Source organism: Actinomadura latina NBRC 106108, assembly GCF_001552195.1.
In the GTDB taxonomy this organism is placed as follows: Bacteria; Actinomycetota; Actinomycetes; order Streptosporangiales; family Streptosporangiaceae; genus Spirillospora; species Spirillospora latina.
In genome coordinates this window covers 229,298-284,767 of sequence record NZ_BCQS01000006.1, presented here as the reverse complement: position 1 = coordinate 284,767, position 55,470 = coordinate 229,298, and the positions used below count along the sequence as shown (strand labels likewise).

Sequence of the window (55,470 nt, the reverse complement as noted above, 5' to 3'; positions counted from 1 at the left end):
CGCCGCAGTTCGACTGGGTCCTGTCGCGGCTGCGCAAGCGGCCGCAGCCCGTCCCGCCCATCTACCAGCCGGAGGTGGCGGCGGACGCGCTGCTGTACGCCGCCGAGCATCCCGCGCGCCGCGAGTACTGGATCGGCGCCAGCTCGGTCGGCACGATCCTCGGCAACAAGTTCGCCGGGGGCCTGCTGGACCGCTACCTGGCGAAGACCGGTTTCCGGTCGCAGCACACGGACGAGGACGCCCGGCCGGACCGCCCGGCGAACCTGTGGGAGCCCGCCGACGACGCCTCCGGCGAGGACCACGGGAGCCACGGCCGGTTCGACGACCGCGCGCACGGGACGAGCCCGCAGATGTGGGCGGGGCAGCACAAGTACCTGGTGGGGGCCGCGACGGCCGGCGCCGCCGCGGGCGCGGCGGTCGGCGCGGCCAGGCTGCTGCGGCGCTGACCCGGCCGCCGCGGCGGACACGACGACATCACGGAAGAGGAGAGAGCAATGGCGCAGCAAGTGGCCGACTACGTCCTCCAGCGGCTGACCGAGTGGGGCATCAAGCGGGTCTACGGGTACCCGGGCGACGGCATCAACGGCATGCTCGGCGCGTTCGACCGCGCCGAGGGGAATCCCGAGTTCATCCAGACGCGGCACGAGGAGATGGCCGCGTTCATGGCGTGCGCGCACGCCAAGTTCACCGGCGAGGTCGGCGTCTGCACGGCCACGTCCGGGCCGGGCGCGATCCACCTGCTGAACGGGCTCTACGACGCCAAGCTGGACCACCAGCCGGTCGTCGCGATCATCGGGCAGCAGAAGCGGCTCTCCCAGGGCACCCACTACCAGCAGGAGGTGAATCTGGAGACCCTGTTCTCCGACGTGTCGGAGTACTGCCAGATCGTCATGCAGCCGGGGCAGATGCGACACGTCATCGACCGTGCGTTCAAGACGGCGCTCACCACCCGCAGCGTCGCGACGATCATCATCCCGGAGGACGTCCAGGAGTCGGAGGCCGTCCCGTCGCCGCCCAAGGAGCACGGCTCGGTGTACTCCAGCGTCGGCTGGAGCCAGCCGCGCGTCCTGCCCAACAAGGAGGAGCTGCACAAGGCCGCGCAGATCCTCAACGAGGGGCAGAAGGTCGCCATGCTGGTCGGCCAGGGCGCCGCGAACGCGCAGTCCGAGCTGATAGAGACCGCCGAGCTGCTCGGCGCGGGCGTCGCCAAGGCGCTGCTCGGCCGCGAGGTCCTGCCGGACGACCTGCCGTTCGTCACCGGGCCGGTCGGCCTGCTCGGCTCCAAGGCCAGCGATGAGATGATCATGAACTGCGACGTCCTGTTCATGATCGGCACGAGTTTCCCGTACGCCGAGTGGCTGCCGGACGAGGGCAGCTGCAAGGGCGTCGAGATCGACATCGACGGCCGCATGATCGGCATCCGCTACCCGATGGACGCGCACGTCGTCGGGGACGCCAAGGAGACGCTCAGGGAGCTCATCCCGCTCCTCGAACGCAAGGAGGACCGCTCCTGGCGCGAGGAGATCGAGGAGAACGTCCGCACCTGGGACACGGTGATGGCCAAGCGCGCCGGGCAGAGCTTCGAGGGCAAGATCAACCCGCAGGCCGTCGCGCACGAGGTGTCCCCGCTGCTGCCGGACGGCGCCATCCTCACCGCCGACTCGGGGTCGGCCACCAACTGGTGGGCCCGGCACATCAAGCTCCGCGACGGGATGCAGGCGTCGCTGTCGGGGACGCTCGCGACGATGGGGCCCGGCGTCCCGTACGCGATCGCGGCGCGGTTCGCCTACCCGGACCGCCCGGTGATCTGCTTCGTCGGCGACGGCGCGTTCCAGATGAACGGCATGAACGAGATGCTCACCGTCAAGCGGTACGCCGACCGGCTGGCCGGCTCCCCGCCGCTGATCTTCGCGGTGTTCAACAACCAGGACCTCAACCAGGTCACCTGGGAGCAGCGCGCGATGGGCGGCGACCCGAAGTTCAAGGGCTCGCAGAGCATCCCCGACTTCGAGTACGCCAAGTACGCGGCGCTGTGCGGCCTCAAGGGCATCTACTGCGACGAGCCCAAGAACGTCACCGCCGCCTGGAAGGAGGCGCTCGCGAGCGACCGGCCCGTCGTGATCGAGTTCGTGGTCGACAACGAGATCGCCCCGATCCCGCCGCACATCATGAAGGATCAGGCGAAGAAGGCCGTCAAGGCCGGCCTCAAGGACCCGCAGAAGGTCGGCATCGCGGCCCGCGGCTTCCGGCAGAAGCTCACCGACATGTACGAGAACATGCCGGGCCGCAAGCACGACGCCTGACCGGGGTTGTCGGAGGTCGCCCCCCGCGCCGGCTAGAGCTGCGTCTCGGCGTAGTCCCCGGGGGAGAACTCGATGCGCGGCTGCGCCCGCTCCAGGAGGTCGAACGCCTCGGGGACGGTGGTCGTCCAGCCGATGGCGTCCCAGATCCTGGGGCGGGCGAAGCCCTGCTCGGTGAGCCCCACCATCAGGTCGCGGAGCGGGTCGTAGACGCCGGTCGGGTCGAGGATGACGACGGGCTTCTCGTGCATGGCGAGGACGCGGGCCGTCCACACCTCGAACAGCTCCTCCAGGGTGCCGATGCCGCCGGGGAGGATGAGGAACGCGTCGCTGCGCCGGTCCATCTCGCCCTTGCGGGTCCGCATGTCCGGCGTGATGACCAGCTCGTCGTTGTCCTCGTCGGAGATCTCGACGCTGACCAGGCCCTCCGGGATCACCCCGACGGTACGGGCGCCGCCGGCGCGCGCGGCGCGGGCGACGGCGCCCATGCACGACACCTGGGCGCCGCCGCTGACCAGGCTGTGACCGCGCCGCGCCAGCTCGGCGCCGGCCTCCGCCGCGAGGTCGCGGTACACGCGGTCGATCTTGCCGCTGGACGAGCAGAACACGCAGATGGCGAGAGGCTTCGGTGATGTCACCGGGCCAATCTAACCGCTCAGTGGCCGGCGAGGTCCCGGCGGCGGAAGCCCGCCATGCCGAGCGCGGACAGGGCGGCGGCGAGCCCCGCCAGCCACGCCAGCGACATGACGGTGAAGTCCTGCCCCACCTTCGGGACGTGGGTGAACGGCGAGACGTCCATGGCCCACGGGTCCAGGCCGAGGGCCGCGCCGAAGAGCGTGACCAGCGCGCAGACCGCCACCGCGACCCAGGCTCCGGCCGCGGTCAGCCCGGGGACCAGGCCGAACAGCGCGACCGCGACCGCGGCGACCAGCCAGACCGCGGGCAGCTGCGCCAGCGCCGCGCCGAGGACGCGCGGCACCTCCCGGCCGGGGTCGCCGGTGTCCAGGCCGTGCGCGATCCCGGCGGCCAGCCCCGCGACGGCGAGCGCGGCGACCGGGCCGAGCAGCGAGAACAGCAGGTGGCTCGACGCCCAGCGCAGCCGTCCCGTCGCGGTGGCGAGCAGCGGTTCGGCGCGCTGCCCGGCCTCCTCGGTGCGCAGCCGCAGCGTGGTCGCCACCGCGTAGGCGGCCGCGATCAGGCCGAGCATGCTCATCACCGCGGCGAAGTAGGCGTCGGTGATCCCCCGCGCCCCGCCGATCTGGGTGAAGATCCGCGCCAGGTCGGGGTTGTCCTTCACCATGTCCTGGACTCCGCCCGCGACCGCGCCGTACACGACGCCGAGCGCGGCGAACCCGGCGAGCCACCCGTAGAGCGGGCGGCTCTGCAGCCGCCAGGCCAGCCCGAGCGGGCCGGACAGCCGCGCCGGGGCGTCGGCCGGCCCGGGCCGCTGCGGCAGGATGCCCGCGCCGGCGTCCCGGCGCGCGGACAGCGCACCGGCGGCGGCCACCAGGACCGCGATCAGCACGGCGGCCGGCGCGAGCGTCCACCAGCGCTCCTCGCCGTAGGCGCGGAGCCGGTTGATCCAGCCGAGCGGGGACAGCCAGCCAAGCCACGACAGGGAGTTGCCCGCGCCGCCGACGTCGGCGGCCATCCGGATCGCGAACGCGGCGCCGAGCGCGGCGATCGCCGTCCCGCGAGCGGCGCCGGCGCTCTCGCTGAGCTGCGCGGTGACGCCCGCGACGGCCGCGAAGACGCAGCCGGCCGCGGCCATCTGCAGGCCGAACGCCAGCGAACCGGCGACCGGGAGGCCCTGGGCGGTCAGCCCGGCGGTGAGCACGGCGGCGAGGACGAGGTTCGCCGCCATCGTCACGGCGAGCGCGGCGGCCAGCCCCGCGCCGCGTCCGGTGACGGTGGCGCCGAGCAGCTCGCGGCGCCCCGCCTCCTCCTCGGTGCGGGTGTGCCTGATGACGGTGAGCGCGCTGATCAGCCCGATCACCACCGGGATGAACCCGGAGCGCTGCGCGATGATGCCGCCGAGGCCGGTGTCGTACAGCGGCCCGTAGAGAGCCAGGAACGTCGGGTTGTTCCCGGTCGTCCGCGCGTACTGGAGCCGGTCGGCGGCCTCCGGGTAGAGGCTCCCGGTGGCCCCGACGAACCCGGCCGGGATCACGGCGATCCAGAGCACCCAGGCGGGCAGCAGGATCCGGTCGCGCCGCAGGATCAGCCGGGCCAGCCCGCCCGTCCCGGTCAGCGCGGTCACCCGCGCCCTTCGCGGGGGGACGGCCCCCAGCGCCCCCCGGTCCGCTCCGCTCATCGCGCGGCCTCCTGGAGTTCGTCCTTGTAGTGCCGCAGGAACAGCTCCTCCAGCGTCGGCGGGCGGCTGACCAGGCTGCGGACGCCGATGTCGGTGAGCATGCGGAGCGCGGCGTCGAGCTGCGGCGTGTCCACCTCGAACTTGACGGTGGTGCCGTCGATCTCGACGTCGTGGGCGCCGGGCAGCGGCAGGCCGTCCGGCGGGGACGCCAGTTCCGCGTGGATCGAGGTGCGCGTCAGGTGCCGCAGCTCGTCGAGCGTGCCGGACTCGACCGCGACGCCGTTCCGGATGATCGTCACCCGGTCGCAGAGCGCCTCGACCTCGGACAGGATGTGGCTGGACAGCAGGACGGTCCGGCCCGCGCGCCGCTCCTCCCGGACGCACTCCTGGAAGACCTCCTCCATGAGCGGGTCGAGGCCGGAGGTGGGCTCGTCCAGCAGCAGCAGCTCCGCGTCGGACGCGAGCGCCGCGACCAGCCCGACCTTCTGCCGGTTGCCCTTGGAGTAGGCGCGGCCCTTCTTGCGCGGGTCCAGCTCGAACCGGTCGAGCAGCTCGGCCTTGCGGCGCCGGTCCAGGCCGCCGCGCATCCGGCCGAGCAGGTCGATGACCTCGCCGCCGGACAGGTTCGGCCACAGCGTCACGTCGCCCGGCACGTAGGCGAGCCTCCGGTGCAGCTCGGTCGCGTCCCGCCAGGGGTCGCCGCCGAGCAGCCGGACGTCGCCCGCGTCGGCGCGCAGCAGGCCGAGCAGCACCCTGATGGTGGTCGACTTCCCGCTGCCGTTCGGGCCGAGGAAGCCGTGCACCTCACCGGGCCGGACGGTCAGGTCGAGGCCGTCCAGCGCACGCGTCCGGCCGAAGCTCTTGACCAGGCCGGATACGGATATCGGAGGCGTGTTCGCGGTCACCGGTTCTCCTTGGAGGGAGGTTGCCCGCCGGCGGCGAGCATGTTCGTGAGGGCGGCGCGCGCCTGGTCGACCAGCTCCGGCGACATGAGATCGTCGCTGAGGATCTCCAGGGCCGCGAGCGCCATGCGGGGATAGCCCTCGGCCGTGAACGTGTCGGCGCCGAGGGCCCGGGACAGGTGTTCGTGCAGGACGACCATGCCGACGCTCATCGCCGTCATCACGGTGGCGTAGGCGTGCAGGTCCACGGTGTTGGGCCTGGCGATGCCGGAAGAGCCGCGTTCGAGGATCTCCTCGCTGAACGCCACCGCGTCGTCGAAGAGCGTGTTCGCGGCCTCCGAGCCGTCGGTCAGGGCGCGGGCCAGGTAGCGCTGGACGGGCAGGGCCGTCCGCATGGCGATCGCCAGGAAGCCGGGGTCGGCCATCCCGCCGCCGAGGGCCTCCTGCTTGGTCTCGCGGATGACTTCGATGACGTGCCGGTCGCACGCCTGGCGCAGCGCCTCCTTCGTCCCGAAGTGGTGCTGCACGAGGGCGGGCGAGACGCCGGCGGCCTTCGCGATGCCGCGGATCGTCGCGCCCTTCACGCCGTGCTCGGCGAACTGCAGCAGCGCCGCGTCCCGGATCCGGGCCCGCCCGGTCAGATCCTCGGCTCGCTCGACCGGCATCCGCACCCCCTGTACCGATGTTCAGTAGCCTGTACAGGCGTACACTGTACCTCTGTACAGGCCACCGTCAAGCGGTGCGGGTCAGGCGCCTCCGGGCAGCTCCCCGAGCGTCACCTGGACGGTCTTCTTCGAGCCGTCCGGCTTCTGGATCTCGACCTTCGCGGTGTCGCCCGGCTTGAGGTTCGCGAGCACCGACGACAGCGCCGTCTGGTCGGGCGTGGCGGTGCCGTTCACCGACAGGATCAGGTCGCCCGGCGCGATGCCCGCCTTGGCCGCGCCGCTGCCGTTCTGGACGTCCACGACGGCGACCGCCGTCCGCTGCCCGCTCTGCGGGTCGACGATCGTGCGGACCGTCACGCCGAGCGCCGCCCGTCCGGAGTTCGACACCTTCCCGCTCTGGACGAGCTGCGGGACGATCGACTTGACGGTGTTGCTCGGCGTCGCGAACCCGATGCCGGCCGCCTGCCCGCCCACCGACGGGTCGGACGCGGCGGCCGTGGGAATGCCGATCACCTGCCCGTTCAGGGTGACGAGGGCGCCGCCGCTGTTGCCCGGGTTGATCGCCGCGCTCGTCTGGATGGCGTCGGCGATCGTCGACCCCTGGAAGTCGCCCTCGCCCTTGGTCGAGACCGTCCGGTGCAGGGCGGAGACGATTCCGTTCGTCACGCTCCCGGCGAGCCCCAGCGGGTTCCCCATCGCGAGGACGATCTGCCCGACCTGCGCCTTGCTCGAATCGCCCCACGACGCCGGTTTGAGGTTCCCGCCGTTCACCTTGACGACGGCGAGGTCGTCGGCCGCGAACGCGCCGACGAGGTCGGCGCTCAGCGTGGCGCCGCCACCGGAGGACGTCACCTGGATCTTCTTGGCACCGGCCACCACGTGCGCGTTCGTGACGACGTGGCCCTGCCCGTCGTACACGACCCCGGAGCCCTCCGCCCGGTCGGTCTGGATCTTCACCACCGACGGCAGCACCGCGTCCACGACCTTCTCGTACTGCTGCTGCAGGTCCGTCGCCGACCCGGAGACCGGCGCCGACGTCCGCGCCGATGTCGACGCGGCGTTCTCGGCGTCGCCTCCGCTGCACCCGGCGAGCGCCAGCATCCCCGCTACCGCGGCCGCGCAGGCCCTGACCTTCGCGTTCCTGTCCACGCTCCACCTCCAGGATGGACAGTTCCCGCCCTCCGGGGATCAGGCGTGAAGGAGGTCACGATTTTGCGTCACCGTGGCGCGAATCGGCCTCAGCCGGAAGGTCGCGGCCATGCGCGATTCCCGGGCTCGTCCTGCGCGCCTAAAGATCGTGTATGGCCGCGTTACTTCGCTCACGTCGTGGCTAGTCGTATATCGCCCCGGCGATATGCCGCCGGGGAACCGGTGAGCGATGCGCGAGAGGGAGACCCGTGTGCGGCAGCGAGATCCGCAGCATGCTCCAGCCGTTCCTCCTGCTCCTCATCCACCAGCGGCCGGGCCACGGCTACGACCTCATCGAGAGGCTCGCGGCGATGGGCGTGACGGGCGTCGAGCCGGGACACGCCTACCGGGTGCTGCGCAACCTGGAACGGGAGCGGCTGCTGTCGTCCAGCTGGGTGCCCTCGGACGCCGGCCCGGCCCGGCGCCGGTACGAGCTGACGCCCGAGGGCCTCGCCGACCTGCGCGTCCGCATGGCGAGCCTGGCTCACTTCGGCGGCGTCCTCGATTCCTTCCTGGCCCTGTGGAGCACGGGGCCTCCCGACCGTGAGGAGCGGACATGGCAGCAGAAGCGGCCGCGATCGTCCAAGCCGCGTTCGACCGCCGGAACGGCCCGGGACGCGCGCTGGGCGGGGACGCCGAGCTGATCGCGCTCGCCTGCCGGGACATGGCGGTGCGCTTCCACCGCGGCGGCAGGCTCCTCGTCTTCGGCAACGGCGGCGCGGCGACCGACGCCCAGCACGTCGCCGTCGAGTTCATGCATCCCGTCGTCGTCGGGAAACGCGCGCTGCCCGCGATGGCACTGGCCGCCGGCGACTTCGCCGAGCGGGTCCGGCTGTTCGGCCGCCCGGACGACATCGCGCTCGGCATCTCCGCCGGCGGGCGGTGCGCGAACGTGCTGGAGGCGCTGCGCGAGGCGAGCGGGATCGGCATGGAGACCGTCGCGCTGCTGGGCGGGGACGGCGGCGACATCGCCGGGAGCGGAGCGGCCCGCCACGTCCTGATCGCGCGGTCCGACGATCCCTGCGTGGTGAAGGAAGTGCACGTCACCGCCTATCACATCCTCTGGGAGCTGGTTCATGTCTTCTTCGACCAGCCGGGGACTCTCGAAGGGGAGGCCGTCTGATGACGGAGCCGTGTCATGACGAGGTCTGCATCACCTGCTCGGATGCGGGTGTCCAGGTCAGGGTGCGCGAGGTCAAGGACGGAGGTCTCGCCATCGTCGATACCGAGAACGGGCCGGAGGAGATCAGCGTGGCGCTGGTCGACGCCGGGCCCGGAGACGTGGTGCTGGTCCATGCCAAAGAGGCGATAGCGGTGGTGGAGGGACGGTCATGACCAGCGGCGTGGAGTCCCTGTATCCATTCCTCTATGCGGACAAGAGCGACATCGGGTCCGTGCTCGCGGACGTCCGGGCGTCGACCGAGGAGAAGACCGCCGGGATCGTCGCGCTGCGCGCGTCGCTCGCCGGGCCGCTCGGCGAGCGGCTGGTGCGGTGCGCGCGGGAGATGGCCGCCCGGTTCGGCGGCGGCGGGCGCCTGTTCGCCTTCGGCAACGGAGGCAGCAGCACGGACGCGCAGCAGATCGCCGAACTGTACGCGTGCCCTCCCCCGCCGGCCCGGCCGCTGCCCGCGCTGTCCCTGCCGCACGACGTCGCGTCGGTCACCGCGCTGTCCAACGACGTCGGGTTCGAGGTCGTGTTCGCCCGGCAGCTCGCCGCGCTCGGGACGCCGGACGACATCGCGGTGGCGCTGTCCACCAGCGGCGGCTCGGAGAACCTGCTGCGCGGCCTGGACGAGGCGAACCGGCGCGGCCTGCTGACCGTGGGGTTCGCGGGCTACGACGGCGGCCGGATGGCCGAGCCCGGCCGGGTCGGCCACCTGTTCGTCGTGCCGTCCGCGTCCGTCCACCGGATCCAGGAGGCGCAGACGACCGTGTACCACGTCCTCTGGGAGCTCACCCAGGCCGCGCTGCGCGGGGAGCTCTAGCAGATCCGGGGCAGCGGGTCGCCGACGAGCATGTCGACGATGCGCGTGCCGCCGAACGTCGTCTTCAGCAGGACGAGGCCGGGCGGCTCCGCGCGGACGTGCCCGACCAGCGCGGCGCCCTCGCCGAGAGGGTGGGCGCGCAGAGCGTCCAGGGCCGCGCCGGCCCGGTCTCCGTCGACCACCGCGACGAAACGTCCCTCGCACGCCACGTAGAGCGGGTCGATGCCGAGCAGCTCGCAGGCGCCGGTCACCATGGGACGCACCGGCACGGCCGCCTCGTCCAGCGTGATGCCGGCCCGCGCCGCCTGGGCGATCTCGTTGAGGACGGTCGCGACCCCGCCGCGCGTCGCGTCCCGCATCACCCGCACCCCGCCGGGGACGGCGTCCAGCAGCGCGGCGACCGGCTCGTGCAGCGGCGCGGTGTCGGACGCCAGGTCGGCCTCGATGTCCAGCTCCCCGCGCGCCAGCATGATCGTGACCCCGTGCTCGCCGATCGGCCCGGAGACGAGCACGGCGTCGCCCGGCCGGACGGCGGCGGCGCCGAGCGCCACGTCCCGGTCGAGGACGCCGATGCCGGCCGTGTTCACGTAGCAGCCGTCGGCCTTGCCGCGTTCGACGACCTTCGTGTCCCCGGTGACGATGGCGACCCCGGCCCGGGACGCGGCGGCGGCCATCGACGCCACGACGCGCTGGAGGTCGGCGACCGGGAAGCCCTCCTCCAGGACGAACCCGGCCGACAGGTACATCGGGCGGGCGCCGCAGACCGACAGGTCGTTGACCGTCCCGTTCACCGCCAGGTCGCCGATGTCGCCGCCCGGGAAGAACAGCGGCGACACCACGTAGGAGTCGGTGGTGAAGACCGTGCGGGAAGCGCCGAGGGTCAGCGTGGCGCCGTCCTCCATCGCCTCCAGCTCCGGGTTGCGGAAGGCGTCCACGAACACGGCGTCGATGAGGGTCTGGGACGCCTTGCCGCCCGCGCCGTGCGCGAGCGTGACGCGCTCCTCCTTCACCCTGGCCTTGCGCCGGCGCGCCCGCTCGATGCGCTCGAGCACCTGCTGCTCGGCGCTCACCGTCTCGGTCATGCCCGTCTCGGTCATGCCCGTCTCCGCCGTCATCGGAGCGTCGCCTCCTTCACGCGCTCCCGCGTGAAGCGGCCGTAGTTGTAGTAGGCCGCGCAGGCCCCTTCGGACGAGACCATGCACGTGCCGATCGGCGTCTCCGGGGTGCACGCGGTGCCGAAGACCTTGCATTCCCACGGCTTGATGACGCCCTTGAGGACCTCGCCGCACTGGCACGCCTTCGGGTCGGCCACCCGGACGCCCGGCATGTCGAAGACCCGTTCGGCGTCGTGGACCGCGTACTCCTCGCGGACCCGCAGCGCCGAATGGGAGATGAACCCGAGGCCGCGCCACTCGAAGTGCGGCCGCAGCTCCATCACCTGGTTGATCGCCTCCAGCGCCTTGGGGTTCCCGTCCCAGGGGACGACCCGCGTGTACTGGTTCTCGACCTCGCTGCGCCCCTCGGCGAGCTGCCGCAGCAGCATGTGGACCGACTGCAGGATGTCGAGCGGTTCGAAGCCCGCGCAGACCAGCGGCTTGCCGTAGCCGTCCGAGATGAACGAGTACGGGCGGCAGCCGATGACCGTCGACACGTGGCCGGGGCCGAGGAAGCCGTCGAGGCGCAGGTCCGGCGAGTCGAGGATCGCCTTGATGCCCGGCAGGATCGTCACGTGGTTGCAGAAGACCGAGAAGTTCTCGACGCCCTCGGCCGCCGCGCGCAGCACGGTCATCGCCGTGGACGGGGCGGTCGTCTCGAACCCGATCGCCATGAAGACCACCCGCCTGTCCGGGTTCCTCCTGGCGATCTTCAGGGCGTCCAGCGGCGAGTACACCATCCGGATGTCGGCGCCGGCCGCCTTCGCGTCGAAGAACGAGCCCCTGCCGCCGGGCACCCGCATCATGTCGCCGAACGACGTCATGATGACGTCCGGCTGGGACGCGATGTGGATCGCGTCGTCCACCCGTCCCATCGGGATCACGCAGACCGGGCAGCCGGGGCCGTGGACCAGGGAGATGCTCTCCGGCAGGTAGTCCTCGAGCCCGTGCTTGTAGATGGTGTGGGTGTGGCCGCCGCACACCTCCATGAACTTGTAGTGCCGCCCAGGCTCGCACAGCGCGGTGATCTGCGCGGACAGCGCCTGGGCCTGGTCCGCGTCGCGGTATTCGTCGACGAACCGCATGCCCGCCCTTCCCCCGTCGAATGATGTGGCCATCAGGTGGTGTGGTGCTCAGGTGATGTCGGATGCGGCGAGCGCGTCGAGCTCCTCGGTGTAGGCCTGGCCGAGGCCCCGCAGCAGCTCCAGGGTGGCCGCGGCCTCCGCCTCGTCGATCTTCGACATGGCGAACCCGACGTGCACCAGGACCCAGTCGCCGGGAGCCAGCGCGTCCCGTCCGAGCAGGCCGATGTTGACGGCCCGCCGGACGCCGGCGACCTCGACCTTCGCGAGGTCGCCGCGCTCGGCCGACAGCTCGACGATCTCACCGGGAATGCCGAGGCACATCCGCCGTACCGTCCTTCCCGGTCACATGCGCTCGATCTTGTAGTAGCGGACCATCGCCGGGAACTCCTTCCAGAACAGCGCGAGCGTCCCGATGGCGGCCATCGAGCCGAGCGCCATCCACAGGCCCCGCCGCTGCTTCTCCACCTTCATCTCTCTCTTCACCGTGCTCCTCCCCCTTCTCTCGGTGCACCGCGCCGGCGTCAGCCGGGCGGCAGGTTGGGCATGACCGCCAGGATCGGGTTCCGCCTCTTCGGGCGGATCCCGGTCGACCGCCGCGCGTCGGCGGTGCCGTCCATGTGGTGTCCGGCCTCGTGCCGGTAGGCGCCGGTCTTGTTGCCCTGGTGGACGCCCTTGACGTGCGACGGTGTGTCCGGCTTCACGTCGGGCCTCCCCACCCGGATCTCCGCCATGGTCATCCCTCCTGGTTCTGCTCGGCGAGGCCGAGGCGGCCGAAGAACGCCTCGATCTCGGTCCAGACGCGGTCTCCCCCGGACAGGCCCGTCCACGCTTCGCGGATGATCGCGACGAGCCGGTAGCAGTCGTCGATCGGCACCAGCCACTGCTCGCCACCATCGTCGGGGGCGCCCTTGACGGTGCTGACGAGGAGCGCCTCGGACCCGGGGCGCAGCGACGCCAGCTCCGGGCACCCGGACGTCGCGGCCGTCCAGACGTCCGGGTCCACGGTCCACGCGGTCGCGCCGGCCGGGCTCGGGTAGCGGGCCACCACGGCTCCGTCCGGCCCGGCCACGAAGAACGCGAGCCCGACCGGGATGCCGAGGTCGGCGGTCCGGACGCCGGTGAGCCTGATCCGGCGGTCGGGGACGAGCCGGAAGTGGCCCTGCCCCGCCCCGTCCTTCTCGAACAGCAGGGCGCAGGCGCGGCACGCGCACAGCGGCTCCCCGCTCTGCTCGTCGAGGACGTGCGCGTGGTCGTCGCCGACGGGCGCGGAGCACAGCCCGCACGCGTCGGCCGCCTCCGGCCCCCCGGCGGACACCCGCTTCACCAGGCGTTCGAAGGCCCCCGCGGTCATGGCGTCCCGTCCCCCGCCGGGACCGGCGGCCGCATGAGCGCGTCCACCGGGACGAAGGCGGCGGGCTTCGCCGGCGGCTCGACGAACTCGACCTCCGCGATCTCCGGGGCCGCGGCGAGCACGGCCTCCCGGACGGTCTCCTTCGCCCGCCCGGCGCCGCAGCCGCAGCCTCCCGCCTGCCTGACCCGCACGGTCGCCCCGTCCATCCCCGCGAACTCGGCGCCGGCCCCCTGCCGCCGCAGGGCGTCCAGGGCGCGGACGACCCGCTGCTCGGCGGTCTCCGGGTGGATGCCGTGCAGGATCAGCAGGTGGCCGAGGAGTTCGTCGTCCATGAGGTCCTCGACGAGCCGCCGCTGCCCCGAGACGCGGTCCATGACGCGCGCGAGCGCCTCCCCGTACACCTCGGTCAGCATGGAGACGGCGGCCATCGCGGTCTCGGCGGTCGCGCCGGGCGTCCGCTCCAGCGTGCCGAGCGCCGCGTCGAGCCCGCCCAGCCGGTCGGCGACCGCCGCCGGGCCGAGCCGCCGCGGGCCGTCCCGCCCGCCGTCCGGCAGCGGGTCCGGCGCCGGCTCACCCATGGGTCGCCCCGAACATCGGCGAGTGCAGCTTCTTCAGCTCGCGGCCCTTGCCGAGGTACATGTGCACGCCGCACGGCAGGCACGGGTCGAAGCTGCGCACGGCCCGCATGATGTCGACGCCCCGGAAGTCGTCCGGGCCGTTCTCCTCGAAGATCGGCATGTCCTGGACGGCGTCCTCGTACGGGCCGGGCGTGCCGTAGCTGTCGCGCGGGCTGCCGTTCCACGGCGTCGGCGGGTACGGGTGGTAGTTCGCGATCTTCTTGTCCTTGATGACGAGGTGGTGGGACAGCACGCCGCGCACCGCCTCGTGGAAGCCGCACCCGATGGCCTCGTCCGGTACCTCGAAGTCCTCGAAGACCTTCGTGTCTCCGGACCGGACGAGGCCGAGGCCCTTCTCCAGGAAGTACACCGCCATCGCCGCCGCGTACGCCACGAAGTACACCCGGGCCCGGTCGCGCTCGATGGCGTTCGACCACTGCGGGATCCGCCATTCGAGCGTCGTCTCCGGCAGGCTCTCGCCCTTCGGCAGCGAGATCTTCACGCTGGAGCCGGTCGACTTCACGTACGGCGTGTCGACGATGTTCGCGAGCGCCGTCGTGTACAGCCGCGCGAACGGGCCGCCGCCGGTGTCCAGGGCCAGGTGCTGCTGCGTGGCCGGGTCGAACCAGCGCGGGCTCATCACCCAGCTGTACTTGTCGTCGAAGTCGCGCTTCTGCGGGACGGGCAGCGTCGTCTGGTTCCACGGGTGCCGCATGTCGACGGGGTTGCCGAGCGGGTCGTGGGTGACGAACGGCTCCTCGTTCACCCAGTCGTCGTAGAAGGAGCTGCCCAGCAGGATGCGGATGCCGAGGTTGATGTCGACCAGGTTGTTCGTGAGGAGCTTGCCGTCGACGACGATGCCGGGGGTGACGTACATCGCCTTGCCCCAGCGGTCCATGTTCTCGTACTTGTAGTCGCAGACGTCCGGGTCCTGGAACGCGCCCCAGCAGCCGAGCAGGACGCGCCGGCGGCCGACCTCCTCGTAGCCGGGCAGCGCCTCGTAGAAGAAGTCGAAGACGTCGTCGTTCATCGCGACGGCCTTCTTGACGAAGTCGACGATGCGCATCAGCCGGGACAGGTAGTCGGTGAACACCGTCGGGGTCGGCATCGTCCCCACACCGCCCGGATAGACGGTCGACGGGTGGACGTGCCTGCCCTCCATCAGGCAGAACATCTCCCGCGTGGTGCGGCTGACCTGCAGCGCCTCCTTGTAGACGGCGCCCTCGAACGGGTTGAACGCCGCCATGATGTCGGCGATCGTCCGGTACCCGTGGACGCCCGCGTTCGGCGCCTGCGTGTTCCTCGCCTTCTTCAGGACGCTCGGGTTCGTGTCCTTCACCATCGCCTCGCAGAAGTCCACGAAGACGAGGTTGTCCTGGAAGATCGTGTGGTCGAACATGTACTCGGCGGCCTCGCCGAGGTTGAGGATCCACTCCGCCAGCGGCGGGTTCTTGATGCCGTACGCCATGTTCTGCGCGTACACCGAGCAGGTGGTGTGGTTGTCGCCGCAGATCCCGCAGATGCGGCTCGTGATGAACCCGGCGTCCCGCGGGTCCTTGCCCTTCATGAACACCGAGTAGCCGCGGAAGAGCGACGACGTGCTGTGGCACTCGGCGACCTTCCGGTTCGCGAAGTCGATCTTGGTGTAGATGCCGAGGTTGCCGATGATGCGGGTGATCGGGTCCCACGACATCTCCACGAGCTGCCCCGGTTTCGCCCCGGCGGGCATCTGCTCGGTCGTTGCCATTCGTGCCGTCCTCTCCTGTGGTCGTCTCGCGCGGGCCGGACCCTCCCGCTACGGCCGGTAGCGCGGGTTGTAGCCGCTGGTCAGCAGCTCACGGTTGTGGTGCCACTTCGGCTCCTCGTTGACGGTGGCGTTGGTGATCCCGCGCATCCGCCGGATGAACGCCCCGTACGGCTTGATCATCATCGAGGACATGCTGCCGCCGGGCGGGGCGTCCATGAACGGCATGAACTTGTCCGGGAAGCCCGGCATCGTGCAGCCGATGCAGATGCCGCCCACGTTCGGGCAGCCGCCGATGCCGCCCATCCAGCCGCGCTTCGGCACGTTGCAGTTGACGACCGGGCCCCAGCAGCCGACCTTCACCTGGCACTTCGGCGAGTTGTAGTCCTTCGCGAAGTCGGCCTGCTCGTAGTAGGCGGCGCGGTCGCAGCCCTCGTGCACCGTCTTGCCGAACATCCACTGCGGGCGCAGCTTGTCGTCCAGCGGCGGCGGGGGCGCGGACCCGGCCGCGTGGTAGAGCACCCAGGTCAGCGTCTCCATGAAGTTCTCGGGCTGCACCGGGCAGCCGGGGACGTTCACGATCGGCAGCCCGCCCGCCGACGTGAAGTCCCAGCCGAGGTAGTCCGCGAGGCCCATGCAGCCCGTCGGGTTGCCCGCCATCGCGTGGATGCCGCCGTAGGCGGCGCACGTGCCCGCGGCGACGACCGCCCACGCCTTCGGCGCCAGCCGGTCGATCCACCAGTTCAGCGTGAGCGGCTCGCCGGTGTCCGGGTCGTTGCCGAACGACGACCAGTAGCCGTCCCCGTTGATCTTCTCGTTCGGGACCGAGCCCTCCAGCACGAAGATGAACGGCTCCAGCTCGCCGCGCGCCGCCGCCCGGAACGGGGCCAGGAACTCCTCGCCGCCGACGGTCGGCGACAGCACCTTGTTGTGCAGGTGCACCTTCGGCAGGCCCGGGATGAGGCCGGTGACCACGTCCTCGATCGCCGGCTGGCTCGACGCCGTCACCGACACGGTGTCGCCGTCGCAGCTCATGCCCTCGGAGATCCACAGGATGTGGATCTCGTCGAAACCCTTCCCCTCGGTCATGGCGTGTCCCTCCTCTAGCGGCTTTCCGGCACCGGCGCGTCCACGGTGATCGACTCCAGCACGACGTCCTCGTGGCCGGCGGCCTGCACGTCCACGGCGCCGCAGGCCGGGCAGGCGGCGAGCGCCATCGCCGAGTCCACCGGCGTCTCCGCGCCGCAGCCGGCGCAGCGCACCGACAGCGGCTCCAGCACCAGGTCGATGCCGGCCCCCTCGGCGAGGGTGCCCAGCGCGGCCACCCGGACCCCCTGCTCGATCACCTCGGGGTCGACCGGGTGGCCGCCGACGCGGACCCGCATCCCCCGGACCGGGCGGCCGTCCGCCCGCCGGAGGGCCGCCTCGACGATGCCCTCGCACATTCCCAGCTCATGCATGTGTGCTCTCCACCCCCGTGCTCTTTGAAGGCGTGCTTTCTGAAGGCGTGCTTCTTGAAGGCGTGCTCTTCGGCGGCGTGCCCGCCTCGTCCCGGGCCAGGTCCGCCACCAGCGCGACCGCCTCGTCCAGCACGGCGCGCACGGGCTCGGACAGCTCCATGCCCTCGTCCACGACCGCCGGCCGGCAGCCCACCACGAGGACGCGGCCCACCTCGCCGCCGAACTGCCGCAGCAGGCGGAGCACGGCCATGGGGTGCATGCCGTGCCCGTCCACGGCGGGCGGGGTCAGCGGGTCGGACGGGTCCAGGCCGGCGACGATGTCGTCCACGGCCGCCGCGTCCACCTCGATGACGGCGAGGGTGCCGGGCTCCCCCTCCACCGGCACCGCGTCCACCATGATCAGGACGCCGTACCGGCCGTTCAGCAGCTCGTAGGCCAGATGGACGCCGCGGATGCCGTAGTCGGCGACGTCCACGTTCTCCGGGAGGTCGGCGCCGGCCATCCGGCGGGCCACCTCGACGCCGAACCCGTCGTCGCCGAGGAAGACGTTGCCGATGCCGGCCACCAGCACCCGGGGGCTCATCCGGCGTCCCCGTCCGCGAGGGGCTCGACCTCGTCCGGGGCGAAGTAGCGGAAGCGGCCGTACCACTGGTTGAGCTCGGCGGCCGGATCGTCCTCGACGGTGACGGCCAGGTGCGTGGCGTCGTCCACGTCCGTCAGGACGGCCTCGACGCGGGCGGTCCGGCCGTCCAGGAACCTGTCCTGGGGATCGGTGCCGCGCGTCCGCGGCCGCAGCCGGACCCGGCTTCCCTTGGCCACCGCCACGCCCGCCACCACGACGCTGTCGGGGTCGGGCGGCGCACCGCCGTCCCCCGGCGCCGCGGCGGCCACCGGCGCCAGGGAGCGGACCGCGCCGTGCAGGCGGGAGAACACCTCCCGCGGCATCGACTCGGTCCGGTCCAGGATCGCGGCGGCGCGCGCGTCGGTGCCGCGCGCCTCCCGCTTCTCGGCCTCGGTCAGCGTCAGCGTGCGCAGCGACAGGATCTCGTCGATCTCCGTCGCGTCGTGCAGGTCGCCGGGGCTCTCCGGGGCGACGCGCGGGTGGTCGTACAGCAGGATCGGCGAGGCCAGCACCGTGTCGCGCTCGCCGTCCGCCCCGGCCAGGACGGGGAAGACATGGACGTTCGCGCATTCCTTGACCGCGCGCCGCGCCCACTCGGGCGGGTCGAGCAGCGAGACGAAGGAGCCGCCGTCCGTCCGCAGCAGCACGTGGCAGGCCAGCAGCGAGCCGCGCAGCGCCTCCTCGCGGGACGCGGCGGCGGGCGTGCCGGTGCCGGCGTTGCCGACGCGCACCCGGATCCGGTCGAGCGGGTGCGGGGTGCCGCACCGGGCCGCCGACACGGTGACCGACGCCGTCAGCGGCCACCGCCGCCGCACCACGCGGCCGAGGGCGCCGCCCGCGCCGTCCAGGACCGGTTCGGTCTCCTCGCCGCCGGGGACCTGGACGGGGAACCGCCGCTCGCCCTCCAGCACATCTCCGAGGCGAACCTGGAAGTCGAATTCCCGTGGGACGGCCTCTTCGAAAGAGAATTCCACGCGCTCGCCGGTGTCCAGCGAGTCGACCGGCTTATGGCCGCCGCCGGAGGTCCGCTTCTCCACCGCCTTTTCCTGAAGCTGCAGAAAGCGGACCCGGAAGTGGACGGTGGCGCCTTCCGGCGCCTCGATGAGGCATTCGGCCTGCTGCCACGGAGCCTCGGCCGAGCCCGCGACACCGGTGTCGTCCAGGCCCTGCGCCTCCGCCCACGCGGGCGGCACCAGCACGCCGAACTGCCAGCGCACGCGGTTCTTGCCGGACGAGCGCCGGTACGGATAGAGCAGGTAGCCCTCGTAGAGGACAGCGTCGGCGACCGCCCGCGCGTACTCGAAGCCGGTCACGTGATACAAACCTCCCCCGGCGGCATGCGAAATGCGCATGGCCTTTTCACCGCACAGAACAACCTTGCGCGGAATCGGCTACTCTCTGTATAGCAACCGGCAACAGCCCCGGTAAGTGCGCGACGCCAGTACGTGAAGGCCGCATCTACCGCCGAAGGCCATTCGCATTGACCGCCGGTATGGCCGGGAAGACCGGGACGACACCGAGTGCTGACCGGCCGCGGGGTTTGAACGGGGCGACGTTCGACACCACTCGTGCGTGGTTCAAGAATTCGACGTGGTCACCCGCAGGGCGTTCCGGGCCGCCGCAGGACGAGGCCGATCCCCGCCGCCGTGGCGGCGCCCGCCCCGACGACCGCGCCGACGCGGGCGGCGCGCCGGGACAGCGGCGGAGCCGGCTTCCTCGTGCGCCGCGCCTTCTCCGGCCTGCCGTCCACCGGGCCGCCGCTCTCGCGGGCGAGCTGCATGAGCTGCGCGATGTGCAGGGCGCGCCGCCCGGTCTTGGCGTCCTCGATCTGGGTCTTGCAGGAGAAGCCGTTGGCGACGATGGCCGTGCCGGCGCCGGCGTCCCGGACGGCGGGCAGCAGCGCCTGCTCGCCGCAGTCCATCGAGATGTCGTACTTGCCGTTCTCGAACCCCCAGGACCCGGCGAGGCCGCAGCAGCCGCCCTTGAGGCTCTCGGTCTCCAGCCCCATCTGCTCCAGGACCTTCTTCTCCGGGTCGACGCCGCCGGTGGCGCGGTGGTGGCAGTGCCCCCACAGCAGCGCCTTGCCGCCGCCCGGCAGCCGCGGCGGCGTGATGTCGTAGGTCTGGAAGAACTCGGCGAAGTGGTGCGCGTGCGCCGCGAGCCGGGCGGCGTCGTCGTCGTGCGGGAGGAGCTTGGTCAGCTCGTCCTTGAAGACGGCGAGGCAGCTCGGCTCCATGCCGACGACCGGTGTCCCGGCCCGGACGTACGGGCGCAGCGCGTCCAGCACGTTGTGCAGGTAGCGCTCGGCCATGTCGAGGAAGCCGTAGTCGTAGAGCGGCCGGCCGCAGCACACGTGCGTCTCCGGCATGACCACCTTCCAGCCGGCGGCCTCGATCGCCTCGACGCACGCCACGCCGACGTCGGTGTGGAAGTGGTTGTTGAACGTGTCGGGGAACAGGACGACCGGCCGCCCGTGCGGGTTCGCCGTCCCGCCGCGCTCGCGGAACCACCGCTGCAGCGTCATCGGCGCGAAGCGCGGCAGCGGGCGCCTGCGGTCGATGCCGGCGGCGAGCTTCGCCAGCCGGGCGAGGCCGGGCGTGTGGGTGGCGAGGTTCGCGACCTCCGGCATCCGGGCCGCGAGCCGGGACGCCTGGTCGATGAACCCGAACGCGTACGCGTACCGGGGCCGCCACCGCCGCGCCGACTTGTAGTGGTGGTACAGGAACTCGGCCTTGTACGTCGGGATGTCGACGTTGACCGGGCAGTCGTTCGTACAGCCCTTGCAGGCCAGGCAGAGGTCGAGGGACTCGGCGACCTCCTTGGACTGCCAGCCGTCGGTGATGACCTCGCCCTGCAGCATCTCGAACAGGAGCCGGGCGCGTCCGCGCGTGGTGTGCTTCTCCTCGCGGGTCACCTGGTAGCTCGGGCACATGGTGCTCTCGGCCCGCGGGACGCGGCACTCCCCGACGCCGACGCAGCGCAGCGCGGCGTGCGCGAAGTCGCCGCCGTCCTGCTTGTAGGCGAACTTCACCTCGGGGCGCGGCGGGTTGTAGTCGGCGCCCAGCCGCAGGTCCTCGTCCAGCCGGTAGGCGTCGATGACCTTGCCGGGGTTCATCTTGCCCTCGGGGTCCCAGATGCGCTTGAACTCGCGCATCGCCCGGATCAGCTCCGGGCCGTACTGGCGTTCGAGCAGCTCGCCGCGCTGCTGCCCGTCCCCGTGCTCGCCGGACACCGACCCGCCGTAGGAGGTGACGAGGTCGGCGGCGTCCTCCATGAATCGCCGGTAGGTGGCGATGCCTTCGGAGCTGCGCAGGTCGAAGCTCATCCGGGAGTGGATGCAGCCCTGCCCGAGGTGCCCGTACATGGCGCCGTCGATGCCGTGCTTGGCCATCACGCGGCGCAGCGCGCGGACGTACGGTCCCGTCTTGGACGGCGGGACCGCCGAGTCCTCCCAGCCCGGCCAGTGGTCCTTGCCCGGCGGGAACGCGGTGGAGCCGAGGCCGGCCTCGCGGATCTTCCACAGGTCCGCGCTCGCGCCGCCCTCCTGCTCGCTCTTGGCGGTGACGATCCGCTCGGGGGCGTACCCCTTCTCGCCGACGAGCCAGTCGACCAGGCTCCGGGCCTGGGCGACCGAGTCCTCCTCGGTGTCCGCGCCCATCTGGACGAGCAGCCAGGCGCCGCCGTCCTGGAGGGGCAGCTCCTCGATGTCGGAGATGTTCTTGCCCTGCTGCCGCTGGTCCTGGATGAGCTGGTCGTCGAGGGCCTCCAGCCCGATCGGCCGGAACCTCTCAATGATCTCGCCGGTGTGCTCGGCGGCGTCGGCGATGTCGTCGTACTCGATGACGACGAGGGTCCGCTGCAGCAGCGCCGGAGTGAGCAGGAGCACCGCCTGCAGCGCCGTCGCGCAGGTGCTCTCGGTGCCGCACAGGGCGCGGGCGACGTTGAACCCCTTCTCGGGGAGCAGTTCGTCCAGGTTGAACCCGGACACGCGGCGCGGCATCTCCTCCACCGACGGGAACCCGGCCCGGATGGCGTCGGCGTACCGGTTCCGCAGGTCGCGCAGCGCCGCGTAGATCTCGCCCTTGCGGCCGCCCGCGGCGATGATGTCGTCGAGGTCCTCCTCCTCGTCCACCCCCACCCAGAACCGGTCGCCGCCGTAGGTGACGACCTCAAGGGCGTGGACGTTGTCGGACGTGCGCGGCCCCGGCCCGTAAAGCTGCGACTGGACGGAGTGGATCCCGCACGAGTTGTTGCCGATGTTGCCGCCGATCACGCACCGGGAGTGCGAGGACGGGTCCGGCCCGAACACCAGGTTCTTCTTGCCGGTGTGCCGGTTGAGCTCCTCGTTGATGACGCCGGGCTCGCAGGTGACCCGCCGGTTCTCCTCGTCGAACTCGCCGATCCGCGTCAGGTACTTCGAGTGGTCGACGACGACCGCGTAGTTGACGGTCTCGCCGGACAGGCTCGTCCCGCCGCCCCGGTTCAGCACCGGCGCGCCGTACTCCGCGCAGATCCGGTGGACGGCCACCACGTCGTCCAGCGTCTTCGGGATCACGACGCCGATCGGCACCTGCCGGAAGTTCGACGCGTCGTTGGCGTACATGGCCTTCGATCCGCTGTCGAAGCGGACCTCCCCTTCGACGGCCTTCTCCAGCGCGCGGGCCAGCTTCCGGACCTGGACCACCTGCCGGCCGCGCGGCGGCCCGGGAACCGAGGGAGCCGTCTTCGCCGGCACCTGCCGCGTCTCGGCCACATGCGTCTTCGCCATGTACGTCGTCTCCGATCGTCGGTCGTTCTCCGGACCCGTCCGAGCGGGCCGCTAGGCCGGGCGGGCCCCGTACACCCGGCACGGCTCCGCGTCGTCCCACCTGACGTCCAGGCCGAGGCCGGGACGGTCGGCGGCGGGGCGGAGCGCGCCGTCCACCGGGCTGAGGTTCCCGTCGAAGAGCAGGTGCTCCACGCGGACGTGGTCGTGGAAGTACTCCAGGTGGCGGAGCCGCTTCACCGCGCAGAACGCGTGCGCGGACACCGCGGGCGCGCAGTGCGCCGACAGGTCGACCTGCCGCGCCGCCGACAGCCCGGCGATCTGCAGGAGGCCGGTGATGCCGCCGCAGCGGGTGACGTCGGCCTGCAGGCAGTCGACCGACGGCCCCGCCAGCAGGCCGGCGAAGTCCGTCAGCACGAACCCGTACTCGCCGGCGGCGATCTCGGTCCGTCCCGGCCCCTCCTCGCGGACGAGGCGCAGCCCGGTCGTGTCGTCGGAGGGCACCGGCTCCTCGAACCAGCGCACGTCCCACTCGTCGCCGAGGCGCCGCGCCCAGTACAGCGCCTCCTTGCGGGTCAGCGCCCCGTTGGCGTCGGTGAACAGCTGCGGCCCGGCGCCGATCGCCTCCCGGACGGCGGTGAGCCGCTGCGGGTCCTCGTCCTGGTGCCGCGAGATCTTCAACTTGACGCGGGGGATGCCCTGCTCGACCCAGCCGCCGAGCTGGGCGGTGAGCCGGTCCAGCGGGTAGTTCGTGAAGCCGCCGCTGCCGTAGACGGGCACCCGGTCGTGGAAGGCCGGAAGCACCTTGACCAGCGGGAGGTCGAGCAGCCGCGCCTTCAGGTCCCACAGCGCGATGTCGACGGCGGACACCGCCATCGCACCCACGCCGGGACGTCCCGCGTTGCGGATGGCGGCGAACATCCGGTCCCACGTCGCGGCCGGATCGAGGGCGTCGGAGCCCCGCGCGATCGACGCGAGCTTCGACTGGACGAACGCCGCGACCGAGACGTCCCCGTAGGTGTAGCCGATCCCGGTCTTCCCGCCGGCCCGCACCTCGACGAGGACCATGGTGGTCGAATCCCACTGGAGGGTGCCGTCCTCCTCCATCCCGTCCGGCCCGTCCGTCTGCACCTCGAAGGCGTGGACGGCGACGTCCCGGACCTCCACATCGGTCCCCGCGCGCATCGGCCCCTCCCTTCCACGTGCGTCTACTACCGCGGAAAGAGGGACCGAAACGAACGGGCCGGCCAGGGGATCAGCGGCCTCCGCGCGGGGCCGGCGGGCCGGCCGCACCTGGCGAGGGTCACTCCCAGGTCGCCGCCCACGTCGAGGCGTCGATCTCGCCGTCGCCGGCCAGGCCCGCGCGCTCCTGCACGGACTTGGCGACCTTGCTCGACCGCGGCCCGTACCAGCCGTCGACGCGCAGCGCGTACCCCTTCTTGCACGCCTGCCGCTGCCAGTGCTCGACGTCCATGCCGTGCATGATCGGCATCCCCGGGCCCGCGTACTTCAGCGTCCGGCGCGGGAACGGCGGCATGCCCTTGATCACCTGGACGAGGGTGCGGCGCGGCCGGCGGTGCTTGCCGCCGAACCCCCGCTGCAACCATGGCGCCCACTGGATCGACGCGGCGTACTCCGGCGCCGCGGCGGTCGTCCCCAGCACGTCTTGACTCATTGAATCCACCGTTCGTTTCTCTCTGTGCCGATATCAGCGCGGTGCCAGGCAGGGACCCGGCGACGCGGCCAGCCGGGACATCTCGACACCGATCACGCTCGCGCCGAGCAGGGCCAGCGCTATGACGCACACGATGAGCGCCAGGTCCGTCCACACCCGCGAGCGCCCGGGGACGGGCGCGATCTCGGGTTCGTGCAAGGTCATCTCTCGCTCCATGGGAGGTCGGGGAAGGGGAGGGAAAGGAGGGAAGGGAAGGCCGGCGGCCACGCCCGGGTGGCCGGCGTGGCCGCCGGCGACGGCGGATCTCCTCCCCCATCCGAGACCCGCCCCCGAAGGTCGTCCCCCTCTCCCCCACATCGGGGGACGACGTCGTTCTCAGCGGCGTCTCACCGCGGGTCCCAGCTGTGCAGCCGGACGACGCGGCGGAGCTGCTCGGCGTACGCGCCGGTGTCGTCGCGGGGCAGCGACTCCCAGCGCTTCGCCAGGTCGTAGCAGGCTTCGGTCAGCGAGCGGTGTTCGCGGAGCGCTTCGGTCCCCAGCACCTCGGCCCGGTTCTGCGCCGCGACCGCCTCGTCGCGCTGCGAGGCGATGAGCCGGACGGCCTTCTCCGCGCGGCCGAGCTGCGCCAGCGTCTCCGACGCCTTCCAGTGCAGCTGCCTGCGGCGCTGGACGGCGAGCGCCAGCACGCCCGCCAGGACGGCCGCGGCCAGGACGGCGTCCAGCGCGTGTTCCCCACTCACCGCGCCACCTCACATTCCGGAGGCGCTCTTGGGCCGTCCGCTCCGCCGCACCAGGGACACCACTCCCCCGGTGCGCGGCTGGGCCGGCTCCCGCTGCTCGGGCGGCTCCTCCTCGGGGGCGTCCTGGACGGCCGCGTCCCGCACCAAGGGCTCCTGCGCCTCCATGTCACCGGAGGGCGGCCAGGCCCGGACGGCGAGGACCTCGTCCAGCAGCGGCCACGCGATGGGGACGCCGTCCTCGTCGAGGAGGGTGAGCTGCCCCGCCTCGACGGAGCCGAGCAGGCCGATCTCCCGGGTGCCGTCGGCGTTGTCCACGCAGACCTGGCGGCCCATGAGCGCCGCGAAGGCGCGGGGCACGCCGGCCGGGACGTCCGGCTCCGGCATGAGCGGCGGGGGCGGGGCGCCGGTGCGCGCCCGCTCGTCCGCGTGCAGGGCGACGACGTGGGCGGCCGCGTACAGCGCGCGCATCGACTCGGCGAGGTGCCCGAACTGCGCGGCGGAGGCGTCCGGCGGCAGCGCCATCCGGATGCTGCCGATGGCGAGGCCGAGCCCGTCGTCCTCGCCGGCGACCTCGCGGATCTCGCCGGGGGACGGGACGGGGGCGGCGCCGTGCGCGATCGTCAGCAGGAACTTCGCCTCGGCGGCCAGCCCCTGGTGCCGGTGCAGGACCTCCATGATCTCGAAGGCGGCCTTGCGGTGGTTCTCCAGTTCCTCGTGGGCCCGTTCGATGGCGACCTCGTGCTCGGCGACGGACGCGGAGAGGTCGTTGATGGTGCCCTGGCTCAGCCAGTTCATCGGGCGCCTCCGGGGAGGGCGGGGCCGGAAGCGGCTTGGGAAGAGGGTGGTGCGGTGCTCATATGACTTTCCTTCTCGCGGGGCGGCGTACGGGTCTCGGCACCCGTGGGAGATCAGTTCGACCGATCCCAGCGTTCGGCCGGCTCGACCGGGCAGGCGCCCATGTCCTTGATCGCCTCAAGGTCCTCGTGGGCGAACCGGAAGAGGCGCTTGCCGTAGCGGCGATGCGGTATCTCTCCCCGGCTCGCCGCCCGGACGAGCCAGTCACGGGTGAACGACGTGAGCTCTGCGGCTTCCTGCGGTGTGTACAGCAGCCGTTCCACTGGGATCTCGCTGCCTGGAGCGCTTGACATGCCCGGAAGCGTAACGCATCTCAGCGCGTTGTGCAGCTTGAAAACGCGTTTTAACCATGCCATGTGTTGTTCGATGCACTCCGTTGTGCAGGGAACCGATGCTGACCCTCCAAAACGCGTTACGACTCGTCAAAGTCCGTTTTGCTCCGCTACACTTACGCACCGTGTCAGGCCGTCACCCCGCGACACAGAAGGAGCCTGATCACGTTGGACGACCTTGACGACAGGAACGACCCCGGCCACCCGCCGGAGGCGTGGCGGAGGCTGGGACAGATGGTCCGGCAGCGCCGGATCGAGCTGGGCTTCGGCTCCCAGGCCAGCCTCGCCGCGGAGGGCGGCCCGTCGCTGTCGGTGGTGAACAAGATCGAGACCGGCCGCGGGAGGGACTACACCGACCGCGTCATCATCCCCCTGGAGAACCGGCTCGGCTGGCGCCGCGGCAGCTTCCGCGCGATCCTCGACGGCGGCGACCCCGTCCGCGTGGACGCCCCCGCGCCCGCCCCCGCCGCGCCGGCCGCCGAGCACGGCAATGACGGCAACTATCCGGACGAGGTGGTGGGCGATCCCTTCCTGCGTTTCATCTGGGACGCGCCGGAAACCCTCGCCGACGATGAGGACAAATGGGCGGCGGTGACCGGCGTCCTGCTCAAGCGCATTCGCCCGGCACCCAGATCTCTCGGTGAGCAGCCAGATCCTCAGCAGAAGGCCGACAACATATAGCGTCGGCTCCTGGGTAGCAGGCGAATCTGCAATCCAGTTTTCTGTTTGAGCGATCGTGCTGCCGGGGGCGCGGCCGAACGCGGATGACGCGATCGGGAGACGTCATGGATTTTCCTGATGAACAGCGCCTCAAAGAGACCATCGAACGTCTGACCCGCGAGAACGCCAAACTGCGCACCCAACTGGCGGTGGCGCAGCAGTGGAACCCGCCCCTCGACCTCGAACAGGCGTTCCGGTCGGCTCAGGGCTGGCAGTGTCTCACGGTACCGCTCATGCCCGAAAAACCGACGCTCATCCTCATCAGCGGAATGCAGGACGAAAAGGACGGCCAGGAGGAGGGAGGCGACGACGAGGCCGGCGAAGTGTGGCGGCACCTGCAGACCGCGGCCGCGCCGCGCGGCCGGATCGGCCCGTTCGCGCGGGCCCACATGCCGAGCCGCCTGCTCGGCTACCTGCGCGAACAAAGCGGCCGCACCATCATCGTGCTCAACCGGGACCTGCGCCGCGGGCAGGTGTCGCGGGCCGCGCGCATGCTCCGGGAGAGCGCGAAAAGGGGCCGCTCGACAACCCGGTTCTTAGAACTGTCCGCCATTCCCCTGCTGAGCCTCTGCGCGCTGTTCCACGGCGACATGGCCAAAAGCGCGGTCGGCCTGTCCGCCGCGGCCGCGGCGGCGCCCGCGGCGACCATCATCCTGCCGGCCGCCGTGGCGTCCGCGATAAGCCCGCATCTGGACGTCCACACGATTACCGTCCGGCCCCAGCCCCCGTCGCACACCAGGTCGGTCGATAGGCCACCGGAGTGGCCGCAGGACCCCGCCCGTCCGCGCGGGATGAACCCGTCGCGCTGACGAAAGGGCGGCCTTCGGCCGGGGTGTTCGCTTCGTCCCCCTGGCTACTCGAAGTCGTCGGGGCTCAGATCCTCCATCCGCCCGCCGCGCCCTTCGGGGGAGTCCGGCCTGAACTCCTCCTCGGTGTGCTCCACCCCCGTCGCCGGCGCGCCGCTCACCTGCTCCTCCGGCTCGCGCATGCCCTCGTCGGCGCTTTCCCCGGGCGTCCGCTCTGTCATGACCTGTCCCCCCTTTTGCGCCGTCAGCCCTCTTTGCGCTGTCAGCGCCGCCCTACCCGGCCACGTCCCGCTCACACGGGACGCCCACGCCCGGCCGGGTCAGCCCTTCAGGGTGCCGGCGGCGTTGCGGATGGCGTCGCCGGCGGCGGCCTCGACCTCGTCGAACAGCCGCCGGATCTCGGTGGCGGCGCGGGGTCACTCGCCGGCGGCCTCCTTGGCGCCGGCCTGGGCGCGGGCCTCGATGATCTCCTGCTCGGCGCGGGTGTGACCCTCGACGATGATGCGGACGACCTCCTCCGGGTCGTCGGTGAGGTGGACGAGGTCGATGTCCTGGGGGGAGATCTTGCCGCTGGGCAGCATGGAGGTCTTGACCCAGTCGAGCAGGCCGCCCCAGAACTCCGTGCCGACCAGCACGATCGGGAAGCGGGTGATCTTCCCGGTCTGGACGAGGGTGATCGCCTCGAACAGCTCGTCGAGGGTGCCGAAGCCGCCGGGCAGCACCACGAACGCCTGCGAGTACTTCACGAACATCGTCTTGCGGACGAAGAAGTACCGGAACTCGATGCCGATGTCGACGTGGTCGTTGAGCCGCTGCTCGAACGGCAGCTCGATGCCGAGGCCGACGGACAGGCCGCCGCTCTCGTCGCAGCCCCGGTTGGCCGCCTCCATGATCCCCGGGCCGCCGCCGGTGACGACGGCGTACCCGGCCTCGTGCAGGCGGGAGCCGATGTCGACGGCGAGCTTGTACTCGGGGGAGTCGGGCTTGGTGCGGGCGCTGCCGAACACGCTGACCGCCTTCGGCAGCTCGGCGAGCAGGCCGAAGCCCTCCACGAACTCCGCCTGGATCCGCAGCACGCGCCAGGGGTCGGCGTGCACCCAGTCGACCGGGCCGCGGCCGTCGAGCAGCCGCTGGTCGGTGGTGGTCTTCGGGACGGCCCGTCCCCGCAGCGTGGCCGGGCCCTGACGGCGCGACGGGGAATCCGGATTCAAAGTCATGGGGCCACGGTAGTAGGACCGGCCAGCCACGTGCGCATACGTTGCTCGCACTCGATGATGAGGGGGGTCTCGACGTATTCGTCCCTGGTGTGGGCGAGGGTGGGCTCACCGGGCCCGTAGTTGACGGCCGGGACGCCGAGTTCGGAGAAGCGCGCGACGTCCGTCCAGCCGAGCTTGGCGCGCACTTCGGCCCCGCTGGACGCGACGAACGCCGCGGCGGCCGGGTGCGTCAGGCCAGGCCGGGCGGCGGACGCGGCGTCCGTGACCGTCACCTCGAAGCCCGCGAAGATTTCCCGAAGGTACGCCTCCGCGTCGGCGACTGACTTATCAGGCGCGAACCGGTAGTTCACGGTGACGACGCATTCGTCCGGGATGACGTTCCCGGCGACGCCGCCCGAGATGAACACGGCGTTCAGGCCCTCGTGGTATTCGAGGCCGTCCACAACCGGACGCGCCGGCTCGTACGCGCGCAGCACGTCCAGGATCCGCCCGGCAGCGTGGACGGCGTTCGACCCCATCCAGGCGCGCGCGCTGTGCGCCCGCTCCCCCCTCGCTGTGACCTCGACCCGCATCGTCCCCTGGCAGCCGCCCTCGATCTGCGCGCCCGTCGGCTCCAGCAGCACGGCGAAGTCCCCCGCGATCAGCTCGGGACGCGCCGCCGCGAGCCTGCGCAGCCCGTTGCGCTCGGCCTCGATCTCCTCGCACTCGTAGAAGACGTACGTGACGTCGCGGCCGGGCTCGGGGACGGTGGCGGCGAGGCGCAGCGCGACGGCGACGCCGCTCTTCATGTCGGTCGTGCCGCACCCGTAGAGCCGGTCCCCCTCCGTCCGCGCCGGAAGGTTGCCGTTCAGCGGGACGGTGTCGAGGTGCCCCGCCAGGACGACCCGCTCCCCCCGTCCCAGCTCGGTACGGGCGACGACGTTGTTGCCGGCGCGCTCCACCGCCAGGTGCGGGAGCGCCCGCAGCGCCTCCTCGACGGCGTCGGCGAGGGACTCCTCCGCCCCGCTGACCGATTCGATGTCGACGATCGCCGCCGTAAGGTCCACCACGTCCGCGAAGAGATCCAGCCCCATGCCCAAGTCCTATCATCACGGTGTGGAGATGCTGGAGTGCGCCGTCCGCTGGGCGGCCCCCGTGGACGAGCCGCCGATGCGCGCCCTGCTGGACGACGGGGAACGCGACCGCTACGACCGTTTCATCCGCGCGGAGGACAAGGCCCGCTTCGTCACCGGCCGCTTCCTCGCCCGCACCGCCCTGGCCGAGGCGACGGGCCTGGCCCCGCAGAGCATCCGGTTCACCACCGGCTGCCCGCACTGCGGCGCCGCGCACGGCAAGCCCCGCCTGCCCGGCAGCGGCCTCGACTTCTCCCTCTCCCACTCCGGCGACCGGGTCGTCCTCGTCCTGGCCGAGGGCGCCGAGGTCGGGGTGGACGTGGAGCGGGAGAGCGACCGCGACATCGACCGCCTCGCCGAGATGGTCCTCAACGCCGCCGAGCGCGCGGCCCTCGCCGCCATGGCCGACCGGAGGCGCGGCTTCCACGCCTACTGGTCCCGCAAGGAGGCCCTGCTGAAGGCCACCGGGCACGGCCTGGCGGCCCCGATGACGGCCATCCACGTCTCCGCCCCCGACGACCCGGCCGAGGTCATCGCCTGGGACGACGAGGCGGCGGTCTCCCCGGTCCGCCTCGCCGACCTGACGCCGGGCCCCGGCTACGCGGCCTCCGCCGCCATCCTGACGGCCCGGCCCCTCAAGATCGTCGAGACCCGCTTCGACTGACGGCCGGGCCCGTCCCGTCTCGGCTCAGGTGTTGATGCCGTGGTCGCGAAGGATGTCGTTGAGGGACGCCTTGTCGTGGCGCTGCCCCTCCTCCAGCCGCTTCAGGATGAGCACGGCCGGCAGCCCGAACGTGCCGCCCTTGAACTCCTTGTAGCGGGTGCCTCCGACGGCGACGCACCAGTCCGGGATGCGGCCGCGGCTGATCTCCTCCCCGGTCTCGACGTCGATGACGGGCATGGACGCCGACAGGTTGGTGCCGGAGCCGACGACGGCGCCCTTCCCGACCCGCGCGCCCTCGACGATCATCGAGCGGCTGCCGATCATGGCCTCGTCCTCGATGATCACCGGCTTGGCGTTCGGCGGCTCCAGCACGCCGCCGATGCCGACGCCGCCGGACAGGTGGACGTTCTTGCCGATCTGCGCGCAGGAGCCCACGGTGGCCCAGGTGTCGACCATGGTGCCGGAGTCGACGTAGGCGCCGATGTTGGTGAAGGACGGCATCAGCACGACGCCGGGCGCGAGGTAGGCGCCCCAGCGGGCGATGGCGCCGGGGACGACCCGGACGCCGTCCAGCCGGCTCTTCAGCGGGATGCGGTCGTGGTAGCGGAAGTCGCCCACCTGGGCCCGCGCCATGCCGAGGACCTTGAAGCTCAGCAGGATCGCCCGCTTGGCCCGCTCGTCGACGACGACGTCGTCGGTCGCGGGGTCGATGTGGGCGACGCGGGCGTCGCCCGTGTCGATCTGGTCGACGGCGGCCACGATGGCGGCGCGGGCGTCGGCGTCGTCCGGGGTGAGGTCGGCGCGCCGCTCCCACAACTCGTCGATCACGCCGGAGATCGGGCTGGTGAACGTTTCGGTCATGCCTCATGAGCTTAGTGGGGCCCAACTCCCGGTACCTTCTTCGCGTGGCTGTTTGGGCGAGGATGAGGGAGCGCCCCGAGGAGGGCGCGGACGGTGGCGGGCGCCGCCGCGGCCTGCGCTGGGCGGTGGGCCTGGCCGTCGTCGTGATGCTGCTGACCGTGGGCGGGTTCGTGCTGTTCGACCGGGCGCGCCCGTACCTGCACGGGTCCGGCTGCGAGGCGCGGACGAGCCAGGGGACGATGCCGCTCGACCTGGAGCAGGCCGCGAACGCCGCGACCATCGCCGCGGTCGCGTTCCGCAAGCGGCTGCCCGAGCGCGCCGCGGTGATCGCCTACGCGACCGCGATGCAGGAGTCGCACATCCGCAACCTGCCGGGCGGCGACCGCGACTCGGTGGGCATGTTCCAGCAGCGCCCCTCGCAGGGCTGGGGCACCCCGGACAAGCTCCGCGACCCCGTCCTCGCGACCAGCAAGTTCTTCGACGCCCTGGTGAAGGTGAACGACTACCTGGACCGCGACCTGCACGACGCGGCGCAGAAGGTGCAGCGCAGCGCGGACGGCACCGCCTACGCCCAGCACGAGCCGGACGGGAAGCTGCTCGCGGCGGCGTTCACCGGCCGGGAGCCGGCCGCGGCGCGCTGCTGGTTCCCGCCGGACAAGAAGACCGCGTCCCGCCGCCCGGCGGCGATCCGGGAGATGCGCCGCGCGTTCGGCAGCCGGCTCGAGGTCGGCGGCCCGAGCCCGCTGACCGAGGGCGCGAAGTCCGGCCCGGACTCCTGGAACGCGGCGAAGGCGAGCAGCACCCGCGAGGGCTGGGCGGTCGCGGCGTGGGCCGTCACGCACGCGCAGGTGTACGGCCTCACCGAGGTCCGCTACGCCGGAAAGCACTGGGAGGCCGACGCCGGCCACGACGGCTGGACCGACGACAAGGACGCCCCGAAGGCCACCGTCATCGTCCAGTAGCCGACGGCCGAGAAGGGCCAACTCTGCGGCCGAAGAGCGATCGGACCGAGAATGTCAGCCGCCTCAGGTAAGAATGGTGCGGTGACGTCCAGATTCCAGGACCCCCTTGAGGACGAGACCTGCCGCCGCTTCGTGCTCCCCGCCCTGGAACAGGCCGACTGGCAGGAAGATCAGATCCACCCCCAGTATCCGATGACCCGGGGGCCGCATCCGCGCGCCCGCCGCCATCCGCAAGAACGGCCGCTGAAGGCCGACTATGTGCTGTCGTCCTCCGACGGGCAGCCGATCGCCGTCATCGAAGCAAAGCGATCACGCAAAGATCCGGCGAACGGCTTCGAGCAGGTCAAACGGTACGCCCGCCTGCTGGACGTCCCTTTCGCCTACACAACGAACGGGCATCGCCAGGTCACGCAGTGGGGCAGCGCCTTCTACGTGTCCGACACCAGCGCCGGGGCGGCCGTCGGCTGATCGAGTAGGAGCAGTTCGTCCGGGGCCAGGTCATCAAGCTGAACCTGGAGCCGCATCAACTCCTGGGCGCTGGGCGCACGCCAAGAGCAGGCAGGAACCCGCAAAAATGCCGACCGAGAGCCACACCGTCCCGGAGGACCTCGCCGAGTGGGCGGGACGGCCGGACACCGACACGATCGACCTGCTGCTGTACCTGGCGCGGGAGATCCCCTCCTGTCGCGGTCGGAGCGAGCACGGCGGGTGGCGGTCCGGCACCACGACTTCCTCGACTCGTTCGCCCCCAAGGCTCGCGAGGTGCTCGATAGAGTTCTGGACCAGTACGCCGCGCGCGAGGCCGAAGAACTGGAGATCCGAGCACTGCGCTCGACGAGTTGAACACGCTGGTCCACGAGGCGTCCTGAACCTCAATCTCTCTTTTAGTTTGAAGCAGACACGCTGCATCAAACTAAAAGTGACTTGAAGGTGCAACGACGTTAGGGTCGCCTGTATGCGGCAGCGGGACGACGAGCCTCGCGCCCGGCTGTGGCGCCGGGCGGCGCGCCAGCGCGGCTACTTCACCGCCGCACAGGCCCTGGAGGACGGTTACTCCTACCAGTCGCAGTACTTCCATGTGCAGCGCGGCAACTGGACGCGCGTCAATCGGGGTGTCTACCGCTTCCGCGAGTTCGCCGACCTGCCGACCGGCGAGAACGATCACCTCGTCCGCTGGACGCTCTGGAGCCGCGACCTGGCGGTGGTGTCGCACAGCACCGCGCTCGTCGTGCACGACCTGGGCATCGCCAACCCCGTCGAGATCCACCTGACCGTCCCGCCCGGTTTCCGGCAGCGGGACCCAGCGGTGGTCGTCCACCGCGCCGAGCTTTCCCCCGAGGAGATCGAAGAGCATGAGGGGTTCCGGGTGACCGCACCCGTCCGCGCCATCGCCGAGTCCGCCGCAGACGGGCTCGATCAGGACGCGATCGACTCGGCCGTAGCCGAACTTCTCGACCGGGGGGCCGCCACCAAGGGCCAACTCCTGCGGGCCGCTCAACGCTTGGGCGCCCGCGCGGAACTTGCCGTGCAGCGAGCCTTTCAGGCGGAAAGGCCATGAGCCGCTACGCCACCGCGGTCGATCTGCGGCGCGCCCTGGAGGCCCGGCTCAGGCAGCGTGCGGACGAGTCCGGCACGGACCTCAGCCGCCTGCGCCGCGTCGCGGTGTTCGACCGGATCGCCGCCCGGCTGTCCGCCGCCGAACGGGGTTGGGTACTCAAAGGGGGCGCCTCCCTTGAGTTCCGCTTGGGCGCCCGCGCACGCGCGACGAAGGACATCGACCTGGCTCTGCCGGACGGGCCGTGCGATGGCGACGACCTCCGCGAGGAACTGATCGAGACACTCGCGGTGGACGTCGACGGTGTCAATCCCCTGAAAGTGTGGAGACGATCTATGCCACTTCGGTCCCGGCGTAGCCGGCTGTCGTGGCCTTCCTCTTCTCGGTGATCTGCTGCTCGAACACCACCGGTGGTAGCCCGTTGTTGGCGCTGTGTCGGCGCCGGGTGTTGTAGAACCCGGTGATCCAGGTCGCGATCTTCAGCCGGGCCTCGGCTCTGGTCGCGAAGTGCTGCCGGTGGACGTACTCGACCTTCAGGGTGGAGTTGAACGCCTCGGCCGGTGCGTTGTCGAGCGCGCAGCCGACCCGGCCCATCGACTGGGTGACGCCCAGGCGGCGGCAGGCGGCCTGGTGGCGGGACGCGGTGTACTCGCTGCCGCGGTCGGAGTGGAAGATCACCCCGTCCACGTCACCGCCGCGGGTGGCCGCCGCCATCTGCAGCGACGCGATCGTCAGGTCCGCGTCATGGTGCTGCGACATCGCGTATCCCAGCAGCCGGCGGGCGAACATGTCCTCCACCGTGGCCAGGTACAGCGGCCCCTCGTCGGTGTCGATCTGCGTCACGTCCCCGACCCCAGCACGTCGGGCGCGACGGCGTTGAAGTTGCGGCGCACCAAATCCGGGGCCGCCGCCCGCCTGCCCTGGCGGGTCAGCGACCGGCGCCTGCGCGGACCGGGCCGCCCGGCCAGCCGAGCTCGGCCATCCGCGCCGCCACCGTGTTCACCGACACCCGCCAGCCCTCTTCGCGCAGGTCGTCGGTGATCCGCGGTGACCCGTAGGTGCCGCCGGAGGCCTCGAAGGACCGGCGGATCGCCTCATCCAGCTCGACCCGCCGCCGCTCCCGCGGGTGGGGGCCTGGCCCCCGATGCGCCGCCTCCACTTGTAGAACCAGGACTGCGAGACGCCCAGCGCCCGGCAGGCCACGGCGTGGGGGACGTCATGGCCGGTCTTCTGGTCGGCGATGAAGGCCGCCACGCTCACCGGCCCTCCGCCTCCTTCACCCAGAGGACCACTGATCGCTTGAGGACATCACGCTCCATCTCCAGCTGAGCGCGCTCGGCCTCCCACACGGCCTTCTCCTCAGCGTGCCGCCGGGCCATCTCGGCCTTCTGCCGACGCAGCCGCGCCAGCTCCTCACGCTCGGACCCGCTCAACCCCGAGCCCTTCGACTTGGACAGGGCGCCGCCTCCGTTCCCGCCAGAACCAGCCAACCGATCCTTCTTCACCCAGTTGTGCAGCGTGTACTGGTTGATTCCCAGGTCACGAGCCACCTGCGCAACCGGCCTGCCGGTCTCCTGCACGATGCGCACCGCTCCGGCCCGGAACTCCGGATCGAACGAGCGTCTCTCGGTATCCAACGACCCAACCTTCTCCCAGGTTCGGTCTCCACGATCTCAGGGGAGGCGCAGACTCGGCCACCGCGGCCTCCGTGTTCTCTTCGGTCGTCATCAGGTGTCACTCCTTGATCAGGAGTTACACCGGAAACCGTACAGTCCCGGGTTAAAATTGGTGATGGCGGATGTGGTGTTGAGGGTGAGGCCTGTGGTGGTCAGGCAGCCGTCGAGCACGTCGGGGTGGTGCTGGATGACTTTGAGGCGGTGTTTGATCATGTGGGTGAGGTGGTCCAGGTCGGTGGCCAGGAAGTTGGCCATGGAGCGTTTCAGCAGGGACCACACGCTCTCGGCGGGGTTGAGGTCGGGGGCGTAGGCCGGTAGGTAGAACACCGTGAGCCAGTCGGCGTGGGCGTCGATGAACTCCCGCATCGACTTTGAGTGGTGGATGTTCAGGTTGTCCCAGACCAGCACGATCTTCCCGCCGGGTAACTGCTGGTGGGCGGCCTGCAGCAGCACTTTGTACTCGTTCAGGGTGAAGGCGGCGCGTTCGCCTTGGCGGCGGCGGTAGTGGTGCAGCCGGTAGATCAGCCGGGGCCGCATCCCCGGGCGGTAGCAGACCATCCCGGCGACCGAGACCCGTCCGCCGTGGTCGCCGCCGTGCACCCTCACCTGCGGCCGGTGTCCCCGCCGGCTCCAGGAGCGTTCACCGGGCGGCCTGAGCCCCTGACCCGTTTCGTCTTGGAAACAGATCCAGGCACCCAGGTCGCCCGCGGTGGTTCCACCTGCGGTCACACCTGCGTCTTCCACACTTCGATGGCATGGTCGTCGCGTTCGATCGCACGGCGCCCGGGGACCTGGACCGACCAGCCGTTGCGGCGCAGCAGCAGCGACACCCCCGGCAGGGTGTACTCGATCCCGAACAGGCTCCTGATCAGTGCCGCGATCCGGCCCAGCGTCCACCGCTGGTCATCGGCATAGCCGTGCGCGGCCGGCCCGCGGTTCAGTTCGGCCTCCAACCGGGCGAAGGCGGCCCCGTCCAGCCGCGCCCGCCGATGCGGACCTTTGGACCGCAACGCCTCGGGCCCGCCCTGACGCCAGGCCTGCCGCCACTTCTCCACCTGCCGCACACCGACCCGCAACTCCGCAGCGATCCACGCGTTGGGCCGACGCTCACCGAACCACTGCGCGGCCTGCATCCGAATCTGTTCTCGCCGTTCACGGCCCGCGTCGGTCATCCCGCCGCCCTGGGGGTATCTGGCCATGTCACCGGCATACGCCCACACCACCGGCCCGTCCACTCACCAAACCGCCATGACTCATTAACCCTGGTTAGCGCTGATCAGCGGAACGGTACCGCCCGCTTTGAAGATCCACGCACACCTGCGGACCATCCATCTGGGAAATCGCCACACTTTCACTCTCCCAGCGCACTTCAGTGATGACGTCGAGATCCACTCGCCAATCAATCTCGCCACTGCTGCGCACAGCAAAAATGCCAACTTCGGCCAGGACGATTATCCTGTCAAGGCTAGGCACAAGTCGCAGGCCGGCAAAATGCGAATCAAGATTGATCTCCCGGTCGATCGCCATGCTGGGCGATATCCGGTACAGGTGCGCATTGCAGCCTACCCAGTATGCCCCACCCCACTCACGCCCCAGAATCGTCGGTGACTCAAATTCTGAGTCCATTTGTATTCCTACCGTCGATCTATGATTTGACTCGCCAACCATGTCCGACCGGGAGAAGATGAATACGCGGCCAGCACCCGACCCATACTCGTTCGCAATTTCGAGATCAGCGAACGATCCTGCGCGTGCCTCGCCTGAACTCGACCACACGGAGCACATGATCTCGCTATCGTCGATTGAAATCACAATCATTGACACGCCCGCTCACCTAGTTTCGGTATCTTGAATTAGATCCAAACAAGTTACCAGTGATCAATCGATTGCCGTCCCAAACTGTTTCCGTCTTGACCATTCCACCAGGCCCCTTCAGGATCCCTTCTCTCACCGTTCGCCCATTCTCCTGGACTCGGACTACAGAATTTGGATCATTGAAAACGTCTTCAAGATGCTTGGCAAAAAGCGCCCGCCCTCTTGCATTATCTCCAATCCCAATCCGATTCAACTGACTGGCCATGTCGCCGCTTCGTTGAATATTGTGGGCATTTCCCGTGGCATTTCCGAAGAAATACTCCAGTTTAGTGCCGATATCAGGTCCGCAGCTACTACGGCAGCGAAGCTTCGCCAACCATGATCCGCCTCGCCCCACCGAGGCACCGCTGGGAAGTTCTCCGGCACCGTATGCGTTGGTAACGGCAGTTCCTGCGCTCAAAACACTCGTAAGAGCCGTACCGCAGACCTTGGAGGCCATGCAAGCGATCCCGGCTGTTTGGAAGGCTCCGGATTCGCAGCCTCCGGCGGCGCAGAGGATGAGTCCGGCGGTAACGACGGTGGTGATGCCGCCGATGATCAGGGCTTGTTTGAGGCCAGAGTCGGTGGTGTCGTGGCCGGTGAAGGGATTGTGGCGGCAGAGGCTCTGCGCGCTGGCGTTGACGGTTCGGCAGAAGCCGTCCCATTGGTTGTCATCCAGCCCTGCTCCCAGGAAGGCGATCGCATCGCGGAGGGTGAAGTCCTGGCTGCCGCGGTAGCCGAGGTTAAGCAGGTGTTCGTAGACCTTTCGCGGCAGTGCATGGCCCAGTGCGGGTGCTGCGAGCGGGTCTCCGCCGGGTTTGGCTCCAAAGTGGGGGGTGGTGGGCCCGCAGTAGATGTCGCAGCGCTGGGAGCCCTTGCGGCCTTTGTGATGTGGAGTGCAGTCGTGGTTGACTTCGCAGCCGTCGACACGGAGGCCTGAGGGGTCGCTGTGAGTGACGGGGTTGTTGCTGGCGTAGGTGTAGCCGTTCATCTGCAGCGGGTTGGCAGTGTCGAGGACGGGGTCGACGGAGATGAAGCGGCCAGTGTCGGGATCGTATTCGCGGGCGCTCAGGTGGGTGAGACCGGTGGGGTCCTTGGTAGCGCCGAGGAAGCCCTTGTCGTTGGGCCAGGTGGCGTCGTCGTCGAATCCGCGAACACCGCCGAAGGGGGTGGAGCGGCGGACGGTGGTCTGTTGTGTGGTGGTGTTGACGGCGATCTGGGCGGTGCCTTGGTGGTCGCTGGCCAGGTGAGTGACGGTGCCGTCGGAGGTGCGCATCGCGACGGTTTGGCCGCCGAAGGTGTAATAGCGGGTGCCGGTGGCGGCGGGGGCGCCGCCGAGAGCACGTAGTTCGGTGCCGTCGGGCAGGTAGAGGGTGGTGCCGGCGGGGTCCTTACGGAGGAGGCGGTTGCCGTCGGTGTCATAGACGAAGGTGACGTCGTTGCCGTTTTCGGTGACCTTGGACAGCTCGCCTTCGGTGTCCCATTCCAGGGTCTGGCCGGGGCTGGTCGGGCTGACGTCGATGGCGCGTTTGGTGGTGTTGCCAGCGGCGTCGTAGGTGTAGGTGTCGGTGCGCTGACCGGTGGGGCCGGTCTGCGTGACCTGGTTGAGGCGGTTGCCCTGCCCGGCGGGGGCATAGGTGTAAGTGCGAGTGGTGTCGGCGGTTCCACCGATGCCGTGGCGGGTTTCACTCGTGCGGTTGCCGGCGGTATCGTAGGTGAAGCTGTGCCAGTAGGGGGCGGGCCCACCGGTGATCGTGTCGTTGGGTTCGGTGGCGCAGGCGTCCGTGGTGCCTTGTGTCCACGCCTGGGTGAGGCGTTGGAGGTGGTCGTGGGTGAAGCATTGGTTGTCGATGCCGTCACGTGAGGTGTCAGTGATCGAGGTAATGGTGCCGGCGTCGGTGTAGTGGTAGGTGGCGTAGCGGTCGTCGCCTTGCACGCCTTCGTGGGAAGTGCGGGCAGTCTCCGGCCGCTGGGTGCCGTACTGGTAGGTGAAGGTCTGCCAGGTGTGCTTTCCGGCGGGTCCGAGTTCGAGAAGGTTGAGCTTGTCGGTCGGGGTGTAGAGGACGTCGTTGACGTACGTCGTCGCATCCGTCGGACCGGTACTGCCGGTCAGGCCTGTGGGGCGCAGGAGGTCGTCGTATCCGTAGGTCATGCTCTCGGCCGGAAGACCGCCTGCAGCCGGGCGCGATTGCCCCAGGATGGTTTCGTCCAGGCCGTACTGGGTGGAGAACAGGTAGCGGCCGGCGAGTGGGCCTTGTGACTCGGGGACGGTGAGGGCGGTCTTGTCGGCGCGGCCGAGATCGTCGTAATGACGGACGGTGCTGGTGTAGTCGCCGTCGCTGGTGTGCCTGGTGGCGGTAGCGAGTTTGCCTTTGCCGCGGACGACGGTGTCGTAGGTCCAGGACGCCAGCACGGGGCCGTCGGCTGTGTCGGCATGTGTGGCTGTTTTGCGTCCCATACCGTCGTAGGTGGTGAAGACCTTCTTGCCGCGCGCGTCCGTGGTGGAGGTGAGGCGGTCCAGGTCGTCATAGGTGAACCTGGTAGTGCCGGCGTCGGGGTCGGTGGTCGTGGTCTTGCGGCCGAGCAGGTCGTAGGTGGTGGTGAAGGTGTTGCCGGACGGGTCGGTGACCTTGGTCAGCAGCCCGGCGGGACTGTAGGTGTAGTGCGTGGCGTCGTAGTCGCCGGTCGGGGTCGCGGACTTGTATTGCCGGCGTTCGATTACCTGACCACGGGCGTCGGTGATTTCGGCGGTGGGGGTGGCACCGGCGGGCGGCGTGACCGAGGTGCGGTTGCCGCCGCCGTAGGAGTAGGTGGTGCGCCACAGTTCCGCATCGGGCTGAGAGCCATTACCGGTGGTGAGTTTTTCGACAGTCTTGCGGCCCAGTCCGTCGTACTCGGTGCGGGTCTGAGTCTCGACATGGCCTGGGGTACCGATGCCGAACAGCGCGGTGCTGGGTGCTCCCTCGGCGGCGTAGGGGACGTAGGTTTTGACGACTTGGCCGCGGTCGTCGTAGAAGGTGTCGCTGATCAGCCGCCCAGACTGGCCGGGCACCTGAGCCTGGCGGGGGCGCAGCCAACCGTCCAGCAGTTTGATTCCCGATATCCGCTGAGCTCCGGTGGCAGTGAGCGTCTTGGTCGTGACGGCGACGATCTGGTTCTCGGTAACGCGGTATTCGTACTCGTAGTTGGGGTTACGGCCGTTGGCTTTGGACTGGTTGGGAAGCCAGACCTTGATCAGCCGACCGAGCGGATCGTAGGCGTAGTCGGTGCGCAGCCCCAGGTTGGATTGGTCGATGGTGGTGACCGGCACGCCCCATGCGGGATCGACGTACTGCACTGTGGTCAGTGCCGTAGCAGAGTCACCCGGTTTGGCGGGCGGGCTGGTGGTGGTGATCTGAGTGTTCAGACCTTGGGTGTCGGCATAGGCGGTGGTGGCCGGTTGGCCAGCGGCGTCGGTGACTTTGGTGGCCCGGCCGTAGTCGTCATAGACCGTCTCGGCCTGGGTGACGTACCTAGGAGTGGCACCGTCGTAGCCAGCGAGCTTTTCGACCTTCGTGACGCGCCCCTTGGACGGGGCAGCGCCGAGAGCACCGTTGTCGTAGTAGGTGCGCACGTCGGAGAGCACCTCGGCGGGCCGGTCGGGGGCGGTGGTGCAGGCAACCGATACGGTCTCCAGCCGGGATGGGAACTTCACCATCCAGGCACCTGTGTTGTCGGCGTAGCTGGTCCGGGTGCACCTGTCGTCGCTGGACGTGCTGGTGTCTCCCAGGTCGTTGACCGAGGTGGCCCTTCCGATTCCCGGTCCGGAGTCTTCGAAGGTGCTATCCGTCTTGGTCTCGGTCCAGCCGCCACCGTCCTTGACGGTCCAGGTCCGCGAGGTGTCGGTCGCGGTCACGTTCGCCGTCGTGGTCCCCCACGAGCGGGTGCGTGAGGCCGTCTGGACACGCCATGGGGTGTTGACCGTCTTGGAGTGGACGCTTCCACCCGGGCCGGTGTACTGGACTGTCTTGAGTGTGAAACCGGCCAGCGCTTCATGGTCGGTGTAAGTGCCGCCCTCACCGTCAGAGACGGTTACCGATTTGGTGCCACCGGACTTCGTTTTACGGTCGCCGTCCATACCACGCAGGTAGTAGGTATCAGCCTGAGTGGACGGGGTGTCGTAGGAGCCGGTCAGAGTACGGACATGGCCGTAGCCGCGCCACTGCGACCAGGTCTTGTACTTCTCCTTGGAGAGCCCATCATCGTCGTCGAAATGCCAGGCTGCGCCACCCAGATACTCGTACTTGGTGGCCATATCCGGGGACAGGCCGGTGCGATCAGTCTGGATCACCGAGGTGACCACGTACTTGTGGAACCAGTCGGTAATCGGGTCCTCGCGGCCGGGCGGGGTCCAGATCACTGGCATGCACCGGGTGGTGTTGGTCTCCGGCGTCGGCAGATCGTTCAGGGAACAGTCCGGGTCGGAGTAGTTGATGTCGATCTGCCCGCCGGACTCGTCGTAGATGGCGCCGACCCGGTAGCGGACGTACGGCAGGATGTCGTCGCCGGTCTTGTCCAGCCGGTTGTCCAACTGGATCGGGTTGAAGGTGACCTTCGGCAGCGTGGTCGTGGAGCCGTCGGCAGCGTGACCGGTGTGCTGGATCTCGTCCAGCAGCAGGTCACGTTCGACGTCGGCAAGCCCCCAGGAGTGGTTCATCGACCAGGAGTCCACCGGCCTGTAGCCCGATCCGTCGCTCTTGAGGATCTGGGTAGTGATCTGGGTGAGTCGTTTGCGAGACCAGAATGTCGGCGCCAGTCCACCGTGGGCGTCCTTGCACTCCTGCCCGGCATCGCAATGCAAGTCCCACGGGACATCCCACCACTTGTCCGGGTTACTTCCGATCTTGGACGGATTGCAGTCGAAGGTCTCGCTCGGGATGCAGCGTTCGGAGGTGGTGAAGGTGACCTGTGCCGGCGCCTTGGCGAACAGCGCGTCTTTCCGCAGACCATAGGAGATCGTCTTCAGAAACCCGCCGCGCACGTACGGGGTCTCGTCGGCAGCCTTGAGGTTGCGGCCGTAGTGATTGATCTCCTGGTCGTAGGTGTAGTTGATCGCGTTCCCGCCCGGGTCTACGACGTAGTCCAGGTTCCAGCGGTAGGCCTGCTGGCACCAAGAGGTGGCGAAGGACGATCCGTGGCACGGCTCACCAGAGTCGTCACCGAACACCGGGACGGTCCACGTCGAATCGGTCTCGGGTTTTCCACTCGTCCAGCCGGGTAGCCGGTTGAGGCCGAAGAAGTACTGGATGCCGTCGGTGGTGGTGACCTTCCAATACTCCCCGTTGTCATCACCGTTGCCGTTCGAGGAGCTGGTGAGCTTCTCGAATTTGGTGCCGTCGTCGTCCTTCAGTCGCCAACTGCCGTCGGAAGCCTTGATCAGCTCGCCGCCCTTGCCGCCCCAGGTGACGGTGGCGTTGTCATAGCCCCAGCACTGATCCGCGGGATAGTTGCCCCCCGAATCCTTTGGGGCCCCGTCTTCCTTGCAACCTTTGTAACGTCGCTCGATGTATCCCGGCCACAGGTCAAAGCCCTCGCCGAGCCAGGACGGCTGCCCATTGGAGTTGGCGGTCCGGCCGTCCACACTTCCCGAGGAATAGGAGACGTCAACCTGAGGGGTCAGCTTGCCGGGTACGGGCGGCACCCGTATTGGATAAGACCAGGAAAAGTCCCCGCCGTTCCCGCCAGCCTTCCAGGTCGCCGACGCCTCCAGTGAAGTCGCCCCGTAATCACCTTGCGAACTATCAGCACCGGCTGCGGCGACCAGGAGTGTCGCGCTCTGACCCGTCGCCGTCTGAGTCGACGATTCCGCCGTGGCTGCGGGGGCCGCCTCAACCTCGGCGGTCAGCGTCTTGGCCGCACCGTCATTACTGGCCGACACAGGTTTGGCCTTCTGGCATTGCGACTTGTTGGGCGTCGTCAACGCGCAGGCTGGCAACTCCATAAGTCGCAGACGTGCTCCATAGGCGCCGCCGAATGCTTGTGCGAATGCCGAGTAGTCGAGCCGCAGCTTCACGCGTCCGGGCGCGGCGGCATCGGTGCGGGCCACCGTGAACGCCAACCCGTCCACACCCGTCCTGCTGGCGGCCTGCTGATCCAGCACCTGTACCCGTACCTGCTTCGCCGCCGGCGCAGCCCCCGCTGCACGCACCTGCCGGCTAGGCGCGAGTATCTCGACTGGAAGCTTGCTCGCAGAAGCTCCGACACCGTTGGCGCCCTCGACTTTCGCAGTACGGCCTGTGCCCACGCCGGACGGCACACTTACCTCTGCGATACCGGGCGTCGGCCAGGCCGACCTGGCCGCGGGGCCAGGGTTGGCCGCGGCGACCTTGCGCGGACGGGCCTTCAAGGGGCGGCCGTCCACCACTGGCTCGTTGTTTTCGACCTTGGGGCGCTTGGAGTTCGGCGGTTCGGCCAGCGCCGGCGGCACCGACGCCAGTCCGGCCGCCAGCGCCAATGCGGTCACGATCGCAACGGCGCGCGCCGACCGGCGCGGTTCCAGAATCAGCGTCCGGCGACGGGACCTTACTCGACCAGCCTTCACGACGTCCTCCACAGGGCGGTCCCGCAACGGGCACGCTCGGCATGCATCGAAGTCCAAGACGGGGTTCGCGGGGCCGGCCGCCACAAAGGCGGCGGCCGGGTAAGGCGCTAGGGCCCGGTTCGGGCAGGGAATTCCACATCGACGGCGAGACTGGCGACCTGCTGCGGGGTGAGCGCGCCTTGGTAGGCCCAGACGTCATCGATCGCATCCGGCCAGAACGCGGTTCCGTCGGCGGCACCGAACTTGTTGCGGCCTACCTGCAGACCGCCATTGTTCTCCGCTTTGAAGGGAAGCACGTTGTCCTCCTGGGACACTCCGTCGGAGGTTTCATCGAGTTGCCCGTTGACGTAGAGGCTCATCCGCTGGCGCAGCATGTCATAAACCACCGCCACATGAACCCAATCTCCAAGTTGGAAGTTGGAGTGAGAAGCCACCAACGGAGTAGCAGCCGCGTCATCGGAGTTGCGCATGGCGACTTGCCAGCCACCCTGCTCCTCGGGATCATCGCCGGGCACATATTGCAGCGCGAACGCATTCGAATGGGCACCGGGTTGCGAGAAAACCGTGGCCGTCTGCTGCGGACGTCCCATGTTGCGCACCCATCCGGCGATCGTGAAACTCTCGTCCGTCCAGACTGGTGGCGTCAGGGTCTCAGCGAACGCCTGATCAGCGCCCAGCATCAACCCTGCCAGCGAGGTTCCCCATCCCAGCCCTGCATCAGGGTCAAGGGCCGCACCGTTGTGGAACACCAGGTCGGGAGCCTCTGCGGGGAACGGGTCCGCTTGGCCATTGTCGTTGAGCATCCACCGAGCGTTGAGGACCGGATGTTCTGTGACCATGTCCTCGACCTCCTTCGGGCCGAGAATTCGGTCGTAGACGCGCACATCGTCGACCATTCCGGGCCAGTGGTCGGTGGGCTGGCCGAGCCAGAGGCTGCGACCGATCTGGAAACCTCCGGTCGCATTCCACGCTGCAGGGACAACTGGACTGGGCGTTCCCGGCACGCCGTTGACATATATCTGAAGTCTCTTCGATGTTTGGTCGTAAACCCCCGCCAAATGGGTCCAGGTATTGAACCTCGCTTGACGGAGGGAATACGCTTGGTAAGCGGTCATGTCGGAGGAGTCAGGCGCGACCATGGACAATACCCACTTGTGGGTGGCCGGCTCATATTTCAGGTAGAATCCGCTTTTGCTTTGCCCGTCCTGGCTGAGGACGGTCCGGGTTCGATCGTCACCGTTCAACCGGACCCATGCCGATACCGCAAAGCTTTTGCTGGTATCAATCAGTGGTTCGTCAGTGGATGCGTACCCTGTGGAGCCGTCCAATTGAAGCGCCCGATCGACATGGCCGATGCCCCCCGTCGTAACGCCTCCATGCACGGTCGCTGAGACGGCTGGTTCACCCTCGCGTGTCACCGCCTGCAAACTGGTGGCGCCGGCAGGTTCGTCCAGCTTGAACGTGGCCAATGCAGCGGAGCCGGCGTTCGCGCGGAACTCGTAGGAGACGACCGGGCCGACCTGGCTGGACGGGGCCAATCCCTGGACCGTCAGAATGTTGGGGCCCACTCGAGTCGGCGCGATCTGCACCTGCTGCGCTGCACCGGCAGTGGTCTGCACCGTTGTCACCGGCTCATCGTTCAGTGTGATCTCGAACCTGTCGGCGACACCTGCAGGATCGGAGATGGTGAACGTTCCGGCCTGTCCTACGCCACCGTGATCGGTGCCGTCCTGGGGATAGTCGGTCGAGGTGATCGTCGGCTCACCCGGCTTGGCCGGGTCGTAGTAGAAGTAGCAGCCCGTCTGTGCGCCGTCATAGCTCCATGGCCCCCACTGCTCACCGTCCCAGGCCCGTACTCCCCAGCCGATCTTCGTGCCCTCCGGGATCGTCGGGGGGGACCGGCGTTTCGAATCTGCTGTTCGTCGTCTTCGGGCCTATCAATCCTGAGGTCCATTTCGGCCCCCAGTCCGAGCCGTCCGCCTTGTTTGCCCAGTGGAGCGTGAACTGACCCTGCACCTTGTTCTTGTCCTCGTCGTCGGGATCTTTCAGATAGGCGTACAGGATGGAGAAGTCGTTGACCGTCTTGGCTTGGCTGCTGGGCAGGCATTTGGTGCCCGGGTTGGCGTACATGGTGTCGGTGTCGGGCTGCAACGGCGGACGGTTGTACTGAACCTTCAGATAAGCATCCTCGGAGAACCGCTTCCACCAGTCCATCGTCGACTCGCTGTAGGCTTTCAGCCCGAAGGTGATCGAACTGTAGCCCTTGTTCGCCGCATCCTGCACATGCGATCGGAGCTTAGCCCCACCGAACTCCACCGGTGCCTTGGAACAGTAGGCCACATCCCGGGAAGTCAAGTGCTCCAGCCACACTGATGACTTGTTGGTATTACTCCACGTTGCATACGACTTCAGCGTCGCCGTCCGCCACAACTGCACCGAGGTTGGATTCTTGCAGTTGTAGGCACTCGTCTCGAAGGCGGTGAACTCTACATTCTGAATGTAACTGCCCTTGATCTGCGGCAGGCCCACCTTGAAGAACAGTCGCTTGGTCTGGTTCTTCACACAGTTGGGGTCCTTGGCCACCTCGCAGCGTCCCACTCCTTCAGTCGACTTGCCCGCGAAGTGGAAATAGGACTGACTGGGCCATCCCGAAGACACCATTCCCCAATCGGATGCCTTCTTAGCCCCCCACACCGGGTCGATGTACACCGGGAACGTGGTGTCCGTCCCCGTCAGCAAGTCCTGATTCGGCGTCAGAGTGATCTTGTCGTCTCCGACAGCGACATCGATCGGAGCCGTCTTGGCGCCCTCCGCGGGCTCCTTGAGCGCTTCCGCTGTCTGGGTGCGGGCCTGCGGTGACGCGGTGGGGGCTTGGGAGGAGTCCCACATCATTGGGGAAGGCGCCTCGAACACCACCGAACCCGAGCCGGTGTCGGCGGCTTTTAGCACGCCGCCCTGCTCCTGGCTCACATCAAGACGCGTGGTCGACATCGTCAGCGGCAACTTCATTACGTGCGGGTCCTTAGCCGCTTCGGCGGTCTTGATCACCAGAACGTGCGCGAAACCGTCCTTCAGAGCTCTCAGCCGTAGATCCACGTCAGGGCCGGCCACGCCCTTGTAGACGGCGGTGTCACCGTCAAGGGCCGGTTCGGGCAGCGGCTGCGGCCAGGTCAACGCGAGCTTCCGGCCAGCTCGGGTCATCTGAACCATCGGACCGCTCCCGCCGGTGGAGAACCGGAGCCCGACCGTCGTCGCCGCCGGGACGACCGCTCCACCGGAAACGTGCAGGCGAGTGTCAATGTCGACCCATTTACCGCCTTGACGAGCACGGATCGGCTGGACGTGCTGCTCGACCTCGAGCCGACCATTCGACAGCGCACGCACCGTGCGAGTCTCCCCACGCCGCGAGGTGATCTCGACCGGTTCACCCGTCCGCTTCGCCGTCGCGACGGCTTCCTCTTCAGTCGCCACCCCTTGGGGGCCCCCTTGGGGCCCGGCCACCCTCGGTTCATCGGCATGAACCGCAGATTCAGGCAACACTGCAGTTATCGGCACCTGGAGCAATCCGGCGACCATCAACAACGCCATGATGTGCGCTATCCGACTGGGACGCCGCCACAACAGCGAACGGAGAACCGACGCACAACGGCATGTCGCAGCGCGAACCATATGGACCCCAAGGCGTAAAGGGTTGTTAAAGCCGCCCTAACGTAACCCCGTGATCAACACAGGGGAAGACTTCCAGACGATCTTGTACTGTGATCTAGGTCATATGGATAAACAGCAGGTCAAACCACATCCGAGACATAGTCGTCTCCGTCCTTGCCGGGGGCGCCGACCGCAATTAGTTGACAATCGGAGACAGAGCGTGATCATCGTCTGTCCACCCCTTGAAGCACAGGCAAGCTGGACCAATTGACTGGCGGACATGCCAAGACTTCACGCCGAGATCACGCCATGTTTCGATAACGCGGCAGTCCGAGCCTCGGCGCCGCATCCTCGTCGTCATCAGCGCGCTGACGTGGCTGAATAGTCGGACAATGCATGCGAATGTCGCGTGCATTGCCGGTGCGATCACGGGATACGGGACCAGGCCGTTTCGGTGAGGATCATGTGGTCCATGAAGCGGAGGCCGACCGTTTCAGCAGCGTCACGCAGCAGCTCTGTCGCCTTGCGGTCGGTTGGGCTGGGGTCAAGGCGTCCGCTGGGGTGGTTGTGCGCCACGCCGAACGCGCTGCCGCCGATCGACAAGACCGCGCTCAGCACGTCCCGGTCGGGGATCAAGCTTCGGTCGGTGGCACCCTCCGTCAACGGGAGAACACGCAGGACACGGCCACCAGCGTCGCAGGCGATCACCACGACCCGTTCGTGCCGCAGTCCCCGCAGGAACGGTGCGGCCACGGTGGCAAGGTCGGCGGAACCGCGGATTCTGCGCCGTTCCTCTCCATTCGCCACGCGTCGGGCCAGCTCGAAAGCCGCGGCGACGCGTGCCGCCCTGGCGGGACCGATCCCGGGGAGACGGCTCAGGGAGGAAGCATCGGCGCCGGCCAGGGTCGTAAGGCATCCTTGAGCATCGATCAGCCGGGCGGCGACTTCGATGGCGTCACAGCCCGGCAGCCCAGCGCCGAGGACCAGCGCCAGCAGTTCACGGTCGGACAGCGCGCGCGGCCCCTGCCGGAGCAGGCGTTCGCGCGGCCTGTCCGACTCGGGCAAGTCCTTGACCCGCATCCGCGTACCTCCCCAGGTAAGGAGAGCAGGCGGGTCCGACAGAACGCAGCGGACTCAGTCGTCGGTGTCGGTGTCCATGACTTCGACCTCATGGGAACGCCGGGTCACCTCGGGGTCGGGCTCATGATCCAGAGGCTCAGCGATCTCGGCGCCCTTGACGAGGTCCTGGGCCCAGGCGAGAAGCGTCTCGGCACGCGCGGTGAGGAACACCTGATAGTCACCGCGCACGGCCGCGTCGAAAGCCTGCGGCGATACGAGAAGGCCCTCCAGTCGGGCACGCATCTCCTCCTCGCCGCTGAAATCGATCTCGGCCTTGAGGTAGGCGGCGGGTGCCTGGTCCGCCACGGCCTGGTTGCTGATGGCCGTCAGCATGACGATGTTGAGCAGCGTGTTCGCTTGCTCATAGGTGCGTCCCTCCCGCGTGAGCCACGCCTTCGGGAAGAAGTGGTGGTACTGCATGTCGTTGGACACCGCCAGGGCGCGCCCGGTGTCAATCCGCTGCCCCGTGCGCAAGTCCCGAGGCCCCGCCGCCGCCAGCAGGAGCGCGAACGCCTTCGTCCTAGCGCTGTCGCGCCGGTACTGCTGGGACTGCCAGAGCCGGGAGCTCAAGGGCGCGGTGTCCACCTCGATGCTCTTGGTCTCACCGGACGTGAACGCGTGGACGGCGGCGAGGTCCTCGGCCATCTTCCGTGCGTTCCAGCCCTCGTAGTATCCGGTCAGCGCCGTCCTCCAGAACCAGCTGCGGATCGCGGCGAACTGGCGCGCGTCCGGCTTCGGGAGCCGCCGGAAGATCTCGATGACGACCGCGAGCTGGTTCGGGTAGGGGAGCGTCTCGGCAGTCGGCGTTCCGATCTCGGTGGTGAGGAAGTCCACGGCACGTCGGGCGGCGTCCTCCGTCTGCTCGATGGCCGACGTCAGGGTCGCGGCGGACGTGCTGGGCAGGCGTTCGATGTCCTTGGCCGCAAATCCCAGGCCGGCTGCCGCGGAGATCGAGCGGAGCAGCAGCATCCGGTCGATCTGGCCGTAGTGCTTGCGTGCGAGGGCGTCGCGCACCCGGTCGATCGCGTCCAGCAGGTCGAAGTCGCCCCGCCAACCTCCCCGATTCACGTGAATTCGTGGGCCTGAGGTGATTGCATGCGAAAAGTGCCCCTGACCTGGGATAATAAGCGTTGCGAAGGCTTGTTCATCCCGGATCGAGGAGCACTTTTCAGGTGGCAGATCTTACCGGATGGTCCAAGGACCTGGCCGTGGATGTGGCCGGAGGCGGGGTGGTCAACCACACCGGGTCGGCCGCGTTGCGGTTGATCGCTGACGGGCTGGGGCTGACCGGCGAGCTATCGCGGGCACTGGCACGGCCGGGCCGCGAGGTCGTGCACGACCGGGGCCGGGTCCTGGCCGACACGGCGGTGATGATCGCCGACGGCGGGCGGGTGCTGGGCCATCTGGCCACGCTGCGCGATCAGCACGAACTGTACGGGGAAGTGGCCTCCGACTCCACGCTGTGGCGCACGCTGAACGAGATCGGCCCGCTCCAGCGCGACCGGGTCGCGGCGGCGCGCAAGAAGATCCGCGCGAAGGTGTGGAAGCTGATCGCCGCCCGGCACGGCGGCATCCCGCCCTCGCGCGTGGCCGGCACCGACCTGGGGCGGCAGGTGGTGATCCGGCTGGACGCCACCCTGGTCATCGCGCACTCCGACAAGGAGAAGGCGGCCGGGACGTTCAAGGGCACCTACGGGCATCACCCGCTGACCAGCTGGTGCGACAACACCGCCGAGAACCTGGTGACCCTGCTGCGGCCCGGCAACGCGGGCAGCAACACCGCCGCCGACCACATCGCCGTACTGGACGCCTCGATCGAGCAGATCCCCCGGCCGCACCGCCGGAACCTGCTGGTCACCATCGACGGCGCCGGCGCCTCCCACGCCCTGATCGACCACCTGCACGCCACCGGCGCCCGGCCCGGACGCCGCCTGGAGTACTCGGCCGGGTGGGACCTGGGCGAACGAGAGAAGACCGCGATCACCCAAGTCCCCGAAACAGCCTGGCAGAGCGTGCTGGACCGGCACGGCGACGCCCGCGATGACGATGACGCCGGGGTCGTGGAACTGACCGGGCTGCTGCGCCACTCGGCCGCCGGCGACCAACTGGCGACCTGGCCGAAACCGCTGCGGATCATCTGCCGCCGCGAACGCCCCTCCTCCGGCGCCCAACTGTCCCTGCTGGAAGAAGCCGACGGGTGGCGCTACCAACTGCACGCCACCAACTCCGCCCACCGCGACATCCAGTTCCTGGAAGCCCGCCACCGCCCCCAAGCCCGGGTCGAGGACCGCATCCGCTGCGCGAAAGCCACCGGTCTGGGGCACATGCCCTCCAACTCGTTCACCATCAACCAGGCATGGTGCGACGCCGCCGCCATCGCCTGCGACCTGCTGCGCTGGCTGCAACTGCTGTGCCTGACCGGCGACCTCGCCAAAGCCGAACCCGCCACACTCCGCTACCAGATCCTGCACACCGCCGCCCGCATCACCCGCGGCCAGCGCAAACGAAAGATCCGCGTCCCCGCCACCTGGCCCTGGGCCCGCCAACTCGCTGCCTGCCTGGAGTTCGGCCTCGCCCTCAACCCCAGCGGCTGACCAGTACCAACCCCACCCAGAGCCGACAACCCCGAGGAAACCCGCCCGGCCCGTGGAACCGGCGCCCACCCCGCACGACAGCGGGGCACCGGCGATACCCCGCTCCTTGACAACACCATCAAAACGACCGAGCAGAAACCAACTCACCAGCCCACCGGGACATCCCGCACACCCCATGAACGATCAAGGCCAAGTGGCAGCGCGGACGATCTCCACGGTGGTGAGCGGCGTGCCCCGGGTGTTGACACGCTCGAAGATGCGTCCGACCTCGGTGATCGACGTGGCTTCGAGCGTTACCACGGCGACTTCGTATTGGGCGAATCTGTTGAACAGGAGCTCCGCCCTGTTCTCCTGTTCCTCGGGCAGCCTCGTGACCCGTTTGAAGAAGGCCGACGGATCGGTCAGGAATCGTAGCGGTACCTGGTGGGCCGGTGGATCGTCCAAGTCCTCGCGATGCAGAAAACGCTCTTCGCGCAGGTCATATGCCAAGTTCCACTTGCTGCGCGGGTCATCCGGCTCCCAGTGGAGCGCGCCGCAGATCGTGGAGAGGCGCTGGCAGCCGTCAAGCAAGTAGGCGGTGACGTTCTTGTTGTCACGAGGGTCGATCGGCAGGCCGGCTATGGCGCGTTCGCTGGCGAGCGGAAGATCTCTTCGCCACAGCAGCAGGCTGCCGATCGGGTAGTTCCGGGCGATCGAGTCGAGGAGATCGATAATCTGGCCTCGCGTCCAGACGAATTCACGCTGGAACTTGGGAAGCTTGATCTGCCCTTCATACACCCGCGATGCCAGGCCGGTGATGAACTCTGCGACCGGCCGGTGCTCCCGCTCCTGTGATCTTCTGGGCACCTGGCTCCCACTCCACTCGCATACCGTCCCTTGACTGCATCATGACACTCGCATGCGACACACTGACGCACCATTCCGGGATTCTGTGCGTATTGACCGGGTTTCGCCAGGTGACCCTTGGCGCCGGCAAGAGCCACGACGGCTGGACGGCAGACGAGGACGCCCCAAAGACTCGGTCATCGTTCGGTAGCCCACCCGCGCGTTGGTTGGAGGGCGGCTGTGCGGGAAGTCGTTGACGCATGGAGATCCCGCGAACCTTGGTGCTGACCGGGCACTTTCCCCCTGAACCGGGCGGTGTGCAGACGTTCACCTGGGAGCTGGTGCGGCGGCTGCCGGCGGATCGGGTGGTCGTGGTGGCGCCGGCGCGGCCCGGGGCGGCGGAGTTCGACGCCGGGCTGGGCTTCCCGGTGGTGCGGCGGCGCGGGTACCTGCTGTTCCGCGGGCTGCGGCGGCTGGTGGCGCGGTACCGGATCGAGGCGGGGTGGATCACGGCGGCGGCGCCGTTCGGGATGTACGCGCCGCTGGTGCGGGCCGCGGGCGTGCGGTGGCTGGTCGGCTCGGCGCACGGGCAGGAGCTCGGCTGGTTCCGGGCGCCGCCGACGCGGGCGGCGCTGCGGGCGGCGGCCCGGTCGTTCGACGTGCTGACGCACCTGTGCGACACGACGCTGCCGGAGGTGGCGGGCGCCGTCGGGGACCGGACGCGGCTGGCGCGGCTCGCGGGCGCCGTGGACACGGTCCGGTTCCGGCCCGGCCTGGACGGTTCGGCGGTCCGGCGGCGGCACGGGCTCGGCACGGGCCCCGTGGTGCTCAGCGTGGCCCGGCTCGTCCGCCGCAAGGGCCACGACATGCTGGTCCGAGCGTGGGGCGACGTGGTGCGGAGGCGGCCGGACGCGCGGCTGGTCATCGTCGGGGACGGCCCGATGCGGCACCGGCTGCAGGAGATGGCGGACCGGTGCGCGCCGGGCGCGGTCACGCTGACCGGGCTCGTGTCCGCCGCCGACCTGCCGCGCTACTACGCCGCCGCCGACGTGTTCACGCTGCCGTGCCGCGACGACCGGCGCGGGCTGCAGACGGAGGGGCTGGGGCTGTCGGTGCTGGAGGCGTCCGCGGCGGGGCTGCCGGTGGTGGTCGGCCGGTCGGGCGGCAGCCCGGCGTCGCTGGTCGACGGGCGGACGGGCGTGCTGGTGGACGCGACCCGCCCGGACGAGCTGGCGCTGACCCTGCACCGGCTGCTCGCCTCGCCCGGGCGGGCCGCCGCGATGGGGGCGGCCGGCCGCGAGTGGGCGTGCGAGAACTGGAGCTGGGACGCGGCCGCCGGAAGGCTCGCCGCCCTGCTGTCGGACTCCCCGTACGCCGATTCGCCGTCGCACGCCAGCCCGGGGATGGAGCCCGTATGGGACTCAAGGAGCAGCTGAGCCGCCGGGATTTCCGGCGGCTCATCGTCGGTCAGACGGTCTCCTCGTTCGGCGACTGGATGGGCACGCTCGCGCTCATGTACTTCGTCCTGGAATTGAGCGGCTCCACGACGGCGGTGGGCGGGGTGCTGGTGCTGCGGCTGCTCCCGTCCGCGGTGGGCGCGCCGGTGGCGGCGCGGGTGGTGACGCGGTGGCGGCGGCGCAGCGTGATGCTGTGGTCGGACATGATCCGGACGGGCATGGCGCTGGCGCTGCCGATCGTGCCGTGGCTGGTGTGGGTGTACGTCTGGGCGTTCCTGATCGAGGTCGTGGGGCTGATGTTCCTGCCGGCCCGGGACGCGGCGATCCCGTTCCTCATCGAGGACGAGGAGGACAAGCACGACACCGCCACGCTGGAGCTCGCCAACGGCATCACGATGGCGACGTCCTACGGGATGATCCCGCTGGGCGCGGGGGCGTTCGGGCTGCTGCTGTGGCTGTCGAACATGGCGGGCTGGGAGGGCCACTGGCGGTACGTCGTCGTCTTCTGGCTGAACGCGGTGACGTACCTCGTGTCGTACTTCGCCATCCGCTCGATCCCCGACCTCGGGCCCGGCCCGGTCGAGCGGGCGGAGATGGAGCACAGCGAGAAGGAGGCGCAGGGCGGCTTCTTCAGCGCGCTGCGGCTTCCGGTGGTGCGCGGCGTCCTGCCGGGCGTCGCGGTGGTGGCGCTCGGGCTGGGCGCGCTGTTCTCGCTCGGCGTGGTGTTCGTGAAGAACGTCCTGGACGCGGGCGCGGTCGGGTTCGGCACGCTGGTGGTGCTGTTCGGCGTGGGCGCCCTCGCGGGCCTGCTGCTGATCCACCGGAAGGCGGGAAGCCTGATGACGCAGGTCCGGCTCGGGACGGCCGCGCAGGGCATCGTGATCGCGCTGATGGGCGTGCTGGGGTCGATCACGTGGTCGTTCATCGGGGCCGTCCTCTTCGGCGCCGCCGCGACGAGCGCCCTGGTCGGCGGCATCACCTACCTCCAGGAGTCGCTCAGCGGGGTGGAGCGGAACCTGGCGCTGACCGCGTTCCACGCCGTGCTGCGGTTCGGGCTGGCGCTCGCGGCGCTGCTGTCGGGCGGCGCGGCCGACCTGCTGAAGGAGGCCGGCGCGTCCCCGCTCGGCCTGGCGCCGGGCCAGTTCGTGCTGGCGGCGTCCGGCCTGGTGGTGCTGGCGGGCACCTTCCTGATCCGCACGCCCGCCGGGGTGAGAACGCCGGCTACCTGACGGGTCGGCGGGGGCTAGGACGGCTTGGGCAGCATGCACATGGTGTCGAGGCCCAGGACGTGGTTGAGGCGGCCGAAGGCGAGCCAGGAGCCGATGCACATGCTCAGTTCGACGATCTCGCGCTGGGTGTAGTGCGCGGTCATGCGGTCCCAGAACTCCTCGTCCAGGCCGTGGTGGTCGAGGGCGTACCGCTCGGCGTACTCGGCGGCGAGGCGGGTCCGGTCGTCGAAGCGGCCGGTGGTGCGCCATTCGGTGACGGCGCCGGCGAACTCGTCCTCGACCTTCTCGCCGTCGCGTTCCGTCCGCCAGTCGAGGCAGAACACGCACCCGTTGATCTGCGCGATGCGGAGCCGGGCGGCCTCGAACTCGCGGAGGCCGAGCGTGGTGTGCGCGTAGACGGCGAGCGAGAGGTTGGACGCGGCGGGACCGATGCCCGGCACCATCTCGCCCCACGCGTACTGGATCGGGTCCTTGCCGTCAGGGACGTCGAGGTTCATGAGCGGGTGCCTCCGAGCCTGCCCACGGCGGGACGCAGCGGGACGTCGAGCGCGTCGTAGAGTCCGGGTTCGGCGTCCACCAGCCAGTCGATCGCGCCGACGAGCCGCCCTACGGCGGTGGCGTTGCCGCCCGCGGCGCGGTTGCCGTGCTCGTCGGTGGCCTCGACCGTGACCTCGATGCGCGGGTCGCCTTCGATGATCACGCGGTGGGCGCCGTCGCCGTCCGGCGGCACGGGCCAGTCGGGCGCGCAGGACGCGTGGATGCGGGTGACGTGCTCGACCACGATGCGGGGTTCGCCCTCGACGATGCCCTGCACTTCGAACCGGACCGCGCCCTGGG

Annotated in this window: 58 protein-coding genes and 1 pseudogene (2 of these 59 only partly in view); 17 read left to right on the top strand and 42 right to left on the bottom strand. The window is 69.7% G+C overall.

Annotation, left to right across the window (positions count from 1 at the left end; genetic code table 11):
* Nucleotides 1-446: the final stretch of an SDR family oxidoreductase gene (locus AL2_RS11955; protein ID WP_245666564.1), read on the top strand. The gene continues 586 nt to the left of window position 1, outside the view; 446 of the gene's 1,032 nt are visible here — the last part of the coding sequence; the start codon falls outside the window, past its left edge; it ends in the stop codon at nucleotides 444-446.
* Nucleotides 447-494: 48 nt separating this feature from the next.
* Nucleotides 495-2,303, top strand: coding sequence for a thiamine pyrophosphate-requiring protein (locus AL2_RS11950; RefSeq protein WP_067633031.1), 1,809 nt, complete (start codon nucleotides 495-497; stop codon nucleotides 2,301-2,303).
* Between the two features lie 32 nt (nucleotides 2,304-2,335).
* Here AL2_RS11950 and AL2_RS11945 read toward each other — a convergent pair whose 3' ends face one another.
* The 5 genes from AL2_RS11945 to AL2_RS11925 form a co-directional block, all read right to left on the bottom strand.
* Nucleotides 2,336-2,938, bottom strand: a complete 603-nt coding sequence (locus tag AL2_RS11945; RefSeq protein ID WP_245666562.1) for an LOG family protein — start codon at nucleotides 2,936-2,938, stop codon at nucleotides 2,336-2,338.
* A gap of 17 nt (nucleotides 2,939-2,955) precedes the next feature.
* Nucleotides 2,956-4,614 (bottom strand): ABC transporter permease, encoded by a 1,659-nt coding sequence (locus AL2_RS11940; RefSeq protein WP_210747853.1) that lies wholly within the window; start codon nucleotides 4,612-4,614, stop codon nucleotides 2,956-2,958.
* Nucleotides 4,611-5,519 (bottom strand): ABC transporter ATP-binding protein, encoded by a 909-nt coding sequence (locus AL2_RS11935; protein WP_067633025.1) that lies wholly within the window; start codon nucleotides 5,517-5,519, stop codon nucleotides 4,611-4,613. Before AL2_RS11935 ends, AL2_RS11940 begins: the two co-directional genes overlap by 4 nt.
* Nucleotides 5,516-6,181 (bottom strand): TetR/AcrR family transcriptional regulator, encoded by a 666-nt coding sequence (locus tag AL2_RS11930; RefSeq protein ID WP_067633023.1) that lies wholly within the window; start codon nucleotides 6,179-6,181, stop codon nucleotides 5,516-5,518. The genes AL2_RS11935 and AL2_RS11930 overlap by 4 nt, the downstream gene beginning before the upstream one ends.
* 81 nt (nucleotides 6,182-6,262) lie before the next feature.
* Nucleotides 6,263-7,330 (bottom strand): S1C family serine protease, encoded by a 1,068-nt coding sequence (locus tag AL2_RS11925; RefSeq protein WP_157438111.1) that lies wholly within the window; start codon nucleotides 7,328-7,330, stop codon nucleotides 6,263-6,265.
* Nucleotides 7,331-7,578: 248 nt separating this feature from the next.
* Between AL2_RS11925 and AL2_RS11920 the strand changes: the two genes are divergently transcribed.
* Genes AL2_RS11920 through AL2_RS11905 form a run of 4 tightly spaced genes read left to right on the top strand, consistent with a single transcriptional unit; the run spans nucleotide 7,579 to nucleotide 9,354 of the window.
* Nucleotides 7,579-8,013, top strand: a complete 435-nt coding sequence (locus AL2_RS11920; protein WP_067633019.1) for a helix-turn-helix transcriptional regulator — start codon at nucleotides 7,579-7,581, stop codon at nucleotides 8,011-8,013.
* Nucleotides 7,926-8,492, top strand: coding sequence for a D-sedoheptulose-7-phosphate isomerase (locus AL2_RS11915; protein WP_067633018.1), 567 nt, complete (start codon nucleotides 7,926-7,928; stop codon nucleotides 8,490-8,492). Before AL2_RS11920 ends, AL2_RS11915 begins: the two co-directional genes overlap by 88 nt.
* Nucleotides 8,492-8,704: a HypC/HybG/HupF family hydrogenase formation chaperone gene (locus tag AL2_RS11910; RefSeq protein WP_067633016.1), complete on the top strand. Its 213-nt coding sequence runs from the start codon at nucleotides 8,492-8,494 to the stop codon at nucleotides 8,702-8,704. Before AL2_RS11915 ends, AL2_RS11910 begins: the two co-directional genes overlap by 1 nt.
* Complete coding sequence (locus tag AL2_RS11905; protein WP_067633015.1) at nucleotides 8,701-9,354, top strand: D-sedoheptulose-7-phosphate isomerase; 654 nt, start codon at nucleotides 8,701-8,703, stop codon at nucleotides 9,352-9,354. The genes AL2_RS11910 and AL2_RS11905 overlap by 4 nt, the downstream gene beginning before the upstream one ends.
* Here AL2_RS11905 and hypE read toward each other — a convergent pair.
* The 19 genes from hypE to AL2_RS11820 form a co-directional block, all read right to left on the bottom strand.
* Entirely contained in the window at nucleotides 9,351-10,469 is a 1,119-nt protein-coding gene (gene hypE / locus AL2_RS11900; protein ID WP_157438110.1) for a hydrogenase expression/formation protein HypE, read from the bottom strand. The two genes, AL2_RS11905 and hypE, sit on opposite strands and share 4 nt — an antisense overlap.
* Nucleotides 10,466-11,593, bottom strand: coding sequence for a hydrogenase formation protein HypD (gene hypD / locus AL2_RS11895; protein ID WP_067633013.1), 1,128 nt, complete (start codon nucleotides 11,591-11,593; stop codon nucleotides 10,466-10,468). Before hypD ends, hypE begins: the two co-directional genes overlap by 4 nt.
* A 48-nt stretch (nucleotides 11,594-11,641) precedes the next feature.
* Nucleotides 11,642-11,914: a HypC/HybG/HupF family hydrogenase formation chaperone gene (locus AL2_RS11890; protein ID WP_067633012.1), complete on the bottom strand. Its 273-nt coding sequence runs from the start codon at nucleotides 11,912-11,914 to the stop codon at nucleotides 11,642-11,644.
* A 21-nt stretch (nucleotides 11,915-11,935) separates the two neighbouring features.
* Nucleotides 11,936-12,076, bottom strand: a complete 141-nt coding sequence (locus AL2_RS37380; protein WP_157438109.1) for a hypothetical protein — start codon at nucleotides 12,074-12,076, stop codon at nucleotides 11,936-11,938.
* Between the two features lie 38 nt (nucleotides 12,077-12,114).
* On the bottom strand, nucleotides 12,115-12,324 hold the full coding sequence (locus AL2_RS11885; protein ID WP_067633010.1) for a hypothetical protein: 210 nt from the start codon (nucleotides 12,322-12,324) through the stop codon (nucleotides 12,115-12,117).
* 2 nt (nucleotides 12,325-12,326) lie between these two features.
* Complete coding sequence (locus tag AL2_RS11880) at nucleotides 12,327-12,944, bottom strand: DUF5947 family protein (protein WP_067633009.1); 618 nt, start codon at nucleotides 12,942-12,944, stop codon at nucleotides 12,327-12,329.
* Entirely contained in the window at nucleotides 12,941-13,522 is a 582-nt protein-coding gene (locus AL2_RS11875) for a NifU-related iron-sulfur-binding protein (RefSeq protein WP_067633007.1), read from the bottom strand. Before AL2_RS11875 ends, AL2_RS11880 begins: the two co-directional genes overlap by 4 nt.
* On the bottom strand, nucleotides 13,515-15,308 hold the full coding sequence (locus tag AL2_RS11870; RefSeq protein WP_067633005.1) for a nickel-dependent hydrogenase large subunit: 1,794 nt from the start codon (nucleotides 15,306-15,308) through the stop codon (nucleotides 13,515-13,517). The genes AL2_RS11875 and AL2_RS11870 overlap by 8 nt, the downstream gene beginning before the upstream one ends.
* 48 nt (nucleotides 15,309-15,356) lie before the next feature.
* Nucleotides 15,357-16,394, bottom strand: coding sequence for an NADH-quinone oxidoreductase subunit B family protein (locus AL2_RS11865; RefSeq protein WP_067633004.1), 1,038 nt, complete (start codon nucleotides 16,392-16,394; stop codon nucleotides 15,357-15,359).
* Nucleotides 16,395-16,408: 14 nt separating this feature from the next.
* Entirely contained in the window at nucleotides 16,409-16,765 is a 357-nt protein-coding gene (locus AL2_RS11860) for a hydrogenase maturation nickel metallochaperone HypA/HybF (RefSeq protein ID WP_067633003.1), read from the bottom strand.
* Nucleotides 16,758-17,348, bottom strand: a complete 591-nt coding sequence (locus AL2_RS11855; RefSeq protein WP_067633002.1) for a hydrogenase maturation protease — start codon at nucleotides 17,346-17,348, stop codon at nucleotides 16,758-16,760. The genes AL2_RS11860 and AL2_RS11855 overlap by 8 nt, the downstream gene beginning before the upstream one ends.
* Complete coding sequence (locus AL2_RS11850; protein ID WP_245666560.1) at nucleotides 17,345-18,700, bottom strand: hypothetical protein; 1,356 nt, start codon at nucleotides 18,698-18,700, stop codon at nucleotides 17,345-17,347. The genes AL2_RS11855 and AL2_RS11850 overlap by 4 nt, the downstream gene beginning before the upstream one ends.
* Before the next feature lie 281 nt (nucleotides 18,701-18,981).
* Nucleotides 18,982-22,155, bottom strand: a complete 3,174-nt coding sequence (locus tag AL2_RS11845) for an FAD-binding and (Fe-S)-binding domain-containing protein (protein ID WP_067632998.1) — start codon at nucleotides 22,153-22,155, stop codon at nucleotides 18,982-18,984.
* A gap of 51 nt (nucleotides 22,156-22,206) precedes the next feature.
* The gene (locus AL2_RS11840; RefSeq protein WP_067632996.1) at nucleotides 22,207-23,337 is read right to left on the bottom strand and encodes an enolase C-terminal domain-like protein; all 1,131 of its coding nucleotides are present in this window, start codon (nucleotides 23,335-23,337) and stop codon (nucleotides 22,207-22,209) included.
* Between the two features lie 118 nt (nucleotides 23,338-23,455).
* Nucleotides 23,456-23,827 (bottom strand): peptidoglycan-binding domain-containing protein, encoded by a 372-nt coding sequence (locus tag AL2_RS11835; protein ID WP_083946424.1) that lies wholly within the window; start codon nucleotides 23,825-23,827, stop codon nucleotides 23,456-23,458.
* Between the two features lie 33 nt (nucleotides 23,828-23,860).
* Nucleotides 23,861-24,031 (bottom strand): hypothetical protein, encoded by a 171-nt coding sequence (locus AL2_RS37375; protein ID WP_157438108.1) that lies wholly within the window; start codon nucleotides 24,029-24,031, stop codon nucleotides 23,861-23,863.
* Nucleotides 24,032-24,213: 182 nt separating this feature from the next.
* Nucleotides 24,214-24,567, bottom strand: coding sequence for a hypothetical protein (locus AL2_RS11830; protein ID WP_067632992.1), 354 nt, complete (start codon nucleotides 24,565-24,567; stop codon nucleotides 24,214-24,216).
* Between the two features lie 9 nt (nucleotides 24,568-24,576).
* A complete protein-coding gene (locus tag AL2_RS11825) occupies nucleotides 24,577-25,362 on the bottom strand; it encodes a hypothetical protein (protein ID WP_067632991.1) in 786 nt (261 codons plus the stop codon).
* 113 nt (nucleotides 25,363-25,475) lie between these two features.
* A complete protein-coding gene (locus tag AL2_RS11820; RefSeq protein ID WP_168444580.1) occupies nucleotides 25,476-25,715 on the bottom strand; it encodes a helix-turn-helix domain-containing protein in 240 nt (79 codons plus the stop codon).
* A gap of 207 nt (nucleotides 25,716-25,922) precedes the next feature.
* On the opposite strand from AL2_RS11820, the gene AL2_RS11815 reads away from it, so the two are divergent.
* Both AL2_RS11815 and AL2_RS11810 read left to right on the top strand, forming a co-directional pair.
* Entirely contained in the window at nucleotides 25,923-26,435 is a 513-nt protein-coding gene (locus AL2_RS11815; protein WP_067632985.1) for a helix-turn-helix domain-containing protein, read from the top strand.
* A 104-nt stretch (nucleotides 26,436-26,539) separates the two neighbouring features.
* Nucleotides 26,540-27,283: a hypothetical protein gene (locus tag AL2_RS11810; protein WP_067632983.1), complete on the top strand. Its 744-nt coding sequence runs from the start codon at nucleotides 26,540-26,542 to the stop codon at nucleotides 27,281-27,283.
* Nucleotides 27,284-27,327: 44 nt separating this feature from the next.
* Here AL2_RS11810 and AL2_RS37370 read toward each other — a convergent pair whose 3' ends face one another.
* From AL2_RS37370 to dapE, 3 genes are all read right to left on the bottom strand, one after another.
* Nucleotides 27,328-27,501 (bottom strand): hypothetical protein, encoded by a 174-nt coding sequence (locus AL2_RS37370; RefSeq protein WP_157438107.1) that lies wholly within the window; start codon nucleotides 27,499-27,501, stop codon nucleotides 27,328-27,330.
* A gap of 195 nt (nucleotides 27,502-27,696) precedes the next feature.
* A complete protein-coding gene (locus tag AL2_RS11805) occupies nucleotides 27,697-28,497 on the bottom strand; it encodes an LOG family protein (protein ID WP_067632982.1) in 801 nt (266 codons plus the stop codon).
* Nucleotides 28,494-29,570 carry a succinyl-diaminopimelate desuccinylase gene (dapE, locus tag AL2_RS11800; RefSeq protein WP_067632979.1) on the bottom strand — a complete coding sequence of 359 codons (1,077 nt, stop codon included), beginning with the start codon at nucleotides 29,568-29,570 and terminating at the stop codon, nucleotides 28,494-28,496. Before dapE ends, AL2_RS11805 begins: the two co-directional genes overlap by 4 nt.
* A 28-nt stretch (nucleotides 29,571-29,598) precedes the next feature.
* On the opposite strand from dapE, the gene AL2_RS11795 reads away from it, so the two are divergent.
* Complete coding sequence (locus AL2_RS11795) at nucleotides 29,599-30,273, top strand: 4'-phosphopantetheinyl transferase family protein (protein WP_067633130.1); 675 nt, start codon at nucleotides 29,599-29,601, stop codon at nucleotides 30,271-30,273.
* A gap of 24 nt (nucleotides 30,274-30,297) precedes the next feature.
* Here the strand turns inward: AL2_RS11795 and AL2_RS11790 are convergent, their stop codons facing one another.
* Complete coding sequence (locus AL2_RS11790) at nucleotides 30,298-31,134, bottom strand: 2,3,4,5-tetrahydropyridine-2,6-dicarboxylate N-succinyltransferase (protein WP_067632976.1); 837 nt, start codon at nucleotides 31,132-31,134, stop codon at nucleotides 30,298-30,300.
* Between the two features lie 44 nt (nucleotides 31,135-31,178).
* On the opposite strand from AL2_RS11790, the gene AL2_RS11785 reads away from it, so the two are divergent.
* The 5 genes from AL2_RS11785 (at nucleotide 31,179) to AL2_RS36225 (ending at nucleotide 34,040) form a co-directional block, all read left to right on the top strand.
* Nucleotides 31,179-32,096, top strand: a complete 918-nt coding sequence (locus AL2_RS11785; protein WP_245666558.1) for a hypothetical protein — start codon at nucleotides 31,179-31,181, stop codon at nucleotides 32,094-32,096.
* Between the two features lie 81 nt (nucleotides 32,097-32,177).
* Nucleotides 32,178-32,564, top strand: coding sequence for a type I restriction endonuclease (locus tag AL2_RS11780; protein WP_067632974.1), 387 nt, complete (start codon nucleotides 32,178-32,180; stop codon nucleotides 32,562-32,564).
* 147 nt (nucleotides 32,565-32,711) lie between these two features.
* Complete coding sequence (locus tag AL2_RS40060; protein WP_369688496.1) at nucleotides 32,712-32,939, top strand: type I restriction-modification enzyme R subunit C-terminal domain-containing protein; 228 nt, start codon at nucleotides 32,712-32,714, stop codon at nucleotides 32,937-32,939.
* A 112-nt stretch (nucleotides 32,940-33,051) separates the two neighbouring features.
* On the top strand, nucleotides 33,052-33,654 hold the full coding sequence (locus AL2_RS11775; protein WP_067632972.1) for a type IV toxin-antitoxin system AbiEi family antitoxin domain-containing protein: 603 nt from the start codon (nucleotides 33,052-33,054) through the stop codon (nucleotides 33,652-33,654).
* Complete coding sequence (locus tag AL2_RS36225; protein WP_083946420.1) at nucleotides 33,651-34,040, top strand: nucleotidyl transferase AbiEii/AbiGii toxin family protein; 390 nt, start codon at nucleotides 33,651-33,653, stop codon at nucleotides 34,038-34,040. The genes AL2_RS11775 and AL2_RS36225 overlap by 4 nt, the downstream gene beginning before the upstream one ends.
* Here AL2_RS36225 and AL2_RS38500 read toward each other — a convergent pair.
* From AL2_RS38500 to AL2_RS11730, 11 genes and pseudogenes are all read right to left on the bottom strand, one after another.
* Nucleotides 33,985-34,518: pseudogene (locus AL2_RS38500) on the bottom strand (IS3 family transposase); the annotation flags it as partial. The gene AL2_RS36225 and the pseudogene AL2_RS38500 sit on opposite strands and share 56 nt — an antisense overlap.
* A 61-nt stretch (nucleotides 34,519-34,579) precedes the next feature.
* On the bottom strand, nucleotides 34,580-34,810 hold the full coding sequence (locus AL2_RS38495; protein WP_210747855.1) for an IS3 family transposase: 231 nt from the start codon (nucleotides 34,808-34,810) through the stop codon (nucleotides 34,580-34,582).
* A 97-nt stretch (nucleotides 34,811-34,907) separates the two neighbouring features.
* On the bottom strand, nucleotides 34,908-35,288 hold the full coding sequence (locus AL2_RS11765) for a transposase (protein ID WP_067632970.1): 381 nt from the start codon (nucleotides 35,286-35,288) through the stop codon (nucleotides 34,908-34,910).
* A 108-nt stretch (nucleotides 35,289-35,396) separates the two neighbouring features.
* Entirely contained in the window at nucleotides 35,397-36,056 is a 660-nt protein-coding gene (locus AL2_RS11760) for an IS630 family transposase (RefSeq protein ID WP_174550834.1), read from the bottom strand.
* The gene (locus AL2_RS11755) at nucleotides 36,053-36,499 is read right to left on the bottom strand and encodes a winged helix-turn-helix domain-containing protein (protein ID WP_174550833.1); all 447 of its coding nucleotides are present in this window, start codon (nucleotides 36,497-36,499) and stop codon (nucleotides 36,053-36,055) included. The genes AL2_RS11760 and AL2_RS11755 overlap by 4 nt, the downstream gene beginning before the upstream one ends.
* A gap of 94 nt (nucleotides 36,500-36,593) precedes the next feature.
* Nucleotides 36,594-37,151: a hypothetical protein gene (locus AL2_RS38025; RefSeq protein ID WP_169806469.1), complete on the bottom strand. Its 558-nt coding sequence runs from the start codon at nucleotides 37,149-37,151 to the stop codon at nucleotides 36,594-36,596.
* A 10-nt stretch (nucleotides 37,152-37,161) separates the two neighbouring features.
* Complete coding sequence (locus tag AL2_RS11750; RefSeq protein WP_157438105.1) at nucleotides 37,162-43,773, bottom strand: RHS repeat-associated core domain-containing protein; 6,612 nt, start codon at nucleotides 43,771-43,773, stop codon at nucleotides 37,162-37,164.
* A gap of 95 nt (nucleotides 43,774-43,868) precedes the next feature.
* Nucleotides 43,869-45,389, bottom strand: a complete 1,521-nt coding sequence (locus AL2_RS11745) for a LamG domain-containing protein (protein WP_067632963.1) — start codon at nucleotides 45,387-45,389, stop codon at nucleotides 43,869-43,871.
* Between the two features lie 208 nt (nucleotides 45,390-45,597).
* Nucleotides 45,598-47,232, bottom strand: a complete 1,635-nt coding sequence (locus AL2_RS11740) for a hypothetical protein (RefSeq protein WP_067632961.1) — start codon at nucleotides 47,230-47,232, stop codon at nucleotides 45,598-45,600.
* A 603-nt stretch (nucleotides 47,233-47,835) separates the two neighbouring features.
* Nucleotides 47,836-48,489: a JAB domain-containing protein gene (locus tag AL2_RS11735; RefSeq protein ID WP_067632959.1), complete on the bottom strand. Its 654-nt coding sequence runs from the start codon at nucleotides 48,487-48,489 to the stop codon at nucleotides 47,836-47,838.
* Between the two features lie 54 nt (nucleotides 48,490-48,543).
* The gene (locus AL2_RS11730; RefSeq protein ID WP_067632957.1) at nucleotides 48,544-49,596 is read right to left on the bottom strand and encodes a hypothetical protein; all 1,053 of its coding nucleotides are present in this window, start codon (nucleotides 49,594-49,596) and stop codon (nucleotides 48,544-48,546) included.
* Between the two features lie 104 nt (nucleotides 49,597-49,700).
* Between AL2_RS11730 and AL2_RS11725 the strand changes: the two genes are divergently transcribed.
* Nucleotides 49,701-51,122 (top strand): IS1380 family transposase, encoded by a 1,422-nt coding sequence (locus AL2_RS11725; protein WP_083946418.1) that lies wholly within the window; start codon nucleotides 49,701-49,703, stop codon nucleotides 51,120-51,122.
* Nucleotides 51,123-51,305: 183 nt separating this feature from the next.
* On the opposite strand, the gene AL2_RS11720 is transcribed toward AL2_RS11725, so the two are convergent.
* Nucleotides 51,306-51,968 carry a DUF262 domain-containing protein gene (locus tag AL2_RS11720; RefSeq protein WP_067632955.1) on the bottom strand — a complete coding sequence of 221 codons (663 nt, stop codon included), beginning with the start codon at nucleotides 51,966-51,968 and terminating at the stop codon, nucleotides 51,306-51,308.
* A gap of 239 nt (nucleotides 51,969-52,207) precedes the next feature.
* Between AL2_RS11720 and AL2_RS11715 the strand changes: the two genes are divergently transcribed.
* Together AL2_RS11715 and AL2_RS11710 are read left to right on the top strand one after the other, a co-directional pair.
* Nucleotides 52,208-53,383, top strand: a complete 1,176-nt coding sequence (locus AL2_RS11715) for a glycosyltransferase family 4 protein (RefSeq protein WP_067632953.1) — start codon at nucleotides 52,208-52,210, stop codon at nucleotides 53,381-53,383.
* Nucleotides 53,362-54,633, top strand: a complete 1,272-nt coding sequence (locus tag AL2_RS11710; RefSeq protein ID WP_067632952.1) for an MFS transporter — start codon at nucleotides 53,362-53,364, stop codon at nucleotides 54,631-54,633. The genes AL2_RS11715 and AL2_RS11710 overlap by 22 nt, the downstream gene beginning before the upstream one ends.
* A gap of 14 nt (nucleotides 54,634-54,647) precedes the next feature.
* Here the strand turns inward: AL2_RS11710 and AL2_RS11705 are convergent, their stop codons facing one another.
* Nucleotides 54,648-55,130 carry a carboxymuconolactone decarboxylase family protein gene (locus tag AL2_RS11705; protein WP_067632951.1) on the bottom strand — a complete coding sequence of 161 codons (483 nt, stop codon included), beginning with the start codon at nucleotides 55,128-55,130 and terminating at the stop codon, nucleotides 54,648-54,650.
* Nucleotides 55,127-55,470: the 3' portion of an NAD(P)H-dependent amine dehydrogenase family protein gene (locus tag AL2_RS11700; protein ID WP_067632950.1), read on the bottom strand. 736 nt of this gene lie beyond the right edge of the window; only the last 344 of its 1,080 coding nucleotides appear in the window; its start codon lies off the right edge, out of view; its stop codon occupies nucleotides 55,127-55,129. Before AL2_RS11700 ends, AL2_RS11705 begins: the two co-directional genes overlap by 4 nt.

Bases quoted from the DNA above. Each gene is read 5' to 3' on its own strand.
- AL2_RS11915 (WP_067633018.1), top strand. From the start codon at position 7,926: ATGGCAGCAGAAGCGGCCGCGATCGTCCAAGCCGCGTTCGACCGCCGG.
- AL2_RS11735 (WP_067632959.1), bottom strand. From the start codon at position 48,489: ATGCGGGTCAAGGACTTGCCCGAGTCGGACAGGCCGCGCGAACGCCTG.
- AL2_RS11950 (WP_067633031.1), top strand. From the start codon at position 495: ATGGCGCAGCAAGTGGCCGACTACGTCCTCCAGCGGCTGACCGAGTGG.
- AL2_RS37370 (WP_157438107.1), bottom strand. From the start codon at position 27,501: ATGACAGAGCGGACGCCCGGGGAAAGCGCCGACGAGGGCATGCGCGAG.
- dapE (WP_067632979.1), bottom strand. From the start codon at position 29,570: ATGGGGCTGGATCTCTTCGCGGACGTGGTGGACCTTACGGCGGCGATC.
- AL2_RS11755 (WP_174550833.1), bottom strand. From the start codon at position 36,499: ATGACCGACGCGGGCCGTGAACGGCGAGAACAGATTCGGATGCAGGCC.
- AL2_RS11860 (WP_067633003.1), bottom strand. From the start codon at position 16,765: ATGCATGAGCTGGGAATGTGCGAGGGCATCGTCGAGGCGGCCCTCCGG.
- AL2_RS11835 (WP_083946424.1), bottom strand. From the start codon at position 23,827: ATGAGTCAAGACGTGCTGGGGACGACCGCCGCGGCGCCGGAGTACGCC.
- AL2_RS11820 (WP_168444580.1), bottom strand. From the start codon at position 25,715: ATGTCAAGCGCTCCAGGCAGCGAGATCCCAGTGGAACGGCTGCTGTAC.
- AL2_RS11875 (WP_067633007.1), bottom strand. From the start codon at position 13,522: ATGGGTGAGCCGGCGCCGGACCCGCTGCCGGACGGCGGGCGGGACGGC.
- AL2_RS11825 (WP_067632991.1), bottom strand. From the start codon at position 25,362: ATGAACTGGCTGAGCCAGGGCACCATCAACGACCTCTCCGCGTCCGTC.
- AL2_RS11775 (WP_067632972.1), top strand. From the start codon at position 33,052: ATGCGGCAGCGGGACGACGAGCCTCGCGCCCGGCTGTGGCGCCGGGCG.
- AL2_RS11790 (WP_067632976.1), bottom strand. From the start codon at position 31,134: ATGACCGAAACGTTCACCAGCCCGATCTCCGGCGTGATCGACGAGTTG.
- AL2_RS11715 (WP_067632953.1), top strand. From the start codon at position 52,208: ATGGAGATCCCGCGAACCTTGGTGCTGACCGGGCACTTTCCCCCTGAA.
- AL2_RS11705 (WP_067632951.1), bottom strand. From the start codon at position 55,130: ATGAACCTCGACGTCCCTGACGGCAAGGACCCGATCCAGTACGCGTGG.
- AL2_RS11710 (WP_067632952.1), top strand. From the start codon at position 53,362: ATGGGACTCAAGGAGCAGCTGAGCCGCCGGGATTTCCGGCGGCTCATC.
- AL2_RS11910 (WP_067633016.1), top strand. From the start codon at position 8,492: ATGACGGAGCCGTGTCATGACGAGGTCTGCATCACCTGCTCGGATGCG.
- AL2_RS11855 (WP_067633002.1), bottom strand. From the start codon at position 17,348: ATGAGCCCCCGGGTGCTGGTGGCCGGCATCGGCAACGTCTTCCTCGGC.
- AL2_RS11885 (WP_067633010.1), bottom strand. From the start codon at position 12,324: ATGGCGGAGATCCGGGTGGGGAGGCCCGACGTGAAGCCGGACACACCG.
- AL2_RS11930 (WP_067633023.1), bottom strand. From the start codon at position 6,181: ATGCCGGTCGAGCGAGCCGAGGATCTGACCGGGCGGGCCCGGATCCGG.
- AL2_RS11890 (WP_067633012.1), bottom strand. From the start codon at position 11,914: ATGTGCCTCGGCATTCCCGGTGAGATCGTCGAGCTGTCGGCCGAGCGC.
- AL2_RS11845 (WP_067632998.1), bottom strand. From the start codon at position 22,155: ATGGCGAAGACGCATGTGGCCGAGACGCGGCAGGTGCCGGCGAAGACG.
- AL2_RS11940 (WP_210747853.1), bottom strand. From the start codon at position 4,614: ATGAGCGGAGCGGACCGGGGGGCGCTGGGGGCCGTCCCCCCGCGAAGG.
- AL2_RS11870 (WP_067633005.1), bottom strand. From the start codon at position 15,308: ATGGCAACGACCGAGCAGATGCCCGCCGGGGCGAAACCGGGGCAGCTC.
- AL2_RS11865 (WP_067633004.1), bottom strand. From the start codon at position 16,394: ATGACCGAGGGGAAGGGTTTCGACGAGATCCACATCCTGTGGATCTCC.
- AL2_RS11840 (WP_067632996.1), bottom strand. From the start codon at position 23,337: ATGCGCGCGGGGACCGATGTGGAGGTCCGGGACGTCGCCGTCCACGCC.
- AL2_RS11805 (WP_067632982.1), bottom strand. From the start codon at position 28,497: ATGACTTTGAATCCGGATTCCCCGTCGCGCCGTCAGGGCCCGGCCACG.
- AL2_RS11810 (WP_067632983.1), top strand. From the start codon at position 26,540: ATGGATTTTCCTGATGAACAGCGCCTCAAAGAGACCATCGAACGTCTG.
- AL2_RS37375 (WP_157438108.1), bottom strand. From the start codon at position 24,031: ATGACCTTGCACGAACCCGAGATCGCGCCCGTCCCCGGGCGCTCGCGG.
- hypD (WP_067633013.1), bottom strand. From the start codon at position 11,593: ATGCGGTTCGTCGACGAATACCGCGACGCGGACCAGGCCCAGGCGCTG.
- AL2_RS11795 (WP_067633130.1), top strand. From the start codon at position 29,599: ATGCTGGAGTGCGCCGTCCGCTGGGCGGCCCCCGTGGACGAGCCGCCG.
- AL2_RS11905 (WP_067633015.1), top strand. From the start codon at position 8,701: ATGACCAGCGGCGTGGAGTCCCTGTATCCATTCCTCTATGCGGACAAG.
- AL2_RS11880 (WP_067633009.1), bottom strand. From the start codon at position 12,944: ATGACCGCGGGGGCCTTCGAACGCCTGGTGAAGCGGGTGTCCGCCGGG.
- hypE (WP_157438110.1), bottom strand. From the start codon at position 10,469: ATGACGGCGGAGACGGGCATGACCGAGACGGGCATGACCGAGACGGTG.
- AL2_RS36225 (WP_083946420.1), top strand. From the start codon at position 33,651: ATGAGCCGCTACGCCACCGCGGTCGATCTGCGGCGCGCCCTGGAGGCC.